This window comes from Streptomyces sp. NPDC054863 (assembly GCF_053610825.1).
Map to the genome: position 1 here is coordinate 1 of NZ_JBSGZD010000027.1, position 50,143 is coordinate 50,143.

At 69.6% G+C, this 50,143-nt stretch carries 32 protein-coding genes and 1 pseudogene; 18 read left to right on the forward strand and 15 right to left on the reverse strand.

Translation table 11 applies throughout. The annotated features are described in order from the left end of the window. Positions 1-67 precede the first annotated feature (67 nt). Positions 68-2,677 carry an FHA domain-containing protein gene (locus tag ACWGIG_RS08140; RefSeq protein ID WP_453320706.1) on the reverse strand — a complete coding sequence of 870 codons (2,610 nt, stop codon included), beginning with the start codon at positions 2,675-2,677 and terminating at the stop codon, positions 68-70. 264 nt (positions 2,678-2,941) lie between these two features. Here ACWGIG_RS08140 and ACWGIG_RS08145 point away from each other — a divergent pair, with 264 nt between their 5' ends. Further along, on the forward strand, positions 2,942-4,756 hold the full coding sequence (locus ACWGIG_RS08145) for a streptophobe family protein (protein ID WP_453320707.1): 1,815 nt from the start codon (positions 2,942-2,944) through the stop codon (positions 4,754-4,756). Between the two features lie 236 nt (positions 4,757-4,992). Next, positions 4,993-6,207 (forward strand): phosphoserine phosphatase SerB, encoded by a 1,215-nt coding sequence (gene serB, locus ACWGIG_RS08150; protein WP_453320708.1) that lies wholly within the window; start codon positions 4,993-4,995, stop codon positions 6,205-6,207. 89 nt (positions 6,208-6,296) lie between these two features. Here serB and ACWGIG_RS08155 read toward each other — a convergent pair whose 3' ends face one another. From ACWGIG_RS08155 to ACWGIG_RS08170, 4 genes are all read right to left on the reverse strand, one after another. Then, positions 6,297-6,815, reverse strand: a complete 519-nt coding sequence (locus tag ACWGIG_RS08155; RefSeq protein ID WP_453320709.1) for a SixA phosphatase family protein — start codon at positions 6,813-6,815, stop codon at positions 6,297-6,299. 94 nt (positions 6,816-6,909) lie between these two features. Next, positions 6,910-7,116 (reverse strand): hypothetical protein, encoded by a 207-nt coding sequence (locus tag ACWGIG_RS08160; RefSeq protein ID WP_453320710.1) that lies wholly within the window; start codon positions 7,114-7,116, stop codon positions 6,910-6,912. 158 nt (positions 7,117-7,274) lie between these two features. Beyond that, the gene (locus ACWGIG_RS08165) at positions 7,275-7,391 is read right to left on the reverse strand and encodes an SGM_5486 family transporter-associated protein (protein WP_453320711.1); all 117 of its coding nucleotides are present in this window, start codon (positions 7,389-7,391) and stop codon (positions 7,275-7,277) included. A gap of 85 nt (positions 7,392-7,476) precedes the next feature. Beyond that, entirely contained in the window at positions 7,477-8,820 is a 1,344-nt protein-coding gene (locus ACWGIG_RS08170) for a CynX/NimT family MFS transporter (protein WP_453320712.1), read from the reverse strand. Between the two features lie 158 nt (positions 8,821-8,978). Here ACWGIG_RS08170 and ACWGIG_RS08175 point away from each other — a divergent pair, with 158 nt between their 5' ends. Continuing rightward, positions 8,979-9,677 carry a FadR/GntR family transcriptional regulator gene (locus tag ACWGIG_RS08175; protein WP_453320713.1) on the forward strand — a complete coding sequence of 233 codons (699 nt, stop codon included), beginning with the start codon at positions 8,979-8,981 and terminating at the stop codon, positions 9,675-9,677. 58 nt (positions 9,678-9,735) lie between these two features. Here ACWGIG_RS08175 and ACWGIG_RS08180 read toward each other — a convergent pair. Then, a pseudogene (locus tag ACWGIG_RS08180) lies at positions 9,736-10,128 on the reverse strand (hypothetical protein); the annotation flags it as partial. Positions 10,129-10,373: 245 nt separating this feature from the next. Here ACWGIG_RS08180 and ACWGIG_RS08185 point away from each other — a divergent pair. From ACWGIG_RS08185 to ACWGIG_RS08230, 10 genes are all read left to right on the forward strand, one after another. Continuing rightward, positions 10,374-11,804: an amidohydrolase family protein gene (locus ACWGIG_RS08185; protein WP_453320714.1), complete on the forward strand. Its 1,431-nt coding sequence runs from the start codon at positions 10,374-10,376 to the stop codon at positions 11,802-11,804. Between the two features lie 159 nt (positions 11,805-11,963). Beyond that, on the forward strand, positions 11,964-13,388 hold the full coding sequence (locus tag ACWGIG_RS08190; RefSeq protein ID WP_453320715.1) for a nucleobase:cation symporter-2 family protein: 1,425 nt from the start codon (positions 11,964-11,966) through the stop codon (positions 13,386-13,388). A 51-nt stretch (positions 13,389-13,439) separates the two neighbouring features. Then, positions 13,440-14,165: a GntR family transcriptional regulator gene (locus tag ACWGIG_RS08195; RefSeq protein ID WP_453320716.1), complete on the forward strand. Its 726-nt coding sequence runs from the start codon at positions 13,440-13,442 to the stop codon at positions 14,163-14,165. 76 nt (positions 14,166-14,241) lie between these two features. Further along, on the forward strand, positions 14,242-16,479 hold the full coding sequence (locus ACWGIG_RS08200) for a molybdopterin cofactor-binding domain-containing protein (RefSeq protein WP_453320717.1): 2,238 nt from the start codon (positions 14,242-14,244) through the stop codon (positions 16,477-16,479). 89 nt (positions 16,480-16,568) lie between these two features. Then, entirely contained in the window at positions 16,569-17,504 is a 936-nt protein-coding gene (locus tag ACWGIG_RS08205) for an amidohydrolase family protein (RefSeq protein ID WP_453320718.1), read from the forward strand. Positions 17,505-17,617: 113 nt separating this feature from the next. Next, positions 17,618-18,364, forward strand: coding sequence for an aspartate racemase/maleate isomerase family protein (locus ACWGIG_RS08210; RefSeq protein ID WP_453320719.1), 747 nt, complete (start codon positions 17,618-17,620; stop codon positions 18,362-18,364). Next, positions 18,351-19,739, forward strand: a complete 1,389-nt coding sequence (locus tag ACWGIG_RS08215; protein WP_453320720.1) for a UbiD family decarboxylase — start codon at positions 18,351-18,353, stop codon at positions 19,737-19,739. The genes ACWGIG_RS08210 and ACWGIG_RS08215 overlap by 14 nt, the downstream gene beginning before the upstream one ends. Before the next feature lie 156 nt (positions 19,740-19,895). Beyond that, positions 19,896-20,681 carry a 3-hydroxybutyrate dehydrogenase gene (locus ACWGIG_RS08220; protein WP_453320721.1) on the forward strand — a complete coding sequence of 262 codons (786 nt, stop codon included), beginning with the start codon at positions 19,896-19,898 and terminating at the stop codon, positions 20,679-20,681. A gap of 64 nt (positions 20,682-20,745) precedes the next feature. Beyond that, the gene (locus ACWGIG_RS08225) at positions 20,746-22,125 is read left to right on the forward strand and encodes an MFS transporter (RefSeq protein ID WP_453320722.1); all 1,380 of its coding nucleotides are present in this window, start codon (positions 20,746-20,748) and stop codon (positions 22,123-22,125) included. Positions 22,126-22,272: 147 nt separating this feature from the next. Then, positions 22,273-24,279 (forward strand): helix-turn-helix domain-containing protein, encoded by a 2,007-nt coding sequence (locus tag ACWGIG_RS08230; protein ID WP_453320723.1) that lies wholly within the window; start codon positions 22,273-22,275, stop codon positions 24,277-24,279. Between the two features lie 97 nt (positions 24,280-24,376). Here ACWGIG_RS08230 and fabI read toward each other — a convergent pair whose 3' ends face one another. The 6 genes from fabI to ACWGIG_RS08260 all read right to left on the reverse strand — a co-directional run bounded on the left by fabI (position 24,377) and on the right by ACWGIG_RS08260 (position 31,475). Then, the gene (fabI, locus tag ACWGIG_RS08235; protein ID WP_453320724.1) at positions 24,377-25,138 is read right to left on the reverse strand and encodes an enoyl-ACP reductase FabI; all 762 of its coding nucleotides are present in this window, start codon (positions 25,136-25,138) and stop codon (positions 24,377-24,379) included. A gap of 5 nt (positions 25,139-25,143) precedes the next feature. Then, the gene (gene fabG / locus ACWGIG_RS08240) at positions 25,144-25,860 is read right to left on the reverse strand and encodes a 3-oxoacyl-[acyl-carrier-protein] reductase (protein WP_453320725.1); all 717 of its coding nucleotides are present in this window, start codon (positions 25,858-25,860) and stop codon (positions 25,144-25,146) included. Between the two features lie 108 nt (positions 25,861-25,968). After that, positions 25,969-27,237, reverse strand: coding sequence for an McrC family protein (locus ACWGIG_RS08245; protein WP_453320726.1), 1,269 nt, complete (start codon positions 27,235-27,237; stop codon positions 25,969-25,971). After that, positions 27,234-29,342 (reverse strand): McrB family protein, encoded by a 2,109-nt coding sequence (locus ACWGIG_RS08250; RefSeq protein ID WP_453320727.1) that lies wholly within the window; start codon positions 29,340-29,342, stop codon positions 27,234-27,236. The genes ACWGIG_RS08245 and ACWGIG_RS08250 overlap by 4 nt, the downstream gene beginning before the upstream one ends. Before the next feature lie 168 nt (positions 29,343-29,510). Beyond that, positions 29,511-30,410, reverse strand: coding sequence for a helix-turn-helix transcriptional regulator (locus ACWGIG_RS08255; protein WP_453320728.1), 900 nt, complete (start codon positions 30,408-30,410; stop codon positions 29,511-29,513). 582 nt (positions 30,411-30,992) lie between these two features. Continuing rightward, entirely contained in the window at positions 30,993-31,475 is a 483-nt protein-coding gene (locus tag ACWGIG_RS08260; RefSeq protein WP_453320729.1) for an ATP-binding protein, read from the reverse strand. Between the two features lie 277 nt (positions 31,476-31,752). On the opposite strand from ACWGIG_RS08260, the gene ACWGIG_RS08265 reads away from it, so the two are divergent. Together ACWGIG_RS08265 and ACWGIG_RS08270 are read left to right on the forward strand one after the other, a co-directional pair. After that, positions 31,753-32,622 (forward strand): helix-turn-helix domain-containing protein, encoded by an 870-nt coding sequence (locus tag ACWGIG_RS08265; RefSeq protein ID WP_453320730.1) that lies wholly within the window; start codon positions 31,753-31,755, stop codon positions 32,620-32,622. A gap of 5 nt (positions 32,623-32,627) precedes the next feature. Then, entirely contained in the window at positions 32,628-32,846 is a 219-nt protein-coding gene (locus tag ACWGIG_RS08270; RefSeq protein WP_453320737.1) for a DUF397 domain-containing protein, read from the forward strand. A gap of 73 nt (positions 32,847-32,919) precedes the next feature. Here the strand turns inward: ACWGIG_RS08270 and ACWGIG_RS08275 are convergent, their stop codons facing one another. From ACWGIG_RS08275 to ACWGIG_RS08285, 3 genes are read right to left on the reverse strand one after another with little or no spacing between them, the layout of a single operon-like run. Next, positions 32,920-37,425 (reverse strand): Eco57I restriction-modification methylase domain-containing protein, encoded by a 4,506-nt coding sequence (locus ACWGIG_RS08275; protein WP_453320731.1) that lies wholly within the window; start codon positions 37,423-37,425, stop codon positions 32,920-32,922. Beyond that, positions 37,422-40,400 carry a helicase-related protein gene (locus ACWGIG_RS08280; RefSeq protein WP_453320732.1) on the reverse strand — a complete coding sequence of 993 codons (2,979 nt, stop codon included), beginning with the start codon at positions 40,398-40,400 and terminating at the stop codon, positions 37,422-37,424. Before ACWGIG_RS08280 ends, ACWGIG_RS08275 begins: the two co-directional genes overlap by 4 nt. Then, positions 40,397-45,658 (reverse strand): DEAD/DEAH box helicase, encoded by a 5,262-nt coding sequence (locus ACWGIG_RS08285; protein ID WP_453320733.1) that lies wholly within the window; start codon positions 45,656-45,658, stop codon positions 40,397-40,399. The genes ACWGIG_RS08280 and ACWGIG_RS08285 overlap by 4 nt, the downstream gene beginning before the upstream one ends. Positions 45,659-45,856: 198 nt before the next feature. Between ACWGIG_RS08285 and ACWGIG_RS08290 the strand changes: the two genes are divergently transcribed. Genes ACWGIG_RS08290 through tyrS form a run of 3 tightly spaced genes read left to right on the forward strand, consistent with a single transcriptional unit; the run spans position 45,857 to position 50,083 of the window. Beyond that, positions 45,857-47,380 (forward strand): TldD/PmbA family protein, encoded by a 1,524-nt coding sequence (locus ACWGIG_RS08290; protein WP_453320734.1) that lies wholly within the window; start codon positions 45,857-45,859, stop codon positions 47,378-47,380. Continuing rightward, entirely contained in the window at positions 47,377-48,771 is a 1,395-nt protein-coding gene (locus ACWGIG_RS08295) for a metallopeptidase TldD-related protein (protein WP_453320735.1), read from the forward strand. Before ACWGIG_RS08290 ends, ACWGIG_RS08295 begins: the two co-directional genes overlap by 4 nt. A gap of 43 nt (positions 48,772-48,814) precedes the next feature. After that, on the forward strand, positions 48,815-50,083 hold the full coding sequence (gene tyrS / locus ACWGIG_RS08300; RefSeq protein WP_453320736.1) for a tyrosine--tRNA ligase: 1,269 nt from the start codon (positions 48,815-48,817) through the stop codon (positions 50,081-50,083). Positions 50,084-50,143 lie beyond the last annotated feature (60 nt).

Consider the following 50,143-nt stretch of genomic DNA (forward strand, 5'->3'; position numbering starts at 1 on the left):
GCCCCCGGATCACTCCGGGGGCCGCCCTTTCGTTCGTACGCGCCGGCACGTCGTACCGGCCGACGGGTCACTTCCGCATGACCTCCGGCTCGTGCCGGCGCAGCAGGCGGGCGACCGCGAAGCCGCAGACCAGGCCGAGCGCGAGCAGGATCGTGATGTTGATGCCCCACTGCGCGGCCGTGTGCTCCCAGAGCGGGTCGAGGTCGGTGGGGTTCTTCTGGTCCCACGGCGGCATGAGGTGACCGAGGTCCAGCGTCGTACCGGCGGCGCCGATGGCCCAGCGGGACGGCATCAGCCAGGCGAACTGCTCCAGGCCGACCTGTCCGTACACCTTGAACAGGATGCCCGTGAAGACGACCTGCACGATGGCGAACATGACCAGCAGCGGCATCGTCTTCTCGGAGGTCTTCACCAGCGAGGAGATGACGAGGCCGAACATCATCGAGGTGAAGCCGAGCGCGATGACGGAGACGCAGATCTCGACCGCGGGAGGCATGATCAGACCCTCGGCCGGCAGGTCCCGGGTGGAGAAGCCGATGCCGCAGATGATGACGCCCTGGATGGCCGTGATGAAGCCGAGGACGATGACCTTGGACATCAGGTAGGCGGAGCGGGAGAGGCCGGTGGCCCGTTCGCGCTCGTAGATCACCCGTTCCTTGATCAGCTCTCGGACCGAGTTCGCGGCGCCGGAGAAGCACATGCCGACCGCGAGGATCAGCATGATGGTTCCCGCGTCGCCGTTGAACCGGGACGGCGGCTTGGGCGGGCCGAGGCCGAAGTCGGCCGGGATGACGACGCTGACCAGGCCGAGGACGGCGGGCAGTATCACCATCAGGCCCATGAAGCCCTTGTCGGACGCGATGACGGAGACGTACCGCCGGATCAGCGTGATCAGCTGCGTGCTCCAGCCCTGCGGCTTCGGCGGGCGCATCTGCTGCGGGGGCGGCATGTGCACGGACTGGGCGGCGACGGCGTCGATGTCCGCCGCGTACATCTGGTAGTGCTGCGAACCGCGCCAGCGGCCCGCCCAGTCGTAGTCGCGGTAGTTCTCGAAGGCGGAGAAGACGTCGGCCCAGGTGCTGTAGCCGAAGAAGTTGAGGGCTTCCTCGGGGGGACCGAAGTACGCGACGGAGCCGCCCGGCGCCATGACGAGGAGCTTGTCGCAGATGGCGAGCTCGGCCACCGAGTGGGTCACGACCAGGACGGTGCGGCCGTCGTCGGCCAGACCGCGCAGCAGCTGCATGACGTCGCGGTCCATGCCCGGGTCGAGGCCCGAGGTGGGCTCGTCCAGGAAGATCAGCGACGGCTTGGTCAGGAGCTCCAGCGCCACCGAGACGCGCTTGCGCTGGCCGCCGGAGAGAGAAGTGACCTTCTTCTCCTTGTGGATGTCCAGCTTGAGCTCGCCGAGGACCTCGTCGATCCGCTGGTTGCGCTCGGTCTCCGTGGTGTCCGCGGGGAAGCGCAGCTTGGCGGCGTACTTGAGGGCCTTCTTGACGGTCAGTTCCTTGTGCAGGATGTCGTCCTGCGGGACCAGCCCGATGCGCTGGCGCAGCTCGGCGAACTGCTTGTAGAGGTTCCGGTTGTCGTAGAGGACGTCGCCCTTGTTGGCGGGCCGGTAGCCGGTGAGCGCCTTGAGGAGGGTCGACTTTCCGGAGCCCGAGGGGCCGATGACCGCGATGAGGGACTTCTCGGGGACGCCGAAGGAGACGTCCTTGAGGATGTCCTTGCCGCCGTCGACCGTCACCGTGAGGTGGCGGGCCGAGAAGGAGACCTCACCGGTGTCGACGAACTCTTCCAGCCGGTCGCCGACGACGCGGAAGGTGGAGTGGCCGACGCCGACGATGTCGTTGGGGCCGAGCAGCGCCGTGCCCGACTTCTGCATCGGCTGGCCGTTGATGTACGTGCCGTTGTGCGAGCCGAGGTCGCGGATCTCCATGCGGCCGTCGGGCGTCGCGTGGAACTCGGCGTGCAGCCGCGAGACCTGGAGGTCGGAGACCACCAGCTCGTTCTCCAGGGCACGGCCGATGCGCATGACGCGGCCGAGTGCCATCTGGTGGAACGTGGTCGGGCTGCGGTCGCCGTACACCGGCGGAGCCCCCGCGGCACCGCCGGGCGAGGCGCTCTGGCCGCCCTGCTGAGGCATGTGCGCCTGAGCTGCAGGCTTCTGCTGCTGATACGGCGGCTGCTGACCCTGCGCGGGCTGCTGGTGCTGCTGCGGCGGCTGGTGCTGCTGCGGGGCCGGCTGCTGCCAGCTCGGCTGCTGCGGCTGACCCTGCCCCGGCTGCTGCTGCCAGCTGGGCTGCTGGTGCTGGCCCTGCGGGGGCGCCGCCTGCTGGTGCTGCTGGGGCGCGGCCTGCTGAGGTGCGGCGGAACCCGCGCCTCCGGCCGACCCGGAGAGGCCCAGCTGCGGCCCGTCCGTCGCGTTGCCCAGATGTACGGCGGAGCCGGGGCCGATCTCCATCTGGTGGATGCGCTGGCCCTGCACGTACGTGCCGTTGGTGCTTCCGTGGTCTTCGATCACCCAGCTACGGCCGCCCCAGCTGATCGTGGCGTGCCGCCAGGAGACCCTGGCGTCATCGATCACCACGTCGCCCTGGGGATCGCGCCCCAGGGTGTACGACCTGGACGAATCGAGAGCCCAGGTCCTTCCATTCAATTCCAGTACGAGTTCCGGCACTCCATGCCCCACTAGTTGTCCCCCGTAGTTACGCCCGTCACCGGGAGTCTAGGGATGGTGAACATCGGGGGGAACTATTTCAGGCCCGGGCTCGAATACGAAAGTCGGGCCATGTGAAGAGGGGGTGCGCGTGACCGCCGCACGCCCGTTGACTCGGCAGAAACACCACCGGAGAGTGGTAAGCGACCATGAGTGCGTACGACTGCGTACGGATCATGCGTGAGTTGGCCAATTGGGACGTACCGGTTTGGATCGGGTGGCCTGATGGATGCGAACGGTCGGGTCGGTGTGCGCTGGGGCGATGTCCTGCTCGCCTCAATTGCCGCTGTGAGCTGGGCTTTAGCGGGAATGGCGGGCACGGCCGCGCTGGGTCTGCACCTGCTGGGTGCGGATGCGGCCGGATCGCTGCGCGCGATGACCGCCGCCGTCGTCGTCCTCGCGGTGGGCGGCTCCGTCACCCCGACCGGGAACGTCTCGGCCTTCGGAATCGACGGCGCCGCGGCCCGAACAGCCGTCGACATTGCGCCACTTGGGGTGGGTCTGGTCGGCGCCCTGCTGCTCGCCTTCTTCTTCCTGCGGTCGCTGAAGAGCGCCGGACGGGAGATTCCGGGCACCGAGCTGGTGGTCCGGGCCGGCACGGTGGCGGCGCTGTTCCTCGTCACTCTGGGTGGCCTCGCCTGGGCGGGTCACGACGTCATCACGATTGACGGCGCGAAGCTCGGACTCGACAGAATTCCCGGAAACGACCTTCCGGACTCCATCGCGGACAAGCTCCCGGACTCGCTCGGTGACCTCGGCGGACTTCTCCCCGGCAAGATCTCCGACCTCGTCGACGCGCAGGCGTCGGTCGGCTTCGGCGTCAATACGGGGAGCTCGCTGCTCGGCGGGGCGGTGTGGGTGGTGGGGGTGCTGCTGATCGCGCTGCTCGCCTCGCGCCGTACGCCGCTGCCGCGCGGCTGGGACGCGGTGCACCGGGTGCTCCGCCCGGCCGCTTCCGCGCTGGCCGCGGTACTGGTGGTGGCGGTTCTCGCGGGAATCGCGGCGGCCCTGTACGCGGCGATCGGCGACGACCGTCCGGGGCGGGTGCTCGGGGCGGCCCTGCTCGGGGCGCCGAACGGGGTGTGGCTGGCGATACCCGTGGGGCTGTTCGTGCCGTGGACCGGTCATGCGACGGGGCAGTTGGTGAACGTACTCCCGACGCCCTTCGACGAGCTGCTGTCGGGCACCGCGGAACGGCAGCTCACGCTGGACCGGCTCGCCGAGCTGGACGGGCGGGTCTGGCTGCTGGCCGTCGCCACCGCCGTGATGATGCTGTACGCGGGTGTGCTCGCGGCCTCGCGGACACCTCGCGAGGACCTGTCGGTGGCGGGCTACGCGGGGCAGTGCGCGGTGGCGCTGGGTGCGGTGACGGGGCTGGGGCTGCCGCTCCTGGTGTGGCTGACCGGGGTGTCGGCGGACGCCTCGCTCTCGGTGCTGGGCTTCGACGCGTTCGGGGCGGGGCTCGAACTGCGCGGGAGTCTGCCGATGGCGTTGCTGCTGGGCGTGGTGTGGGGTGCGGGGGCCGGTGCGGCGGGAGCGCTGCTGGCCTGCGCCTCGGGCGCGGCGGGACGGAGGGCGGCGCCGCTGACCCGGCCCTGGCCGGAGGCGGCGGGGCGGGGGGACAGGACGTATCCGGATCTGGCGTACGGGGCGGGTCCCTACCGGCCTTCGCCGTACGGGTCGGGGGCCGGGGCCCAGGGCCGGGCCGATGAGGCGAACCCCTATCTGCAACCGACGGAGGGGGTGGGCGACCGGTACCGGGAACCGCCCGGGACGCACCCCGGGGAGCGGGCGGCGGGGGCGACGCCGCCGCCGGCCGGGTCGATGGGGTCCGTGCCGCACCGGAAGACCAAGGACGGACGGCACGCGGCGCCGACGATCACGGGGATTCCGGGGCCGCCGAGGCCGCCGGGGACCCCTGGGGCCGGGGGGCCCGGAGCGCCGGGGGCCGCGTCGGGGCGGAGGGACCGGCAGCGGCCGGAGCCGCCGGAGGAGGGACCTCCGCCGCCGGGGGCTCCGCGGGGGCGGGGGCGGAAGTAGGTCTTGGCCCTGTCGCCTGAACCGCGGGGCTGGGGGCCGCGGGGCTGGGGGTTGGGGGTGTCACGGCCGGCGCCGGTGGGGGCTGGTGTTCGGGGCTGCGCCCCGTGCTCGGACTGCGTCCGTGCGTCCTCACACGCCGGACGGGCTGAAATTTTCCGGACGGGCTGATGTTCACCTGTCCGTCAGGCGGGACGGGTGGGAGTGCCTTCCCGGTGGGCGGATACGGTGGAGGCACCATGAGCGCACTGCCGAATACCGACGTCCCCACCCTTCTCGTCAAGATCTTCGGGAAGGACCGCCCCGGGATCACCGCCGGGCTCTTCGACACCCTCGCCGCCTACGCCGTCGACGTCGTCGACATCGAGCAGGTCGTCACACGTGGCCGCATCGTCCTGTGCGTACTGGTCACCGAGCCGACCGTGAGCACCTCGGGCGAGCTGCGGGCCACCGTGCACAGCTGGGCCGAGTCCCTCAACCTCCAGACCGAGATCATCTCCGGTACGGGCGACAACCGGCCGCGCGGCAGCGGCCGTTCGCACGTGACCGTGCTCGGGCACCCGCTGACCGCCGAGTCGACGGCGGCCATAGCGGCCAGGATCACCGGCACCGGTGGCAACATCGACCGCATCTTCCGGCTGGCCAAGTACCCGGTGACCGCCGTCGAGTTCGCCGTTTCCGGCGTGGAGACGGAGCCCTTGCGGACCGCGCTCGCCGTCGAGGCGGCGGGGATCGGCGTGGACGTGGCCGTCGTGTCGGCGGGGCTGCACCGGCGGGCCCAGCGGCTCGTCGTGATGGACGTCGACTCGACGCTCATCCAGGACGAGGTGATCGAGCTGTTCGCCGCCCACGCCGGGTGCGAGGCCGAGGTCGCCGCCGTCACCGAGCAGGCGATGCGCGGGGAGCTGGACTTCGAACAGTCGCTGCACGCGCGGGTGGCGTTGCTGGCGGGCCTGGACGCGGACGTGGTGGAGAAGGTGCGGGCGGAGGTGCGGATGACGCCCGGCGCCCGGACTCTCGTACGTACGCTCAAGCGGCTGGGGTATCAAGTGGGCGTCGTGTCCGGGGGGTTCACCCAGGTCACGGACGCGCTCAAGGACGAGCTCTCGCTGGACTTCGCGTCCGCCAACACGCTGGAGATCGTCGACGGGAAGCTGACCGGGCGGGTGGTGGGCGAGATCGTGGACCGGGCGGGCAAGGCACGGCTGCTGCGCCGCTTCGCCGCCGAGGCCGGGGTTCCGCTGGACCAGACGGTGGCGATCGGCGACGGGGCGAACGACCTCGACATGCTCAACGCGGCAGGTCTGGGCGTCGCGTTCAACGCCAAGCCGGTGGTCAGGCAGGCCGCCGACACCGCCGTGAACGTACCGTTCCTGGACACCGTTCTGTATCTGCTGGGCATCACGCGCGAAGAGGTGGAGGCGGCAGACGGGGACGCCGTACACCTGCACTGAGATTCGACGTGTGGTGCGCACGCGGGCAGGGCCCCGGGGAGCAGGTGCTCGTCGGGGCCCTGTGCGTGGCCGGGGGGGGTGGGTGTCCGTCAGTCGTGCGGGGCCCAGTAGTCCGTCAGCCGGCCCACTCCGTGCTCCACGGACTTCCAGGAGCCGGTGAATTCGAGGATCGCGTACGTCGCCGTGGGGAAACCGCTCTTCGTCATGCGGGCCAGCACCTCGGGGTCGGCCTGTCCCGCGAGGGCGTCGGCGAGGGCGTGCATACCGGGGTTGTGGCCGATCACGAGGAGGTCGTTCACCTCGTCGGCGGTCTCGTTGAGCAGGGCGATGAGCTCGCCGGGCGAGGCTTCGTACAGCCGGTCCTCGTAGACGGTCTTCGGCCGGTAGGGCAGTTCCGCGACGGCCAGTTTCCAGGTCTCGCGGGTCCTGACGGCGGTCGAGCACAGGGCCAGGTCGAAGGTGATGCCGGTGTCCGCCAGCTTGCGGCCTGCGGTGGGGGCGTCCCGGCGGCCCCGCTCGGCAAGCGGCCGGTCGTGGTCGGACACCTGCGGCCAGTCGGCTTTGGCGTGCCGGAGAAGGACGATCCTGCGGGGTGTATCGACGCTCATGCATCCCAGCTTGCCACGGAATGCGCGCCGGGGCCCGGGGTGTTGACGACCACCCCCAGCAGGGGTGAACGGCCGGCGGCAGCGGTGGGGAGGATCAGAGGGAGAGCGCGTCCAGCACCCGCTCCAGCAGGTAGGCGATGCCCGGGGCTTCCGATGCGACGCCGACGGCATGGGCCTGGCCCGATCCGGTCATCAGCACCAGCAGGACGGCGAAGGCGGCGATCGGGAGTGTGACGGACCACCACGGGAGGCGCTTGCCGGTGCTGGCCGTGGGGCGGGCGGTGTGCATGGGGGCCGACATGGCCGCCTCCGAGGAGTGAACGGGTGTGTCTGAGGGACAACCTCGAACCTACGGAGTGCGGGCGCCCGCGCCCATCCGGTGAACTCCCCACTTCACCCTGAGTCCAGCCCCCTAGGGGATGGTGGGGCCAGCCCCACCACCGGCCCGGGCGCCGGTGCTCACGGGGAGGCGATCGTCGCGACGACGGCGATGATCACGGTGACGGCGAGCATCGCGCCGAGCACGATCAGGAGCTTCTTCTGACCGTTCCGGGGATTCGGGTCGAGTACAGGCATACGGCCAGTCTCGCACCCTTTGCCCCCTCCCCCGTGTCCGGGTTCCCCCCCCGTGCCCGCGTTCGGGGGCCGTGACGGCGGCCGGTCAGGCGGCCAGTTCCCGCTCGACCGTACGGTTGCGGCCGGCCAGGACACCGACGGCCATCTGCGGCACCATCAGGGTCGCCATCAGCCCGATCGGCAGGCCCCAGCCGCCGGTGGCGTCGTGCAGCACGCCGATGAGGAGCGGGCCGGGGATGGAGATCAGGTAGCCGATGCTCTGGGCGAACGCGGACAGCTTGACGACGCCCTGGTGGCTCTTGGCACGCAGCCCGATCATGGTGAGTGCCAGCGGGAACGCGCAGTTGGAGATGCCGAGCAGCAGGGCCCAGGCCCAGGCGCCGCCCGCGGGGGCGAGGTAGAGGCCCGCGTAGCCGGACAGGCCGCACAGGCCGAGGAAGACCACGAGGGGTCCCTGGTGCGTCAGCCGGGTGGCGACGCGCGGGATGACGAAGGCGAGCGGGATGCCCACCGCCATGGTGAGCGCGAGGAGGACTCCGGACGTCCCGGCGGAGATGCCGGCGTCGCGGAAGATCTGCGGCATCCAGCCCATGGTGATGTACGCGGCCGTGGCCTGGAGCCCGAAGAAGCAGGCCAGTGCCCAGGCGGTACGGGAGCGGACCATGCGCAGCCGGGTGGTGGGGACCTCGGCGGCCGACTCCAGGGCCTCGACGTCGGGGGCCTCGGTCTCCGGCTTCGCACCGGCGGCCGGCCGGACGTGGTCGCGGCCGTGCCGGACGGCGAGCGGCAGCCAGACGCAGAGCGCGAGCACCGCGAGGATGCCCCACACGGCGAGGCCGGTCTGCCAACTGCCGCCCAGCGCCTTGGTCAGGGGGACGGTGGAGAGCGCGGCCACCGAGGTGCCGATGGCGAGGGCCATCGAGTAGAGACCGGTCATGGAGGAGACGCGGTCGGGGAACCACTGCTTGACGATGGCCGGCAGCAGGATGTTGCTGACGGCGATGCCGACGAGGGTGAGCGCGCTGGCGGCGAGGAAGCCCGCCGTGCCGCCGGCGAAGGGACGCAGGAACAGGCCGACGGCTATCGCGGCCATGCCCGCGCAGACGATGGAGGCCGGGCCGAACCTGCGCGCGAGGCGCGGCGCCATGATGCCGAAGACCGCGAAGCAGAGGGACGGCACGGAGGTGACGAGGCCTGCGACGGCGCCGCTCATCCCGAGCCCCTTGCGGACCTCTTCGAGGAGGGGGCCGAGGCTGGTGATGGCGGGGCGGAGGTTCAGCGCGGCGAGCACCAGGCCGACGACCATGAGCCGGACGAGCCACACGGAGTACGCGGGCCTGCTCTTCCGCGGGGTGGGCGCGGGGGTGGTTCGGGGCTTCTGTGCGGTGCTGGGCTCGGGGCTCAGGGTCCGGGTTTCGTCGACAGGCATGGAACCATCATAGAATCATGGGATGATTGGTTGTCCAATCGTCACCGCTCGCCCCTCCGCCGGGACCGCCGCCCGCCCTCCCCCCTCGACCGGCGCTCGCCTCCCTGCCGCCAGACTGCCGTCCATCCCCTTCCGCCAAGACTTTCGCGAGGAGCATCATGACGCTGACCTCTCCCCGGCGTTCCGCACTCTCCGACCAGGTGATCACCGCCCTGCGGAACCAGATCACCTCCGGCGAGTGGCCCGTGGGGTCACGGATTCCGACGGAGCCCGAGCTGGTGGAACAGCTGGGAGTGGCGCGCAACACGGTCCGCGAGGCGGTGCGCGCCCTTGCCCACAACGGACTGCTCGACATCCGGCAGGGCTCGGGAACGTACGTACTGGCGACGAGCGAGCTGGCCGGGGTGATGCACCGCCGGTTCGCGGACGCGGACCCGCTGCACATCGCCGAGCTGCGCTCCACGCTGGAGTCGTCGGCCGGGCGGCTGGCGGCGCAGCGGCGCACAGACAAGGACATGAGGCAGTTGGACGCGCTGCTGGCGCGGCGCGAGCAGGCCTGGGCGTCGGGGGACGCGGAGCAGTTCGTGACCGCGGACACCTCGCTGCACCTGGCGGTGGTGGCGGCCTCGCACAACGACGTGCTGATCGCCCTCTACGCGGACCTCGGCGATCTGCTGCGGGACTGGTTGCGGGACGACATCGGGCACGAGCTGCGGCCGGAGGCCCATATGGACCACGCGCGGCTGATCGAGGCGATCAGGGCGGGCGACGGGGAGGCCGCAGCCGCCGAGGCCGCGAGCTATGCGCTGATGTGTCTGGCCGAGCGCGGATGCCTCACGGGGTGCGCGCACGCCTGAGGCTCTGGGCGCCGGACTCCTCGGCGCCGGGCAGCGCTGCGTCGGGCAGCCCTGCGTCGGGGGCGCGTTCGTGGCTGATCCAGGCGCTGCCGACTTCCTTCCAGCAGCGGCCGGAGAGCCGTACGGTCTCGGCCGGGCCCACCGTGACCGGGCCGCCGTCGGCGTCGATGTCCCACCAGCGGACGCATTCGGTGTGCAGCCGGACCAGATCGTCCTCGGGGTACGGGTTGTGGCAGTAGGCGACGACCCGGGAGCGCTCGACCGCCGTGCGGCAGGTGGAGCCGGGAGTCCGGGCGGGGGCGGGCTCGGGGGCGTCCTCCGCGGAGGACACGAGCGGCTCGGACGCGGGTGTTTCGGACACTGCTGACCTGACGGCCGGAGGAGTCCCGGGCGCGGGAGCGCCGGGGAGTGCGGCGTGGACCACCGTCCCGGCGAGTCCGGCCAGGAGCATCGAGGACAGGGCGAGCGCCGCTGTTCTTCTGCCGTACGCCGCCACCCGCCACCTCCTCCCCCGCTGTGCGCAGAAACGGGCCGGGTATGTCCCGGTTCGATCAGTCTGCGGTGAGTCTGCGTGGTTTTCGACTTGAGAGGCGCCTGACGAGCACGTCCCGTCGAGAAGGGTTGACAGGCCGATTGGCCTGAATATGTTACATGCAACATTGAGCATGCCGACGACCCCCTCTCGGGAGGACCTCCATGCACACCACGCATTCCTCGGACTCCGCCGGCTCCCTCCACTGTGATCTGCTGTTCTCGGGCGGGCGGGTGGTGACCGTCGACGGGCGGCGGAACGTGTACGAACCCGGCTCGGTAGCCGTGTCCGGAAACCGGATCGTGGCGGTCGGCCCCGCGGCCGGGACCGACGCCCTGTGGCAGGCGGACCGGACCGTCGACTGCCGGGGCAGGGCGGTGCTGCCCGGCTTCGTCGACGGGCACTCGCACCTCTTCCAGGCGCTGGCCAGGGGCCTGGGCGAGGGCCTGTCGATCTGGCCCTGGCTCTGCGGGTTCATGTGGCCGTACTCGATAGCCGTCGATCCCGAGGACGCCAGGGTGGCGGCCACGCTCGGGGCCGTGGAGGCGCTGCGTTCGGGCATCACCACCGTGGTCGACAACCACTACGCGCCGACCGATCCCGACACCGTGCTGGCCGTGGCGCGGGCCGTCGAGTCGGCCGGGCTGCGGGGCGCGATCGCGCGCGGGATGCTCGGCCGCAGGACGGACGTCGCCGCCTCCCGGGGCCTTCCCGACGCCCTGTACCGCTACTCCACGCAGGAGGAGCTGGACATCACCCGGGATTGCATGCAACGCCGCCCGCCGCGTACGTCGATGGTCGAGATCTGGCCCGCACCGCTCAATCTGAGCTACGTCGACCAGGACCTGGTCCGGGGTGCGGTGGAGCTGGCCGCCGAGTTCGGGACGCGCTGGCACACGCACTGTTCGGAGGGGGCCAAGGATCCGGCGAGCTATCTGGAGGCGTACGGCGTACGGCCCGTGGAGTGGCTGGCCAGGGAGGGGCTGCTCGACGGACGGGCCACTCTGGCGCACGCGGTCTGGCTGGACGACGCCGAGGTCAAGCACATCGGCGAGCGCCGGGCGGGGGTCTCGCACAACCCGGTCTCCAACGCCTATCTGGCCTCCGGGGTCATGCGGCTGCGGGCGCTGCGGGAGGCGGGAGCGGTGGTGTCGCTGGGCACCGACGGGCCGAGCGCCGGGCACCGCCAGGACATGTTCGAGGTGATGAAGCAGACCCTTCTCGGTCAGCGTCAGCACCATCTCGACCCGTCGGCCGCCCGCTGCGAGGAGGCCCTGGAACTGGCCACCCGCGAGGGCGGCAAGTACACCGGCACGGGCACCGGAACCCTGACCGTCGGCGCGCCCGCGGACCTCGCGGTCGTCGCCCTCGACCGGCCGCACCTGCGGCCGGTGCACCGCACGGTCGCCACGCTCGTGTACTCGGCGCGCGGCAGTGACGTGGAGATGACGGTCGTCGACGGGCGGGTGGTCTTCGAGGACGGCCGCTGTGTCCTGGTCGACGAGCCGGCCCTCCTGGAAGAGGCCCAGGAGCGGGCCGAACGCCTGGTCTCCCGCGCCGGTTTCGACGCGCTGCGCACCTCCTGGCAGCACTGAGCCCCGCGCGACAGCCCGGGCGAAGGCCCCCGCGCAGAAGGCCCCGCGCGGCAGGAGAGACCCCGCATCGCATCACCCCCGGCTGCCCGTCCGCGGCCCCCGTACGTGCGCACACACGGACCCCTGCCGACGCGTTCGGCGGGTGGAGGGAGAACGCACATGTCCCGCACCACAGAGCCAGAAGTGCAGGGCCCGCCCGCACAGGACCCGGTCGAGGCGGTGCCGTCGTTCTGGCGGCTCGCGGTCTACGGCTTCCAGCACGTGCTCGCCTTCTACGCCGGAGCGGTGGTGATGCCGCTGCTGGTCGCCCAGGGCATCGGGCTGCCGGACGAGGACATCGGACTGCTGGTCAACGCGTCCCTGCTGACCTGCGGCATCGCCACGCTCCTCCAGGCGGTGGGCTTCAGGGGGGTCGGCATCAAACTGCCGATCGTGCAGGGCACTTCGACCACGGCGGTGCCCTCGCTCGTCTCGGTGGGACTCGCGGCGGGCGGCGCGAAGGCCGGGATGCCGACCGTGCTGGGGGCGGTGGTCGCGGCGGGGCTCGCCCTGTTCGTGGTCGCACCCGTCTTCAGCAGGCTGGTGAAGTACTTCCCGCCGCTGGTCACGGGCACCATCGTGACGATCGTCGGCATCACCCTGCTCGGGGTGGCGGCCCGTCAGGTGGGCGGCGGCGATCCGAGTGCGAAGACCTTCGGTTCACCCGCCCAACTGGGCCTGGCCGCCGTCACGTTCGTTGTCATCCTGCTGCTGCACAAGTTCTCGCGCGGCTTCCTGGCCACCATCGCGGTCCTGGCGGGGCTGTTCGCCGGCACCGTGGTGGCCGCGATCCTGGGGAAGACGGACTTCTCGAAGATCGGGGACGCCTCCTGGCTCGGGATGGCGGCGCCGCTGCACTACGGCATCCGGTTCGACACTCTCGCGATCCTGTCGATCTTCATGGTCATGATCATCGTCGCGGTGGAGTCGATCGGGCAGTTCTTCGCGGTCGGCGAGATCGTCGGCCGCGACGTGGACGGCAAGGGAGTCACCCGGGCGCTGCGGGCGGACGGGCTGGCCACGGCGGTCGCCGGAGTCCTCAACTCCTTTCCCAGTACGGTCTATTCGCAGAACATCGGACTGATCAGGCTCACCCGCGTCAAGAGCCGCTGGATCATCGCAGCGGCCGGCGTGATCATGATCGTGTTCGGTCTGGTGCCCAAGATCGGGGCGGTCGTCGCCGCGATGCCCGCCTCCGTCCTCGGCGGCGCCACGATCGTGCTGTTCGCGACGATCGCGGTGGTCGGCGTGCAGATCCTGCTCCAGGCCGACCTCACGGACCAGCGGAACACCATCCTGGTGGCCGCGAGCATGGGCATCGGTTTCCTGCCGACCGCGTTCCCGCAGTTCGCCGAACAGATGCCGACCAGGCAACTGCATGCACTTTTTGAGAGCGGCATCATCCTAGGCACCCTCACCGCTGTCCTGCTCAACCTGTTTTTCCACCATTTGCGGCTTCCGGGAAGGCGGAAGGAAGCCGTCGCGCCCGTTGACCCGCCCGAACATTACATGCAACATGAAGACCACGCGAAGGACAGCGCGTAGCAGGACACGGCCAAACGGCAGCACAGGACCAAGAGGATGTGGGAGGCGGGCATGGCGACGGACAGGTCAGCGGTGAATCCGGTCGCGGCCGGAAGTCTGCTGGCGGAGCGCGCGTACGACGAGCTGAAGGCCGCCGTGCTGGCGAACCGCCTCCGCCCGGGCGACGCGCTGTCCGTGCCGGCGCTCGCCACGCAGATGGGCATCAGCCGCAGCCCCGTCAGGGAAGCCGTCCAGCGGCTCATCCACGACGGACTCGCCTCCCACGTCCCGCACCGGGGCGCCGTGGTCTCCACCGTCGACCTGGACGACGTACGCCAGCTGTACGTGGTCCGCGAGGTCATGGAGGGACTCGCGGCCCGCCTGGCCACCGAGCGGCTCGACGCCACCAAGGTCGGCGAGCTGCGCGACCTGCTCGAACGGCACGAGCGGGTGGTCACGTCCGACTACGACGAGAGCGCCCACATCGAGATGGACATGGCCTACCACCGCCTGATCCGCGAGGTGGCGGGGAACACCCACCTCACCGCCGCCCTCGACACCGTCCAGGGCAAGGCACACCTGGCCCTGCACTCGCTGTGGCGCAGCCCGGAGGCCCCGCGCCTCGCCGTCGCCGAGCACCGCCGCATCTTCGAGGCGATGACGGCGGGCGACCCGGACGCGGCGGAGCTCGCCGCCCGGGAGCACATCAGGCGGCTGCGGATCCGTCTCTCCCAGGCGGTCGCGGCGGGTCCCGACCAGGACGGCGGGCAGGGTCCCGGGATCCACCCGGTGGCGTAACTCCCTTACGTACGGCAGAACTTCACGCAGCACCTCGCACCACCCAACCCATGACGCGGAAGGGAAGTGACGAACCGTGAACACCACTACCGAAGTCCGGCACGGGGTGGGCGAAAGCGTCCGGCGGCCCGACGGCCGGCTGAAGGTCAAGGGGGACTTCGCGTACTCCTCGGACCTGCACGCGGAGAACATGGTGTGGGGCGCGACGCTGCGCAGCCCGCACCCGTCGGCCCGGATCGTCTCCCTCGACGCGAGCGGGGCGCTGAAGCTGCCGGGCGTGGTCGCGGTGCTCACCCACGAGGACGTACCCGGGCATCCGCTGTACGGGATGAAGGTCGCCGACCAGCCGGTGCTCGCCAAGGACGTGGTCCGCTACCAGGGCGAGCCGGTGGCCCTGGTGGCCGCCGACCACCCGGAGACCGCGCGCCGCGCCCTTGGCCTCATCGAGGTGGAGTACGAGATACGGACCCCGCTGACCGACCCGGAGCACGCGGTCGGCGGCGAGGGTCCCCGCGTCCACGACCGGCGGGTGGACGGCAAGGACGAGTGGGGCAACGTGGTCCGCCACGTCCGGATCCGGCACGGCGACATGGCGGCGGCCGAGCGCCTCGCCGAGGTGGTCGTCTCGGGGACGTACGACGTGGGCATGCAGGACCAGGCCTTCCTCGGCCCGGAGTCGGGGCTCGCGATACCCGCCGAGGACGGCGGGGTCGACGTCTACGTCTCCTCGCAGTGGCTGTACGACGACCAGCGTCAGATGTGCTCGGCGCTCGGACTCCCGCCGGACAAGGTCCGGTTGACGATGTCGGGGGTGGGCGGGGCCTTCGGGGGCCGCGAGGACGTCTCCGTACAGATCCACTCCGCACTCCTGGCCCTGCGCACCGGCCGTCCGGTGAAGATGAGCTACCAGCGCGAGGAGTCCTTCTTCGGGCACGTGCACCGGCACCCGGCACGGATGTGGTTCGAGCACGGGGCGACCCGCGCGGGGAAGATCGTCTATGTGAAGGCGCGGCTGGTCCTCGACGGCGGTGCGTACACCTCCACCTCGCAGGTGGTCATCGCCAACGGCTCGTACTTCGCGGCGGGCGCCTACGACGTGCCGCACGTCGAGATCGACGGGTACTCCGTCTTCACCAACAACCCGCCCTGCGGGGCGATGCGCGGCTTCGGCGCCGTCCAGTCCTGTTACGGGGTGGAGTCCAACCTCGACAAGCTGGCCCGCGAACTGGGCATCGAGCCGGTCGAGCTGCGGATCCGCAACGCGATGACGACGGGGACGGTGCTGCCGACCGGACAGGCCGTCGACGGCCCCGCACCCGCCGCCGAGCTCCTGGAACGGCTGCGCGCCCGCCCCCTCCCCCCGCCGGGCGAAGGCGTCTTCTCGCTCCCCGGCGGTCTGAACAACACCACCCACGGCGAGGGCATCAGGCGCGGCGTCGGCTATGCGATCGGCGTCAAGGCGATCGGCTTCTCCGGCGGCGTCGACGACCGCTCGGTGGCCCGGGTCCGGCTCTCGCTGGTCAACGGGGAGCCGGTGGCGCAGGTGCACACCTCGGCCGCCGAGTGCGGCCAGGGCATCGTCACGATCCAGGCCCAGATCGTACGGACGGAGCTCGGCGTCGAGCAGGTGACGGTCCTGCCCGCGGACACCCGGGTGGGCGACGCCGGCTCGTCCTCCGCCTCGCGCATCAGCTGGATGAGCGGCGGCGCGGTGCAGGGCGCGTGCAGGGCGCTGCGCAAGCGGCTCACGGAGCTCGGCGAGGGCCCCCTGACTGAACTCCTCTCCGTACACGGTCCGTTGGAGGAGGAGTACGAGTACTCCCACCGCCGGACGTATCCCGTGGACCCGGAGCGCGGGCAGGGCAAGGCGCACATCGCCTTCGCGTTCGCCGCGCACCGCGCCGTCGTGGAGGTCGACACGGACCTCGGCCTGGTGAAGGTGGTGGAGCTGGCGACCGCCCAGGACGTCGGCAGGGCGATGAACCCCCTCGCCGTCGAGGGCCAGATCGAGGGCGGCAGTGCCCAGGGGCTGGGACTGGCCCTGATGGAGGAGCTGCACGTGAAGGACGGCAAGGTGCGCAACCCCTCCTTCACCGACTACCTCATCCCCACCATCGCGGACATGCCGGCCGTGCCCATCGACCTTCTCGAACTGCCGCACCCCGACTCGCCGTACGGCCTCAACGGGGTGGGCGAGCCGCCGACCCTGTCCTCCACGCCGGCCATCGCCAACGCCCTGCGCGACGCGACAGGTCTGGCGCTGGCCAGGGTGCCGGTGCGGCCCGACGACTTCACCCACAGCGAAGGGAGGTGAGGCGGGCCCTGCCCTGGGTCCCCGAACGGTTCACCACGGTCCACACAAGCAGTACGTACGACCAGAACCAGCAGGGAAGGAACAGCACCTTGATCATCGACACCCATATGCACCCGACCAACGTGGTCGACCAGGCGTGGAGGCACGACGGCGATCCGTTCACCGGGGAGCGCACCCTGGCGATGATGGACGGCCCCTTCATGATCAACGGGAAGCCGCGCCGGATCGACTACGGCTGCATCATGCCCCCGCCCGGCAACTCCGTGTGGCAGGACGGGATGCGCGGGGGTCGCGAGGGCATCCGCGATTACATGGCGTACATCACGAAGCTGGTCCAGGAGTACCCGGACCGCTTCATCGGGAACTTCATGTACAACCCGCGCTTCGGGCCGGAGAACGGCGCGAAGGAGCTGAGGTTCCACGTCGAGGAATACGGCTACAAGATGCTCAAGCTGCATGCCAACATGCATGCCTACCGCCCCGACCGGGCCCTGGACTGGCTGCGTCCGGTCCTCCGGGTCTGTGACGAGCTGGGCATCCTCGTCCTGATCCACACCGGCGACGGGCCGTACTCGATCCCGACGCAGTTCTACCCGATCATCCGGGAATTCCCGAACGTCAACTTCATCCTCGGCCACTTCGGTGTGCAGACGGGTGGCGTGTACTGCTTCGAGGCCCTGTACATGATCCTCGACTCGCCGAACGTGTACGGCGAGTCCGGCTGGCTCCTCCAGTCGCGCATCGTCGAATTCGCCCAGCAGATGGAGAAGCACCAGCTGGTCTTCGGCACGGACTCCCCGCCGAACGAACCCGGCATGTGGGCAAGGGAGTTGGAGGTGCTGTGCGGCCCGCCGCCGCAGGGCATGAACCTCTCCGAGGAACACCTGGAGGGCTACCTCGGCAACAACGTGGCGAAGCTGCTGGGCCTGGAGCCGACGCCGCCGCCGCGTGACCAGGAGGAGGCGCAGCTGCGCCTGAAGAGCACGTACGCGACGCTGGAGAACCCGTCGCCCTCGCGCGTGTAGCTCCCGGCAGGACCGGGGCGGCTCCGAAGCCCGGGAGGCTCGGGGCCGCCCCTTCTTCGCACAACGATCCATGTCGACATGTAGAGAATCGTGTAGAGAAGAGTGGTACCGCAATGCAGCAGCGCATCGGTCATCTCGTCCCCTCCACCAGCATCGGCGTCGAGCGCTGGGCGGCCCAGATCTGCAAGCCGGTGGCCATCGAGTCGGCGCACGCGGTCGCCCGCGCCTCGCTCCCCGAAATCATGAGCGGCCCGGCCATCGCACCGTCCCAGTCCGGCGAACTGACGCGCGCCGCAACCCAGTTGGCGGATGCGGGGGTGCGCGCCGTGGTGTGGAGCGGCAGCTCGGCGGATCTGCACGGCGCGGCGCACGGCAGGGCGATGGCCCGCTGGATCGAGCAGGTGACGGGGGTGCGCGCCTCCACGGTCACCCTCGGCCAGCTCGACCTGCTCGCCCGCCGCGACATCGTCTCCCTCGCGCTGGTCTCCCCCGGCTCCGAACAGACGGCCGGCCGTCTCGCGGACACCTATCTGGCCGCCGGCTTCAAGATCTCCTCGATCACCGCGCTGGGCCTGTCCACCGCGCGCGAGGCCGCCGAACTGCCGGTCTCCCGGGTGCGCCGCATGCTGCTCGACGCGGACTCGCTGGACGCGCAGTGCCTCGTGGTCGCGGGTACGGAGCTGCCGGTGGCACCCGTCGCGGCCCTGGTGGAGCGGGAGTTGGGCAAGCCGGTGTACGACGGGGCGCGGGTGGCGGTCTACACCGGTCTGGAGCTGCTGGGGCTTTCGGTGACCGCACCGGAGTGGGGCGAGATGTTCGGCGCGCCGCACCCGGCGGGGGTGTGCTGTGACACGCACTGAACTCCCGCCCGTCTCCCAGGACTTGCGGGATTTCCTGCGGGTGTACACGGCCGAGCACCCGGACGACGTCCTGACCGTGGAAGAGAAGCTCGTCGGCGAGGACGTGGCCGCGCTCGCCATGGAGCTGGCGCTGCGCGGCCGGGACGAGATGCTCGTCTGCCACGACGTGGCCGGCCTGGACACCACGGTCGTCACGAACGTCTTCGCGTCGCGGCGCCGGGTGGCCCGCCTGCTGGGAACGGATCCGGCGGGCCTGCACCAGGCGTACCAGGCGGCGTCGGCGCGCAGGTGCGAGCCGCGGGTGGTGCCGGACGGGCCGGTGCTTGAGGTGGTCGAGTCGGGCGACGGCATCGACCTCGCCGCTCTCCCGCTCCTCCAGCACTTCGCGTCGGACAGAGGCCCGTACGTCACGAGCGGGATCATCGCGGCGGAAGCGCCCTCGTACGCGAACGGCCGCTCCGGGAACCTGAGTTACCACCGCTCGATGGTCCACGGCCCGGGCGAGCTGGCGACGAGCCTGCACTCGCGCGGCCACCTGTGGCAGCTGCTGCGTCTTGCGGAGGAGCGGGGCGAGCGGCTGCCGGTGGCGCTGATACTCGGTGGACATCCGCTCTTCATGCTGGCCGCTTCGGCCCGGCTGGGTGCGGACACGGACGAACGGGACGTGGCGGGCGGGCTGTTCGGGGCGCCGCTCGATGTCGTACGGACGCCCAGGCACGGGATCCGGGTGCCCGCGAGCGCGGAGATCGTACTGGAGGGGTACATCGACCCGGCGCGGCACGCGGACGAGGGGCCCTTCGGGGAGTTCTCCGGCTACTCCTCGGACCGGTCGACGAACGACGTCCTCACGGTGGAGACGGTGCTGCGCAGGCGCGATGCGCTGCTGCTGGACGTGGTGGGCGGCAACACCGACGAACACCTGAATCTGGCCCGGATTCCGCGCGAGTCCGAGATGGCGCAGAAGCTGACGGACCGGTTTCCCGAGGTCACGGCGCTGTACTACCCGACGTCGGGGACGCACTTCCACGCGTACGTGGCGATGCGGGCGTCCCGTCCCGGGCAGGCGCGGCAGATCATGCTGGGGCTGCTGGGCTGGGACCCGTATCTGAAGACGGTCGTCGCGGTGGACGAGGACGTCGACGTCACGCAGGACTCGCAGGTGCTGTGGGCGATGGCGACGCACCTTCAGCCGCACCGGGACGTGTTCGTGGTGGACGGGCTGCCCGGAAGCCCCCTCGACCCGTCGTCGACGGCGGACGGGACCACGTCGCGGATGGCGCTGGACGCCACGCGGGGAGCGGGTTTCCACGGGGTGCGGATACGGGTGGACCCTCAGCGGGTGGCGCAGGCGCGGAGGGTGCTGGACGGGGGGTGAGGGACCGGGCGCCTCCGGTCTCGGTCTCGGTCTCGGTCTCGGTCTCGGTCTCGGTGAACGGGATGCCGGGGTGGGGGAATCCGCCATGCCGAGGGTCGGCATCGTGGTGGCTCAGCACATGGGAGCCGGGCGGACATCTCCCTACTCTTTCCGGCCATGACAAACAATTCCCCCGCCCTCGCCCCGGCTCCGGCCCCCGCCCCGCTGCGTGGCCGCACCGCCCTGGTGACCGGCGGCGGCAGCGGCATCGGCCGGGCCTGCGCGCTGGCACTGGCCGGGGCGGGGGTCACCCTGCACGTGGTGGACCGCGACGGCGAGGCCGCCAAGGCGGTCGCCCGCGAGACCGGCGGGCAGCCGCACGTGGTCGATCTGGCCGACCCCGACGCCGTCGACCGCCTCCCCTCCGGCGTCGACGTCCTCATCAACAACGCCGGCCTCCAGCACGTCGCTCCGCTGACCGAATTCCCCCCGGAGCGCTTCGAGTTGATCCAGCGGGTGATGGTGACGGCCCCTTTCCTGCTGCTCCGCCGCACCCTTCCGCACATGTACGCGCAGCGGTGGGGACGCGTGGTCAACGTCTCCAGCGTCCACGGGCTGCGGGCCAGCCCCTACAAGAGCGCCTACGTCGCGGCGAAGCACGCGCTGGAGGGGCTGAGCAAGGTCGCCGCCCTGGAGGGCGCCCCGCACGGAGTGACCAGCAACTGCGTCAACCCCGGCTATGTGCGCACCCCCTTGGTGGAGGGACAGCTCCACGACCAGGCCACCGCCCACGGCATCACCCCCGACCAGGTCCTGACCGACGTCCTCCTGGCCCGCTCCCCCGTGAAGCGGCTGCTTGAGGGCGAGGAGGTGGCGGCGGCCGTGCTGTGGCTGTGCGGCCCGCACTCCGCGTCCGTCACGGGCATCTCCCTCCCCCTGGACGGCGGCTGGACCGCGGGCTGACACTCCCGCCACACCCCGCGCACGCACCTGCACCCTCCACCTCTCCCGAAACCGGTGACCCACCATGACCGACACCGCGACACCCGGCTCTCCCCCGCGCACCGGCATCGCCCGCATCGTCGGCGCCAGCCTGATCGGCACGACCGTCGAGTGGTACGACTTCTTCCTCTACGGGTCGGCCGCCGCCCTCGTCTTCAACACGCTCTTCTTCCCCTCCGGCGACCCGCTGGTCGGCACCCTGATCGCCTTCGTGACCTATGCGATCGGTTTCGCCGCCCGGCCGCTGGGCGGAGTGGTCTTCGGGCACTTCGGCGACCGGATCGGCCGCAAGAAGCTCCTGGTGCTCAGCCTGCTGCTGATGGGCGGCGCGACCTTCGCGATGGGGCTGCTGCCCACGTACGAGACGATCGGCATCGGTGCGCCGATCATGCTGACCGTGCTGCGGCTGGTCCAGGGCTTCGCGCTGGGCGGCGAGTGGGGCGGGGCGGTGCTGATCGTCTCCGAGCACGGCGGCGACAGGCACCGCGGGTTCTGGGCGTCCTGGCCGCAGGCGGGCGCACCCGGCGGAAACCTGCTGGCCACGGGCGTACTCGCGCTGCTCGCCGCCGTGCAGTCGGAGGAGGACTTCCTGTCCTGGGGCTGGCGGATCCCCTTCCTGCTCTCCGGCGTGCTGGTGATCATCGGGTTGTGGATACGGGTCTCGGTCTCGGAGTCCCCGGTCTTCCTCGCCGCGCAGGCGACGGCGCGGGCGGACGCGGAGCGCGGGGTCAAGCAACAGGCCCCGGTCGTCGAGGTGTTCCGGCGGAGCTGGCGCGAGGTCCTCACCGCCATCGGCACCCGGTTCGGTGAGAACGTCTCGTACTACCTCCTCACCTCCTTCCTCCTCGTGTACGTCACCGCCCACCTCGGTCTCCCCAAGAGCACCGCCCTGAACGCGGTGCTGATCGGTTCGGCCGTGCACTTCGTGACGATCCCGCTGTGGGGCGCGCTGTCGGACCGGATCGGCCGGCGTCCGGTGACGCTGATCGGCTCGGTCGGCATGGCGGTGTGGGCGTTCGTGTTCTTCGCCCTGCTGGACGGGAAGTCGTTCACCGTGATCACGCTGTCCGTGACGGCGGGACTGCTGCTGCACGGGGCGATGTACGGGCCGCAGGCGGCGTTCATCTCGGAGATGTTCGACACCAAGGTGCGGTACTCGGGGGCGTCGATGGGCTCGCAGCTCGCGTCGATCGTGGCCGGGGCCCTGGCGCCGATCATCGCCGTCGGGCTGCTGAAGGACTTCGACACCACGCTGCCGCTGAGCCTGTATCTGGGCGGCGCGGCGCTGGTCACGACGGTGACGGTGTTCTTCGCCAGGGAGACGAGGGGCCGGGACCTGACCCGGAACGCGTCGGCTGCGCCGCAGGCGACGCCCAAGAGGGCCGCACCGGCCGAGCGCACCTGACCGGGGCGCGCCGGTCCACCCGCCGCTCCGCCCGTACCCCGGTCTTCTACCCCGGCCTTCCCGCACCCCGGTCTGTCGCGCCCGCGCGGGGCGCGGCAGGCTGGGGCGCGTCCCGTGTCCCCTCTCGTACGGACGGACCCCGCCGCCATGACCCGAGCCGCCGACGCGCTGCGCGAACTGCTCGACCTGCTCGCCTCGGGAGCCTCCGCCGAGCAGCTCGCGGCACCGGCCGCGCGGGCCCGGGCGGCCGACGCGCCGGGCGCCGCCCGGCTGGCGGAGGCCACGGAGGCGGCGCTCTCGGTGCGGCGCACCCTGGACCAGCACCGGCGGCGGGAGGCGGAGCTGGCCGCGCTGTTCGACACGGCGGGCGATCTGGCGGCGCTGCGCGGTCTGGACGCCGTGCTGCGCGCCATCGTCAGACGGGCCCGCACCCTGCTGGGCGCGGACGTGGCGTACCTGACCCTCAACGACCGGGCCGCGCACGACACGTACATGCGGGTCACGGACGGTTCGGTGTCGGCGGCCTTCCAGCAGTTGCGGCTGCGCATGGGGGACGGGCTCGGCGGACTGGTCGCGCAGACCGCGCGGCCGTACGCCAGCCGCGACTACCGCACCGACCACCGGTTCCGGCACACCGGGGCGATCGACAGCGGGGTGGGTGAGGAGGGGTTGCGCGGCATTCTGGGAGTGCCCCTGCGGCTCGGGGACCGGGTGATCGGGGTGCTCTTCGCCGCCGACCGGGCGCCCCGCGACTTCACGCCGGAGGCCATCGCGCTGCTCGGCTCGCTCGCCGACCACGCCGCTGTCGCCATCGACGGGGCGCGGCTGATGGAGGAGACCCGGGCGGCGCTCACCAGTGTGGAGGCGGCCAACGCCACGGCCCGCGCGCACAGCGAGGCCCTGCGCCGTGCCTCGGACGCGCACGACCGGCTCACCGAGCTCGTCCTGCGCGGCGGCGGAGTGGCGGACGTGGCGGCCGAGACGGCGGCGCTGCTCGGCGGCGGGCTGACGGTCCACGACGCGGACGGCACGGAGCTGGCCCGGGTGGGCGAGGGCGAACCGGCCCCGCCCGCAGGGGGGTTGGCCCGGTCCCGTACGAGCGGCCGGGCGGTGTACGCGGAGGATCGCTGGACCTGCGCGGTGGTCGCGGGAACGGAACTCCTGGGGTGCCTGGTCCTCACGGGACGGGGCGGACCTGACCCGGAGCGGGCAGAAGGCTCCGGGCCCGCCCCCGCGCCGCGCCCCGGGCCGTCCCCCGCACCCCGCCCCGAAGGGGCCCCCGCGCCCCGTCCCCTCCTCGCCGACGCCGACCTGCGTCTCTTCGAACGGGCCGCGCTGGTCACGGCGCTGGTGCTGCTGCTGCGCCGGTCGGTGGCAGAGGCCGAGGACCGGGTACGGGGCGAACTGCTCGACGATCTGCTGACCGCATCGTCCCGGCACCCCGACGGCGGCAGTCTCGCGCTGCGGGCCCGCCGGCTCGGCGTCGACCTGGCGAAGCCGCACGCGGTGGCTGTACTGGACTGCGCGCCACAGCTCAGAACCCGGCTGTCGACGGAGGCGGCCCGGCGGGCCAGAACTCTGGGAGCACTGGCCGGAACACGGGACGGCCAGGTCGTCCTGGTGGCCCCGGCCTCGCCCGCGGGGGTGGCCGTGCTCGCCCGCGAACTGGCCCACGACCTGGGCCGCACCCTGGACTCACCGGTCACCGTCGGTGCGGCAGGACCCGCCGAAGGCCCCGGCGAGCTGCCCGCCGCCCACGCCGAGGCGGTGCGCTGCCTGAACGCCCTGCACGCGCTGGGCCGGTCCGGGGAGGGTGCGGACGTCGTCGAGCTGGGCTTCCTGGGGGTCCTGCTGGGCGACCGCGCGGACGTCGGCGCGTACACCGCACGCATCCTGGGTCCCGTACTGGAGTACGACGAGAAGCAGGGAACGGACCTGGTCAGGACCCTGGAGGCCTACTACGCGCACGGGGCGTCGCTGTCGCGGGCGAGGGCCGAGCTCCATGTGCACGTGAACACGGTGACGCAGCGCCTGGAGCGGGTGGGCCGGCTGCTCGGACCCGGCTGGAACGCACCGGAGCGGGCGCTGGAGCTGCAACTGGCACTGCGGCTGCACCGGTTGAGCGGGGGCCGGGATCCCCGCCGGAGCGGGTGACCGCGCGACCGGCCACGACGCAGCCGCACCCGGCCGGCTCGCGGAACGGCGAAGGCGGGCGGGGGAATCTGCACCCCCACCCGCCCGATGGATCCGCTCAGGCGCCCATCATGTGCACGCCGCCGTCGACGTGGATGATCTCGCCCGTCGTCTTCGGGAAGAAGTCCGACAGCAGGGCGACGATGCCCTTGCCCGCCGGCTCCGGGTCACCCATGTCCCAGTTCAGCGGGGAGCGGGTGTTCCAGACGTCCGCGAGGTCGGAGAAGCCCGGGATGGACTTGGCCGCCATCGAGCCGAGCGGGCCCGCGGAGATCAGGTTGCAGCGGATGTCCTCCTTGCCCAGGTCGCGGGCGAGGTAGCGGCTGGTGGCTTCCAGCGCGGCCTTGGCCGGGCCCATCCAGTCGTACTTGGGCCACGCGAACTGCGCGTCGAAGGTGAGGCCGACCACCGAGGCGCCGCCGTTGAACAGCGGGCGGCAGGCCATGGTGAGCGACTTCAGGGAGTACGCGGAGACGTGCATCGCCGTCGACACGTCCTCGAAGGTGGCTTCGAGGAAGTTGAAGGCGCCCGGCGGGGCGAACCCGATGGAGTGGACGACGCCGTCCAGGCCGCCGAGCTCGTCACGGACGAGGCCTTCGAGGCGGTCCAGGTGCTCCTGGTTGGTCACGTCCAGCTCGATGACCTTCGCCGGCTTCGGCAGCTTCTTGGCGATGCGCTCGGTCAGCGTCGGGCGGGGCCAGGCGGTCAGGATGACGTTGGCACCCTGCTCCTGTGCCACCTTGGCCGCGTGAAAGGCGATGGAGGACTCCATCAGGACACCCGTGATGAGGATGTTCTTGCCTTCGAGGATTCCACTCATGGCGATCAGTGACCCATGCCCAATCCGCCGTCAACCGGGATGACGGCTCCAGTGATGTACGACGCGTCGTCGGAGGCGAGGAACTTCACCGCTGCGGCGATCTCCTCCGACTGCGCGTAACGACCGAGCGGCACCTGGGCGACGATGCCCTTGCGCTGCTCCTCGCTGAGTGCCTGGGTCATGTCGGTGTCGACAAACCCGGGCGCGACGACGTTGAACGTGATGTTGCGCGAACCCAGCTCGCGGGCGAGCGAGCGCGCGAAACCGACCAGACCGGCCTTCGAGGCGGCGTAGTTGGCCTGCCCGGCGGAGCCCAGCAGTCCGACGACCGAGGAGATCAGCACGACGCGGCCCTTCTTGGCGCGCAGCATGCCGCGGTTGGCACGCTTCACGACCCGGAAGGTGCCGGTGAGGTTGGTGTCGAGGACGGACGTGAAGTCCTCCTCGGACATGCGCATCAGGAGCTGGTCCTTGGTGACGCCGGCGTTGGCCACCAGCACCTCCACGTGACCGTGCTTCTCCTCGATCTCCTTGTAGGCCTGCTCCACCTGCTCGGTGTCGGTGATGTCGCACTTGACGGCGAGGAAGCCCGCCTTCTCCAGCTCGGCGGGATCACCCGAGCGGTACGTGATCGCGACCTTGTCGCCGTTGTCGGCGAAGGCGCGGGCGATGGCGAGGCCGATGCCCCGGTTTCCTCCGGTGACGAGAACCGAGCGGCTCAACGGATCACCCTTTCGATAGCGTTCTGGTACTGATCGAAACTATCGGTACCCGGGCTCGTACGGAGAATCGGGCCCTGACAGTGCGCTCCTCCGGTCGCTGTCGGGTTCCTACAGAGCAGCTAGGCGCCCCGATGCCGTTCCATCCGTCCTGGCGATCAGCTGCGCGAGCTGCTCGACCCGGGCTTCCAGCTCGGCGTACGGCAGGGTCAGGTCCAGGCAGTGCCGATGCAGTCTGATCTCGCCGCCCGGCACCGGGACGCGAACGGTGCTCGGCCGGCCGGACGCATTCGGCCGCCCCGGGGCGTACACCAGGTGCCCGTCCGAGAGCCCGAGCCGCACGCAGTACACCAGCACCTGATACAGGTCGTCCCGGACAAAGTCCTTCTTGTATTTGGCGTCCACTACGGTGACCGGCATGTCCACGCCATCTGGGCCGGGCAGGTAGTGGACCAGGTCGAGCTCCAGTTTGTGCCGCTTGCCCGCGTCGAGGTGATGCGACGTATCGGCAGCCTTCGCCCGTCCTCCCACCGTGCGGACCAGTGCCTCACCCACCGCCCGTGCCATGAAGTCCTCGTACACCCGCCACATCTGGAAGACCAGGCCGTCCACCGTGACGGTCCGCCCGTTCTCCAGCTCGTACGACGAACCGCCCATGATGAGCGCAGCCAGCGCCAGCACCGGCTGATAGCGCAGGTTGAGCCGGGTCCGCTGCCAGGTGGGCAAAGGCGTGCCCGGCACGGGTGGTGTGACTCCATCCAGTTGTACGGCGATCCCTTGGAGCTCCGCCCGGCGGACCGGATCCACACCGGGGACGCGCAGCAGCCGACGGACCGCGCCCAGCAGCAGCCGGTTCTCCGGGATGTCGGTGGTGTGGTCGTCGTACGTCACTTCCAGGGGCAGCGCGAGACCCGGGCGGCGACTGAGCTGTGCGGCGGCCCGTAGCCTGCCGCGCAGGAGCGGGAGGGTGTCGTCGACCTCCCGGTAGCCGAGGAGAACGCCGGCGCGCAGCGCCCGTTGGGCGGCCCGGGTGAAGCCGTGTGCGATGGCAGGCAGCAGGTCGGGGCGGGCGGCCACCTCCACCTGCCCCTTCTGCCAGGCCAGGCGTTGGGGGGCGTATCCGAGGAGGTACATCAGCCGGTCAACGGTCACTTTGGGGGCGATGGACAGCCGGACCCGCCCGGCACCTCGCCCGAGCCGAACCACTCCCACCTTGTCTCTGGCCCGCAGCTTCCAGAGGTCGTCGCTGCGGGCGGGCCGCATCTCGACGAGTTCGGACTCACTCAGCTCCCGCGCCTGTTCACGGTTGAGCTGCCATTCGGTCCACGGCTCCGACTGGCGCAGCCGGATGTCCGGTTCCTTACCTGTTCGCTCGCTCATGCGTCGGTGGCGCCCGTGTCGGGAAGGCCCACGGGCAGTCCGAGGTGTTCCCTGATGCCGTCCAGGCCGTACGTCTGCTGGATGTTGGTGTCGTCCCCCCAGTGGTATTCGGTGAGCAGCGGGATGATCTGGGTACGCCACAGGCGGTCCAGGGACTCGGGTCCGCGGTGGGCGAGCGGCTGCATGAGGTACGAATGACCGACCCGGAAGTCCCGGTCGGCAGACGGGCCGTCCGCGATACGGCGGTTGAGCTCGTCGAGGAGCAGCGCCGAATCCTGTGAATACCCCTTCGCTGTCAGCCAGTTACTCAACAGCCCCTTGAGTGGGGCGGATTCGGGGTGCAGCTCCTGGAATGAGAAGCGGCGGCGCATGGCGGCGTCCATGAGGGCGACGGTGCGGTCCACCGTGTTCATGGTGCCGATGATGTACAGGTTGGGCGGCAGCCGGAATCCCCGGCCCTCGTCGGATCCGTACAGAAGGTGGACGTAGTCCTTGCGGTATTCGAGGAGGAAGTACAGCTCGCCGAAGACCTTGGCGAGATTGCCCCGGTTGATCTCGTCGATGACCAGGACGAAGACTTCGGCGGGCCGGTCTTCCGCGGAGTCAGCGAGCAGCCGCAACGGGCCCCGGATCAGGTCGAACGCAAGCCCTGTGGGGGACTCGGCCTCCTGCCCCCTCGCCCCTGCGCCCGACGCGTTCTTCTCCGGACGGCGGGGGCGGAAGCCTTCGAAGAAGTCCTCGTAGGTGTACGCCGGATGGAACTGCACGAGGCGTACGGTGCCGAGGTTGCCCCCGGTCAGGTGACGGGCCAGTGCGCGTGCCGTCAGCGTCTTCCCCGTTCCGGGCGGCCCATGAAAAATCAACTGCCGTTTGTCCCGAAGGAGTTCGACACACTCCTGTAGCCAGGCGGTGTCGGGAAGCGTGAGTTCGGCGGCCAACTCCGCTGTTGCATCCGGGAGTTCGGCCTCGATCAGGGGCGGGGCAGTGGCCTTCTCGGGATCCGGGCCGGCCCACGGTTCCAGCTGGGAGGCGAATTCGCTGATGTCGACGATACGGGCGTTCGCGTCGTTGACTCTGCCCGTCAGCGCGTCGGGCAGATCGCGGACAAAGTCGAGCGGCTCGCCCAGGTTGCGCCAGTCGACGGACCGCGCATAGAGGGGCCCGCCGCTCTCCTTAGCGAGGTAGTCGACTGCTCCCCGCACCACCCCTACGTAGGCGTGCGGGCCGTCGGTGCACACCACGATGTCTCCCTCCTGTATCCGGGAGAGGAAGATGGAGAGTTCCTCGGCCTGCCGCTCGCGCTTGGCCGAGGTCGTGCCGGAGTATGCCTCGTCGACCGCCTTTCGGATCCTCTGCGGACCGGCACCTTGGGGAAGGGGGCCGAGGCGGTCGGCGGAGAGGGTCACCATTCCCTTTTCCCGCCAGAGGGTACGGATCAGGCTGGCGCCGTCCGGGCCGGCGCCCCGGATGACCCAGACACGGCGCGGCCTCGGCGGGATGATGTCCTGCCCGGACTCCTCGCCCAGCACCAGTGTGGTGAGCTCGTCGTCCGGAAGGCGCAGCTCCGGCTTGGCGCGTGCGGTGTCCACGGTGCTTCTGGTCTCGTCGAGCAGACCGTCCCGAAGGAGCAGGCCCTTCCACGTCTCCGTCTCGGTCGGCAGCAACGGCATACCGAAACCGGCCGTTCCGTCCTCGGACAGCGCCAGGTGCCAGCCCTCGGAGCGGGAGCCCTGGAGCGATGCGGCAAGTGCCTCCGCGTCGACGGAGTACTCGTCCGCAAGGGACTGCATCCCGATCCAGCGGTCGTCGGGCATCTCCGCGAGGAGTTTGGCCGCCGCGTCGAAGGGGTTCCGCTGGGTCTTCCAGTGGGTGTAGCGGATGGTCGCCTCGGACAGGAACGTCACCGGGTCGGAAAAGCTGCCGAGCGCTTGGACACCGAGGCCCGTCAGCCTCCACTTCCGGTTGGACCGGGTCAGCCAGCCGGCCTTCGTCATCCGGGTGGCGAGATAGTTGAGGTTGGTGTCGATCCCGCTCTTCGCACCGGACCCGAGCGCGTCCCACTCGTCATTCAGCGACGGGTCCAACTGGTGTACCCGTGCGCGCACTTCACGGAAGCGGAGGCCCTCTTGAAGATTCGCTTCCTCAGCAAGGATCGTTGCGACCCGGTGCAGTGCGCGAGCGGTGAGTTCGAAGGCAGTGGGCACGGCTTCCTCTCGTACGACGCCCAGGGCCGCGACTTGAGGCAGGGCGGGTACCGGGAAGGTACCCGCCCGTCACGCAGCGACAGTCACCGGGGTCGTTTCCGTGACTACACCATTGGTGATGACGAGCAGCAGGTCACCCACCGTCGCATCCCGTCCAAGCCCCAGTTCTGAGATCGGACGTGAACCGGGGATGTAACGCGTGGTGACGGGGACGAAGTGCAGTTGGTCCTCCTCGCCCTGCCAAGCGAGGATCGCCGTGGTCTCGTCTCCGCTGATCCGGGCTGCCACTTCATCCAACCTGTCGGGCAGGACCGCGCAGATCACCGTCAGCCGTTGCCGTTCCATCCGTGGGACGGCGGCGATCATGTCCAGTACGCCCGGCGCGGACAGCGTGCCCTCCATGAGGCGAGCAACAGCTGCACGGCCCTCCGTGCCCTCGTCACCTGCCACGGCATGGACGAACCGTACGATCGGCAGCCCGTCGTCGAGCACCTGCCGCCAGCGGGACAGCATGAAGTCGATGTGCAGGGCCTCCTCGCGGGTGGCCCCCGCATCACCCACGCCCTCGCCAATCAGCGTCAGCCAGGCATTGATCTCCGCCCACCGCCATACGAGGGAGCGTCCGACCGTGCCTTCCGGTTCGGGGAAGGGCAAGGCTTCCTGCCGCCGCTCGCCGTTGATCCATTGGAGGATGTTCTGCCTGCTGCGCCCGGTGCGGTCCGCGATGTCCGCCACCCCGACCAGATCGGGGTCAAGGCGCAGCAGCCGTAGCTTCGGCAGTTCCTTGTGGAACTTGACCACCAGGCGGTGCGCGGCGTCGATCGCGCTGTCACCGTCCATCGCCACGTCGAGCAGGTGCTTTCCTCGATGGCTGGTGAGCAGTCCGTCGAACTCGTCGAAGACGATGCCGACCGCTACGTCGTCGTCCACGCTGATGCCGTCCACGACGAAGAGAAACTCGTATTCCATCGCGCTCCCGCCCCCCTTAGACCGTGCTTCGAGTGCCCTCAGTAACCTCCGCGCCAGGGTGCGCCACCCCCACGAGGGCAGACTTACCCAGCTGTAGCGTGTTGTCAAACGACAACACCGCCCCCGAGGGTGCGGCGCGGGTCCCCTTCGGGGAGTGGGCACAGCTTCGCGCGCCGCGCAAGGTTTCGCGCAGTGCGCCCCGGGTTCTTCGCCGTACCCGGGACCGGGATGGTGAGGCAGCCTCCTCCGACACAGGGGCAGTACAGCCGCCCCCAGTGCCCTTCCTTGCGGAGAACCCAACCGGCGGCAACGAGCCGCTTCAGGACTTCGCGTATCTCTTTGTCCTGGTGATCCGCCGGTGACAGCTCACGCCCGACCATCCACCATCTCCCCAACACTCGCTACTGACACAGCAGTTGACTACCAACGCCGTGTGGCCGAGAGACTACTCCTTGGGTACGACAATCGACGAAATCGCACGTCGATACGGCAATTGGGGCGCCCGTTCGGTCTGGGAGGGTGCGATTCCGGTCGTACGGTCCGGGCGGTTCACGCGCGGCCGGCGGGGGCCGTTGCGCAACTTCAGACGTCGTGCGCGTCACGCGTGCCACACGGCAGGAGACAGCGAATCTGCTTGCCAACCGGCGTGAGGGCGACCTCCCAGTCGGGCGCGAGCAGGTCCACGAGGGGGAGCCCGCGCCCCGATTCGGCCTCCGGGTCGTCGAGTTGAACGCTGGTGCGGCGCGGGAGGTGGTGCCGGTCCGGGTCGTGCAGGCGGACCCACACTCCGGCGATGGTCGACTCGACCTCGACGACGAGTGGGACGTAGTCGCCGCAGGCCCGGACCGCGTTGCCGTACAGCTCGGAGAGGACGAGTTGGGCGGAGTCGACGAGGTCGGGTTCGACACCCGCACCGAGGAGCACCCGGCAGGTGAGAACACGGAGGGCGCGGAGATTGTGCGGCGAGGCGGAAAGGTGGAGGGCGAAGCCGGTGGGGGTGGGGGCGAGGTAGTGGCCAAGAGTGGCGACGGGGCTCGCGGGGAGCGCCGGGGTGTTCGCATTCATGAGCATCGAGGCACCTTTGCCTTGGTGGCATGTGCGGCCAACTGCCCGCAATGATCAGCTAATTGGCGATTGACCACATGCTGTCCGTAGCAGGATGCACCCATGGGGTGAGCAACTGCAAGATTGGGGTCCACTTCCCCAATTAGGAACATTCGTTCCATCGACTTAGGGCGTGGAATGGCGTCACACTGCACCCGTGGAGCAATCGTCAGTACCCGCACGAACAAGCTCCGGACCGTTTCCGCATCCGGAAACCCAGATAGGAGGCACACCCCGTATGCCGACAGTCCCGCTGGTTCCCACCGTGCGCAGACGGCGCCTCGGCAGCATGCTGCGGCGGCTGCGCAACGAATCCGGCATGAGCCTGGAGAGCGCCGCAGCCGCCATGAGCTGGGACACCGGCAAGCTCTCCCGCATCGAGAACGCCAAAGCCCACATCCGCGCTCAAGGGATCGCTCCCTTGCTGAAGCTGTACGGGGTTTCCGACCCTGACGTCGTCACAGCGCTGGAAGGCTTGGCGAAGGATTCCTCGAAAACGGGGTGGTGGCAGACCTACAACGGCGTTGTCACGCCTGCCTATTCGGACTACATCTCGCTTGAGTCCGACGCGGAGAGCGTCCGTATCTATGCGCCCCTCCTCATCCCCGGCCTGCTCCAAACCGCCTCGTACGCCCGGGAAACGATCGCCGCCAACGCCATCACCCGACGCCCAGAGGAGGTCACCGCCCTCACCGAGGTACGTCAGGCCCGTCAAGCGGTCCTCAGCCGGCCCGAACGCCCGCTGAAGCTCTGGGCGGTTATCGACGAAGCAGTCCTGCACCGGCGCTTCACCGATCGCCCGAACATCATGCGGGATCAACTGCAGCGGCTGCTGGACGCCTCCGAGGTACCAGGCGTCACCATTCAGGTCATGCCACTGGACGCCACCCCGCACCCCGGCGGAGCAGGGGCCTTCGACCTGGTCTCATTTCCCGCCCCCATTCCGACCGTCGTGCAGTTCGAAAACCTGAAGGGTACGAGCTACGTCGAGGGCACTGACGACGCCGAGCTCTACAGCGATGCGTTCGGCCAGATTGTCGCCGCAGCCCTGCCAGTGAGCGATTCACTGGCGCTCATCAAGCGAATGAGAGAAGGAACCGCCACGTGAACCGCATGACCAAGCACATTGATCTGTACACGCACGTCCCTCCCAAGTCGGCCTGGCGCAAGTCCACCCACAGCGCCGGTGAGGGCCAGTGCGTCGAGGTTGCCACACTGCCAGGGAACGGTCAGGCGGTACGGGATTCCAAGGACAGGGGCATCCCTCCTCTGCGCTTCACGGCCGCGCAGTGGTCTGCCTTTCGGGCCGGTGTCCTGTCGGGCGCATTCTGACCGGTGAAGGTGCGCAAGTGGCCGTCCGCCCGGAGGCACTCAGGGCAGACGGCCACTCTTCTACGGGGACGCGCTAGCTCTCACCGAAGAAGTCGAGCTGTATGTCGACTCCCTCGACCTCCTCCAGGCCGAACAGTCCGCCCAGTTGACCGCCGCCAGAAGGCTTTCTGCCCCTCCCCTTTACTGGCGCGCGCAGAGGCTGATGGGGGCGGGCCGGAGGGGTGGGCGGGGTCGGTGGAGCAACTCGGGTCAGAGGGCTGGTTCCCGGGTCGTGGCGGGGCCCTCGACCCGGGGGCGGGTCAAGCGGAGTCTTGTACGGGGTGCCGGACGCCATGGCTTCGTATACACGAATGATCTCGTCCTTGGTGCGCCGGAAGAGCTCCGGCTTCCGGTTTCGGAAGGCGCGGAAGCTGTCCAGGACGAGGTCGAGGTCGGCGCGTTCAATTCCGTAGAGGTGGAAATAGGCGGCGTCCAGTTCGGCGCGGATCTGGAATCTACGGTCGTCGTCCCAGAGGAAGGGAGCACCATCATCGTCGAGATAACGCGACCAGGGAATCATCTCGTAAGAGGTATAGGTCAGTTCAAGAACTCGTGTGCGAATCCACCCTTCAGGACTCACATCACCGAGCCAGCTAAGGGGGATCGTGTACTTCTCAGGCGGAAGAACTGGAAGCTGCTCGTACGTGAAGTAGGCGAGAGAGGCCCCTGCATATTTTTGCCTGGCTGAAAAATCAAGCACAAGGCTCGATAGATTAGCGAGAAGCAATTCCGGTGCGGATGCAGGAAACATCAGCGGAAGTTTATGCCCCACCGCAGTACGAGGAAGAACAGACGCAATAACTGTCCGCTCATCGGACGCTCTGCACACGTCGCGCCAGCCCAATAGCCAGTTGTGCGGCCACTCCTTACGCTGGTTCGCCACGTCCTCGGCCAGCCGTGCATCGACTTCGGCCTCATTCACCCAGTGTCGCGGCAGCGGAAGCGCCGTGGGGTCTTGGTGGGCCTCCGTGTCCAGCCTGGGGAGTGTGCCCTTGTTGATCTGAGCCTGGGTTGCATTCTCGTACGTGGCGAATCGCGCGTCGAAGTGGTGGGCGAATTTTCCCTCGTAGAGCGGAAGGTAGCGCTCCTCTTTCTTGGAGAAGACAGTCCCAGAACGTTCCCACTCGCTCCTACCGAGCTCTTCAGCGGAACGAAACGACTTCGAGTTGGTAGCCATGTCCAACATACGAAGGAAAGGGCCCATGCTCCACGCGTTGACTTCGGGTTCACCAGGAGCCTTGCGCCAGAGCAGCGGAACGGACTTGTGGATTCCCTCCAACACCCGCAAATGATCCCGACTCTCACACACCGGAGCAGTACGGCTATTGGGGTTGATGCGCCGAAATCCATCCGCATCCAGCGTGAACTCACGAGCATCCAGCTGATCCGGCCTGCGAGCCCGAAATGCCAGCCGGACCTGACCATAGTCAATCGCCGGTCCGCCATACGTGAACAAGCAGTACCGGTACTGGTTATGAACGTCCGCGAAGAGCTTCTCCTCGTTCTCCAGATCAAGCACCGTATGCAACTGCCGTCGCTCCACCAGATCCGAAAAGAACCCCGACGTCGTCTTGTCCGTCGCGATCCCCGTCGGCAGGACCAGCCCCGCCATCCCCTCAGGCCCGATCAGCATTCGTGCCTTCTCCGCGAAGACTGCGTACGTATTGACGTCGCCTCGGCCCGTCAGCGGGAAGATTCCCGAGTCCCGGAGCATGTTTGTCGTGCCCTTGGACTCGCGCTGGGCGATCAAGTACTCGCGGTGCAGCTTGCGGTCGGCTTCGATCTCGTTGCCGTGTTCGTCCTTCGTGTGCAGGAGTTGGCCGATCCGGTGTTCGCGCTCGCTCGCCGTTTCCGCGTCAGCGACGTACGGGTTCTGGGCGGCGAACCATTCCTTCTTCTGGATCTTGACGCGCTCCCACGGCGGGTTCCCCAGTACGCAGTCGAAGCCGCCCTGCCAGCCCGTCGTCGGGTTCGCGTCGTCCGCCTCTTCGTCCTCGACCCGGAAGATCCGGGGGAATTCCAGGTGCCAGTGGAAGAAGCGGTTACGGGAGACGATCTCGCGGAGCACCCGCTCCCCCGCGTTCTCCCGCCATTCCCTCTGCTCATCCGACTCCGGGGCCGACGCCTTGCCCATCACCGACAGCGGTGCCGGGATGCCCGGCAGCGGTTCACCCTGTTCCAGCTTCTTCAGCCGGGCCGTGGTGATCGGTTCCGGCGCGTCCGACCGTTTGGGCCAGATGAAGGCCGCGCACCACGCGTCGGCGACCCTCTTGAGCCGCTCCAGTTCCGGGTTGTGCTCGAACTCCCGGTGGCGCTTCGCCAGTTCACGGATGGACGCCAGGTCCGTACCGACCTGTTTGGCCGCCGCCTCCGCCGCGACACGCACCGTTGCTGTGCTAGTGCGGACCGCGGGCTCGCCGAGCCGGGTCTGTTCCCAGACTGCGACGCCCTTGAGCTCACTGCGGTTGCGGTCCCGGGCCTTGGTGACCACCTTGGGCTCGTCGCCCTCCAGCTTCTTGAAGGCGAGCTCCTTGATCCCCCCTTCCAGCAGCCGCGGTGTCGTACCGAGCAGTGCGTTGCCGACCTTGATCCGGTCGTCCAGGTAGGCGAGCGGCTGCCCGGGGTTCACGGACTCCAGCCACAGCGAGACCTTTGCGATCTCGGCGGCGAGCGGATTGATGTCCACGCCGTGGACGCAGGACTTCACCACCTTGGCCATGGCCGCGCGCACCTTCTCCGGCGCGGGCTCCAGTTCCAGCTCCGTACCGTCCATCTGCGCATATCGGAGTGCGATCCTGCGCGCCGCCGCGACCAGGACATGCCCCGAACCACAACTCGGGTCCACAAAGCGGATCTTGAGGAGGTCGTCGGGGTTTCCGGAGGCTCCATGACGCTCTATCACCGGGTCGAGCGCATTGTCGAGAAGCTTCTCGATGAGCACCGAAGGCGTGTAGTACGACCCGGTCGTCTTGCGCTTGCTGCCGGCCACCAGGTCCTGGAGCCAGAACTCGATTTTCGCGGGGTTGTGGCGCGGAATGAGTTCCAGCAGGGACTCGTAGACGCTGCCGAGTTCGTCGGCGCCGAGGTGGCGGTAGTCGACCCGGTGCTCGCGGCCCTGCTTGTCGTACGTGCGTGAGAGGAGCCTCACCGCGTCGAGCAGGCTCTCGTTCGGGAGGCGGGCCTCGCGCAGCGGCTCGGAGCCGCCGGGAAGGCGCGCCGGCTCTTCGGGACCCCTGTCGTCGACGCGGAAGTACAGGCCGCCGAGTTCGGGAAGCGCGAGGTGCGGGTGACCGCCGATCCTGCCGAGGGAGTCCAGGACGATGCTGCCCAGGCTCTTCCACAGGTCGATGTTCTGGTCACCCTTGCGGCGGGCGGCGATGCGGCGCAGGCGGGCGGTGGAGAAGCTGTTCGTGTAAAGGCGGCGCGCCTGTTCCAGTCGGGCGGCCTCCTTGCGGGAGGTCTTCTCGTCGGCCCGCAGCAGCAGCGCGTCGCGGTCCTCAGCGACGAACAGGAAGATCAACTGGTAGGCGAGGCGCAGCAGTTCGTGGTGGAATTCCTCGATCGCGGCCTTGCCGCCCCTGGTGAGAGCCTCGCCCAGTTCCGGGTTGGCACGCAGAAATCCGGTGCCGAGGATGCCGAGGGCGTCCTTCACCTGGTTGCGCAGCCGGTCGCGGGAACGGATGCCGGTCTCGATGGCGTAGCTGCGCCACCACTCGATGCGGCAGTCGGCGGGGGTGAGGGCGGCGACGTCGTCCACCGGGGCGGCGGCCTCGTCGAGGGTGCCCTCCTCGGCCTCTCCCTCTTCCTCGTCGGCGACCGCAGCGGCGCCGCGCCGCTTCTTCTCGGGCTTCGCCACCAGCTCGAAGCGCGAGGAGTGCAGCATCGCGTACATCAGCAGGAAGTCGGGGAACTGCTCCCCGCCGAAGATCGCGTCGAGGTTGAACTCGATGTAGGCGGACCCGACGATCGCGGTGGAGTCGCGGAGCACCCGCAGCACCCGGCCGTTGGAGAGCAGCCCCCACAGATGCGCGTCGGAGACGTTGAGGAGTTCCTGCACCATCGACTGGGATGCGCGGCTCTTGCCGACGTTCCGGTCGAGGTCGGTGTCCCAGCCGAGCAGGTGCACCGGAAGGTGGGTCTGCCACAGGTGGCTGATCTTGTACGGGTCCTCGCGGCCGGGCACCCGCATGCCACGCTTGGGCTGCGCGGTGCGTCCCGCGTAGCCGAGTTCGTCCAGGAGGACGCTCAGCCACTGCTGATAGGTGAGCTTCGTCGCCGCACCTGCGTCGCCGCCGCCTACCTTCTCCAGTTCCGCGAGCTGCTCACGGAAGGACTGGTAGGTGGCCCTGAGATAGTCCCACTTGCGGCTGGCGGCGTCCTCGATCCGTACGCCTCGTGGCAGGCCGTAGTCGGCCGGAGCGGCGCCGGGCAGCTCCCGGTCGCCGAAGCGGACTTTGTTGATGAGGTCCGGGGAGAGCAGGACGCCTTCGACGCGTACGGCCGTGCTCGCCGGGAGCTGGTCGGGGGCGAGATTGGTCACCTGGATCCTCCGGGACGCTTGACGTACACGTAAACGCCGAGCAGGTCCGGAGTCCCTGCGAGTTCGGCGGTGATGCGGCGGGCCGCGGCGGCGCCGCGCGCCCTGCCCCGCTCCCCCGCTGCCTCGCGGACGCCCTGGTGGGCGGCTTCGAGACGGCGGGCGACCTGTTGGCCGTGTTCCGCCAAGTGGTCCTTGACTTCGGGCAGTTCTTCCAGGGTGAAGGCGATCTGCTGGTCGCGCATGGAGCCGATGGTGTTGCGGTCGGGGGTCGCGTTCAGCAGAGCGGCCGTCTCTTCGTCGGTGAGCCATTCGCGGGAACCGTCCGCGCCGGTGCGCCAGGCCAGCAACTGGGCATCCTCGGCAACCAGTTGCTTGGGCTCCTCGGTGCCCCGTCGCAATCGGCGGCCGGGCAGGGTGAGGCGGAAGCGGTAGCGGACTAGGAGCAGCACGGTGCGCGCGTCGACGTCAGCGGTACGGATGACGCCGAGCCGTCGGGCCGGGCGGTCGTTGTCGCTCAGGCTGCTGTCGAGTGCGGAGTCCAGTACGTAGCGGGCGACGGCGCGCACTGCCGGATCCGTACGGAACAGGGCGTGGTCGCCCGCCGGGACCGGCAGGTCCTCGCGGAACACCAGGTCACGGTCACCCGCCGATTTGCCGCCGCGTCCCTTGCCCGCGGTGCGGGAGAGAATTTGGGCAGCGCCGGGCGCGACGGCCTGGTCTGCGTCGTCGTAGATGCCCAGTGCGTGCCTGAGGCCCTTGGGAAGCGTCCCGGTGGGGGCGGTGAAGCCGGTGCTACGGGAATCGGGGCGTACCGCCGATCCCAGCGCCTTGAGCGCCTCCCGGGTGAACGCGGCGATGTCGGCGGGCTCGCCGAGCGCCTGGCGGAGGGCTTCCAGTTCGTCCTTGACCTCTTCCGGGCGCAGGCTGCTGTGGGCGAACTTGGTGAGGACCTTGGATTCCCGGTCTGCGGCGTCCTCCCACTCCTTGTGCAGCTCGTCGCGCGCGATGCCGAACAGTTCCTCCGTGCCGAAGTCGAGCGCGAGCTGTTCGTCGTTGCCTTCGCGGCCCCGCAACAGAAGGCTCTTGGCAAGGGCCTGGAGTACGCCGTCCCCTCCCTTGGGAACGGGAACGACGACGCCGACCTGTTCGGCGATGTCCTGGTGCTTGCGGATGAGGACGTCGAGCACGAGACCGTCGACGCCCGTGTCGGTGTCGTACAGGGTGACGGAGCGGACCTTCTCCCGGGCCTGCCCGAAGCGGTCAACGCGGCCTTCGCGCTGCTCGTGCCGGGTCGGGTTCCAGGACAGGTCGTAGTGGAGGACCGCGCCGAAGTCGTCCTGGAGGTTGACGCCCTCGGAGAGGCAGTCGGTGGCGACGAGGACGTGCCTGCCGGTCTTGGCGGTGAGTTCGTCGATACGTCCCTGACGGGCATCGGGGTGGAGTTTGCCGGTCACCGCGGCCACGTGCACCCCGCGCCCGAGGGAGTCGGCGAGGTGCTCGGCGACGTACTCGGCGGTGGGGATGTAGCGGCAGAAGACGATGGGGTCGTAGCCGTCGACGAGGAGGCCCTTCACCTCGTCAACGAGGATGCGCAGCTTGGTGTCGTACTCGGGCCCGGCCAAGGTGGCGGCCCGCTCGGCGAACGCCTTGAGTTTCCGGCTGCCGCCGGCGTCGTCCAGGTCGTCGAGGAGGGAGCCGGGGACGGAGTCGAGCTGCTCACCCTCCCCGTCGTCGGTGAGTTCAAGGACGGCCGCCCGGCCGATCTTGTTGGCCTCCTCCACCGTGCGTGCGACGGCGACGGCGGACCGGACGGTGAGTGTCTGAGCTGCTGCTGCGGGCGAGGAGAGCACACAGCGCAGCAGCGCGAGTACGGACCACCAGGTGTGGCGCTGCCGCAGGGAGCCGTCGGGTCTGCGGACCTGTTCGCGGGCGTAGGCCAGTACGTCTGCGACGAAGCGGGCGTAATCCTCGTGCAGCTGGTAGGGCACTTCGCGCAGCATCCGGGCGCTGGGGAAGGGGGTGTCCTCGTCGAGGTAGTGCCGGATGTCGCGGCGGCGGCGCTGGACGAAGTGGCGGGCGAGCCGGTCGCGGTGGGAGGGAAGTGTCGGGTCCAGCCCCTGGAGGTTCGGGTCCAGGAGTCCGGTCAGCCGGGCGAAGGCCTCACTGTCGCCGCTGTGGGGGGTGGCGGTGACCAGGATGAGGTGGCGGTCCTCGTCCTTGGCGAGCTCGGCCAGCAACTCGTAACGCTGCTGCCCACCGGCGCCCGCGCCGACGCAGGTGTGCGCCTCGTCGACGATTAGCAGCTTGGGGCAGGTGCGCAGGAAGGCTTGCCGCCGGTCGGGCTGCTTGATGAAGTCGGTGGAAACCACCGTGCAGGGGTAGCGCTCGAAAAGGCTCTGCCCCTGCACGACGCCCTTCTGGAGCCGGGCGGCGGTAGACGGCAGGACGAGTTCGGCCTCCATGCCGAACTTCTCACGCAGCTCGCTCTGCCACTGCTCGGCGAGTGCGGGCGAACAGAGCACCGTCATTCCCGTCGCCGAGCCCTGCTCGATGAGCTCCTTGGCGATGAGCCCCGCCTCGATGGTCTTGCCGATACCGACGTCGTCGCCGATGAGCAGCCGTACGGTGTTCATCCGCAGCGCCATCATCAGCGGGACGAGCTGGTACTGGCGCGGCTGTACGGCAATGGAGGCGAGGCTGCGGAAGGGGCCTGCGCCGTGGGTGGCGGCGACCCGTAGGGCAGTCCGGAGCAGCCCGGCGGAGGCGAAGTCACCGACCTCGCCCGGTACAGGGCGGGGCGGTCCAAAACCGGGGTCCTCGATCTCCTCGGGAAAGAGCGCGGTGACGAATTCACGGTCGCCGTCGAGGGGCTGGGCGAAGACGACGGGTTCCCCCTCGGGAGTCGGCAACACCACCCAGTCGCGCCCTCGGGCAGAGACCAGGTCGCCGGGAGCGCGGTTGGCGGGAGGGGTCATCGGGCGCTCCGTCCGGTGCCGAAGACGTCCGGGTGTGCGCGCACGGTGCTTTCCCACTCCTCGCTGTCCGCACCGGCCCGGATCACGAGCCAGCCGTCGTTGATCAGACTGATTTCGGCCTGCCTGTCCAGGTGCAGACCGGCCGCAGTGTCCAGGTAGACGGCGACGTCGGCGCCGGGGAGACGGTAGACGATGTCCGGGTTGACCTGGGTCGATGCCTGGTCGGGTGCCGTCTCGTCGGGAAGACGGTGGCCTGCCAGGCTCAGCCATTCTACGAAGTCAGCGACCGGTCCCTGAACCTGTTCCCTCGCCGCCGCCAGGGTCGAGGCGCGCCTGGCGGCGGGAGTGACCTGACGCTCACCACGAGTGGTGGCGGCGGCGAGCCTGAGCAGGATTGGAACCGCCGCGTGCCGGTCGATGCGTGTGTGGAAACTCTGGTTGCTGTACGAGAGGAGACAGTCGTAACAGCCGAGCTCGCAGCGCTCGGACGCGTTCGGTGCGCGGTCCTGGTCCTTGCCGTCCAGGTCGTAGTGGATGATCGCCAGGGCCTCTCGGGCAACGGCGGCGACAGCTTTGGGGTCGTCGTGCAGCAGCCGCAGCACTCCGGCGCCGCCCTCGGCGCCCTCGATGAAGAGCATCCGTCCCCGCTGCTCCTCGTCGGGGAGGACCTGGCTGTCCAGCTCGGAGTCCTCCAGCTGGTAGTGGGCTTCGATGCCACGCTCCAGGGCGTACCGGAGGGTGACGGCCACGGTTTCGTTCTCGACCGGTTCGGACAGCCGGAGCACGGCGATGTTCTTGGTGTCCTCGACGTAGGGGATGACCTGGAGGGTACGGTCGGCCGAGGCGAAGGGGGTCAATACGTCGTCCTCGGCCGTTGCCTCCTGGAGCTCCCCGGCCTTCTTGGCGCTGAGCCACCTGCCCTGCACCGGATCGAGCCAGAAGCCCCGGTCGGCAGGGTGCTTGCGCTTGCGGCGGCCGACGTTGAAGACGCGGATGCGGGCGGTGTCTCCGTAACCCACCTCCAAGACCGGCCCTTCGACATCTGCCGTCGTGGCGTCCAACCGGCCGCCCGCCGAAGAGAATTGATAACCCGTCAGCAGCTCGAAGCCTGACTTGAGCCGCTCCTCCTCGTCCGAGGAGATCCGCCGTACCGGCGACGCCTGCACGGTGGAAAGGACCATGGTCCGGTTGAGGGTGAGTGAGAGGGAAACGTGGCAGTCGTCACACTGGTCCATACCCGGGTCGTACCAGGTGCCGCAGCTGCCGCAGATCTTGACATTGCTCGTCGCCACCTGACCAGGTGCGGATCCCCGGGGGACCTGGACCCGGTCGACCGCGTACCGCTGCCCCTCGTGGTAGATGAGCGCGCCCGGCCCGAACTCCGCGATGGCGATGAAGCGCGGACGCTGGATGTACGCGCCGTTCTTCTGACCGAGCTTGCCTTCGGCTCGCTGGCCGGGGATGTACGCGGCGAGCGGCAGCCGGGGGAAGGAGTAGCCCGGCAGGAAGCCTTCCGAGGCGAAGTAGCGGTAGGTGTAGAAGTCGCTGTAGGACTCCTCGCTGCTCTCGTTGCGCAGCAGCTTTCCCTGGCTCTCAGCCTCGGCCCGGCGGGCCTCCGCCTGCCGTCGCTGTCTCGGCTCGACGGAGAGATCACCGGCGATACGGTGCTGTTCCTCGCGTTCTGTGAGGGCCGCGCGGTAGAGGTTTCGCCAGCGTTCGCAGGCGTCGTCGAAGCGGCGCAGTGCCGAGCGCACCACGTCCTCGATCCAGCCGTCGTACCACCAGCTCGTGCGTTCCTCCAGTTCCGCGAGCATGGGGCCGAGTACCGCTTCGGCCCGTTCGATGGCACGGCGGCGGGCGGTTTCGCTGTCGAGCTGTCCGCGCACGGTGTCGTTGAGCCGCAGCGGCATGGGCTCGCCCGGAGTGGACGACCGCGACTCCGCGTCGATGATCTCTGTCATCCGGGGGCCGAGGAACACTCCGGTCTCCGCGAGCCAGATGGCGTTGACGTGAGAGCGCAGCAGTTCCTCGTTGGCGAGGTCGAGCCGGGGAGGGGTGACGTTGCCCGCGACCATCAGCTCGGGGCGGCGGAAGTAGTACTGGTCGTGGGCACTGCCCGTCGAGCAGTACGTGGTGACCAGCGCGGGCTGCCCGGAACGGCCTGCGCGTCCCGAGCGCTGGGCGTAGTTGGCGGGTGTGGGCGGGGCATTGCGCATGGCGACGGCGTTGAGGGTGGCGATGTCGACACCCAGCTCCATCGTCGGCGAGCAGTAGAGCAGGCTCAGGTCGCCGTCGCGGAAAGCGGTCTCCCGGGCCTCCCGCAGCGGGGCCGGCACCTGCGCGGTGTGCTCGCGGGCCTCGATGCCGACCAGTTCTGCGGCGGTCTCCCGGTAGAGGTCACGGAAGTACGTGTTGATCTGCGGCTTCGCACCCGGATCGCTGACTTTGCGCAGCGGGTCCGGCTCGGGCGTGAGTCCGTCGCCCGGGAGCCAGCGCAGCGCGGATGCCCGGACCTGGTGCCCGAGAGAGCCGTCCCGTTCCTCCCGGACAATCGCGATCAGGCCCTGGTTCTCCAGTACTCGGAGCAGGCTGCGGATCACCGCCCCGGCATCGGCGACGGACATCCGCTTCCCTGCCAGGTCGGGAATCTCCGAGAACTGGTCGGGGCGCCGCAGGAACCGGCCGAAGGCGCCGAGTCCGCTGAGGTAGATGGCCTCACCAGAAGGCGCCCCCTTTGGGCCACTGCCGGGGACAGCAACCCGGGACGGGACCCGGGGCTCCCTCTGCGGTAGCGCCCAGACCCCCTGCAAATGCGCCTCGGACTGACGTTGCAGCTGGTCAAAGCCTTCTTGAGTGAGTAGCTGCTCGTCCACGGCCAGCGAGCGACGCATTTCGTCGAGGAGGACCCGGGCAAGGTGTTCGCGATGCGTGGGCGAGTTCCCGGTCAGAGCGGGGTGAGCCCCCTGCCAGCACTCCTCGTCGGCGGCGATCTCTGGCAAGTCGGTGTACTCGAAGCGCAACAGCCCGGTCTGGGTGAGGTTGGGCATGGTGATCCGCCAGCCTCGTTCGAGGTCGGCGTTGACCCGGTAGGCAAGAACCGCACGCAAGGCGGAGCGTGCGGACTCCCGCAGGCTGTACTTCGCGCCCGGGTTCTTGGCGAACGCTTCCATCGGCAGTCCGAGTGCCTCTTCCACCGCCTGGGGCAGCAGATCATGACGGAGCCCCTGCGGCCCGGCGACGGCCAAAGCCCGATAAAGGGCTCCGCGGATCTGCGTGACCTGGGCGAAGTCGTTGAAATGGCCCGCTTGGAGGCTGGCGTCCTGCCGGTTGTCGACGAACGTCAGCAGCTTGCGGGCCCGCTCGTCGATGTCCTGTTGACCACGCAGAGAACGCACCACGCTGGCGCTGATGAGAGACACGGCAGAACTGCGGCCCTCGGCGGCGAAGGTCGCCAGTTTGGCGAAGTCCCTGGCTCGCAGTTGTTCGTGGCTGACCCGGCAGCGCAGGCAGAACCGGAAAGGGGCGGCGATCCACCAGGCCCGCAGCCCCTCATGCCCCTCTCCGGGCAGGACTGTGCCATCGGGCGCTACGCGCACTGCGCGAGGGCTGTCGCCGCTGCGGGCCTTGACGATCGTGCGCGTGCCGTCGTCGGCCGTCTCCACCCAGCTGTCCGGGAGCCTGGTCAGGATCTCTTCGGCAGCATCGGGCCAGGGCCGCTCGTCGCTGACGTACAGGTAGCCGTCGTTCTCCTCGGCAGGGGCTTCGGGGTCGCGGCGTGCGACGAAGCGCCGGCCCGCTGCCGTCTCCTCCCGGCTCACCACCAGGTACTCGTGGCCGCAATCGCGGCAGAAAGCCAGCGGAATCAACGGCTTTTGCCGCTGTTCGGGCACGCTGACCTGGTACTGGCTGGTCAAGTGGCGCTGTCCTGCGGGTTCGAGACTGGTGTAGACGGTATCGCCCTTGGAGAGGAACTGGTGCAGTCTGAAGGCGAACAGGGGGCGTTTGTGCACCGGGTGCACTACTTCGGCGCCGATTTTGAGCATTCCCTCAATGGCGGCCCGGCAGGTCGCTTCCGGCTGTCCGCTGTCTCTGGCGAGGGTCTTTGCCGCTGTGGGCACGGTGACCGGCGTCCGGCGGATCAAACGCCCGCCCGGACTGTTCTCCTTGTCGAGCCCGAAGGAGTCCTCCACCCACACGGCGAGCGGGTCGGTGCTCAGTTCCTTGTAGTCCCGGGTCAGCGCACCAGGGTCGTGAGCGGCCCGGCTGACTGCCTCGCCCAAGTGCCTCTTGCGTACGGCAGCCGAATGCCCCGACGAGGCATCGGGGTCGGTCGTCCGCTCCAGCGTCTCGCCGATAACGCGTTCCGACCGTACCTCCGTACCGAAGAGCCGGGAGGCGACATCGGCGACCTTCTCCCTGGCTGCTTCGAACGAGGCCGCGCTGGCCATGGTGGCGGACGTACCGATGCACTGGAGGTCAGGGGCGCTGCAGGCGTCACGCAACCGGCGGACCAGGAGCGCGACGTCCGCTCCCTGTCTGCCTCGATAGGTGTGGAGCTCGTCGAGCGCGAGGAAGCGGAGTCCCTGCGCGGCGCCAATGAGCTCTTGGCGCTCGCGCGGCCGGGTGAGCAGGTATTCCAGCATGACGTAGTTGGTCAGCAGGATGTCCGGCTTGGCGCGGAGAACGGCAGCCTTCTTCTCACCGTCCTCCTGTCCCGTGTAGCGGGCGAAGGTGACCTTCCGCTCGGCTTCGGGAATGCCCCAGTGCAGATAGCGTTCCAGCTCCAACCGCTGGCTATTGGCCAGCGCGTTCATCGGGTAGACGACGATCGCCGAGATGCCGTCGGGGTTGGGCCGCCGTAGCACCTCGTTCACGATGGGGACGATGTACGCCAAGCTCTTACCGGAACCGGTCCCGGTCGTCAGGACATAGGAATCTCCTGCGGCAGCCGCACCAATCGCTTCGCGTTGGTGCCGGTGCAGGGTCAGGGTCCTGGAGCCCGGGTCGTGCTCGTGCTCTTTCTTCCGGAAGTAGTCACGGCAGGGACCCAGCAGGACCCCGGTATCGACGAGGTGACCGACGGTCTCGCCGCCACGAAAGCTCGGATTGAGAGAGATTCGGGGGTCCGGCCAGCGGACCTTCCGCTCACGTTCGTCGTCCAGATGGCGCTGGATGTCCGGGTCCCGCACACCGACCAGCGAACTGGTGAATGCGTCGTAGTCCCTGATGAGGTTCTGGTGGACACCGAAAACATCCATCGTGACGCTCTCTCCCCTGTCTGCTCTGCGGCGCCGCGGCGACTCGGACGGCAGCCACTCGCACTCAAAACCCCCGGCCGACGGTAGTGATCAGCCTACTGCGCAGTGACGGGGGCGAGTCAGGGGAAACCTGTGCCCGGTCCCACGTGATGCACGACATGCTTCACTGCGGAGACATACCGAGAAGGGGAGTTTTACGTGGCTCATGAGGTCGATCAGACGTTTCTGGCACTACCCCTGCGCGCCCTCGCCGACGCCGCCCTCGCCAGGGCGCGTGCGCTCGGCGCCGACCATGCCGACTTCCGGTTCGAGCGGGTGCGCAGCGCTTCCCTGCGGCTGCGGGACGCCAAGCCGTCCGGGTCGTCGGACTCCACCGACCTCGGGTACGCGGTGCGGGTGGTGCACGGCGGGGCCTGGGGGTTCGCGTCCGGGGTGGACCTGAGCATGGACGCGGCGGCCCGGGTCGCCGGGCAGGCCGTGGCGATGGCCAGGCTGTCGGCGAAGGTGATCAAGGCCGCCGGGTCCGACGAGCGCGTGGAGCTCGCCGACGAGCCCGTGCACGAGGACCGGACCTGGGTCTCCTCGTACGAGATCGATCCGTTCGACGTGCCGGGCGAGGAGAAGTCGGCGCTGCTGGCGGACTGGAGCGCGCGGCTGCTGCGGGCGGACGGGGTGGCGCACGTCGATGCGTCGCTGATGGCCGTGCACGAGAACAAGTTCTACGCGGACACGGCGGGGACGGTGACGACACAGCAACGGGTGAGGCTGCACCCGGAGTTGACCGCCGTCGCCGTCGACCAGGCGACCGGCGAGTTCGACTCGATGCGGACGATCGCCCCGCCGGCGGGACGCGGCTGGGAGTACCTGACCGGGACCGGATGGGATTGGGAGAGCGAGCTGGAGCAGATTCCCTCGCTGCTGGCGGAGAAGATGCGGGCGCCGAGCGTGCGGGCAGGGGCGTACGACCTGGTGGTGGATCCGTCCAACCTGTGGCTGACGATCCACGAGTCGATCGGGCACGCGACCGAGCTGGACCGGGCGCTGGGGTACGAGGCCGCGTACGCGGGAACCTCCTTCGCGACCTTCGACCAGCTGGGCAAGCTGGCGTACGGCTCGTCGGTGATGAACGTGACCGGTGACCGGACCGTGGAGCACGGGCTCGCGACGATCGGGTACGACGACGAGGGCGTGGCCGGGCAGTCCTGGGACCTGGTGAAGGACGGCACGCTCGTCGGGTACCAACTCGACCGCAGGATCGCGAAGTTGACGGGATTCGACAGGTCCAACGGGTGTGCGTACGCCGACTCCCCCGGGCACGTTCCCGTGCAGCGGATGGCGAACGTCTCGCTCCAGCCGGATCCCGGCGGGCTCTCCACGGAGGACCTGATCGGGGGTGTGGAGCGCGGGATCTACGTGGTCGGCGACCGGTCGTGGTCGATCGACATGCAGCGCTTCAACTTCCAGTTCACCGGGCAGCGCTTCTTCCGCATCGAGAACGGGAAGCTGGCGGGTCAGCTGCGGGACGTCGCCTACCAGGCGACGACCACGGACTTCTGGGGCTCGATGGAGAAGGTCGGCGGCCCGCAGACGTACGTCCTCGGTGGCGCCTTCAACTGCGGCAAGGCCCAGCCCGGCCAGGTCGCGGCCGTCTCGCACGGCTGCCCCTCCGCCCTCTTCCGGGGCGTCAACATCTTGAACACCACGCAGGAGGCCGGTCGATGAGCCGCGCGAGCAGCAAGCCGTACGAGATCGTCGAGCGGGCGCTGGAGCTGTCCACCGCCGACGGGTGCGTCGTCATCGCCGACGAGCAGTCGTCCGCGAACCTGCGCTGGGCGGGGAACGCCCTGACGACGAACGGGGTGACGCGGGGGCGGACGCTGACCGTCGTCGCGACCGTCGACGGTGCGGAGGGCACCGCCACCGGTGTCGTGTCCCGGTCCGCGGTGACCGCGGGCGAGCTGGAGCCGCTGGTACGGGCCGCCGAGGCGGCGGCCCGCGCGGCCGGTCCGGCCGAGGACGCGCAGCCGCTGGTCGAGGGGGTGCCCGCGTCGAAGGACTTCCGGGACGCGCCGGCCGAGACGTCCTCGGCCGTCTTCGACGCCTTCGCCCCCGCGCTCGGCGAGGCCTTCGCCCGCGCCAGGGCCGGCGGGCGGGAGCTGTACGGGTTCGCGAACCACGAGATGACGTCCAGCTATCTCGGTACGTCGACGGGGCTGCGGCTGCGCCACGACCAGCCCAACGGCACCCTGGAGCTGAACGCCAAGTCCCCGGACCGTACGAGATCGGCCTGGGCCGGGCGCTCCACCCGCGACTTCCTGGACGTCGACCCGGCGGCCATGCACGAGGAGCTGGCGAAGCGGCTGGGGTGGGCCGAGCGGCGCATCGACCTGCCCGCGGGACGGTACGAGACGCTGCTGCCGCCGAGCGCGGTCGCCGACCTGCTCGTCTACCAGCTGTGGTCGTCGGGGGCCCGGGACGCGGTGGAGGGGCGCACGGTGTTCTCCCGCCCCGGCGGCTCGACGCGGCTCGGTGACACGCTGTCCGCGCTGCCGCTGACGCTGCGCAGCGATCCGAACGAGCCGGGCCTGGAGTGCGCGCCGTTCGTGCTGGCGCACTCTTCGAGCGGGGACAGTTCCGTCTTCGACAACGGGCTGCCGCTCGCCGCGACCGACTGGATCAAGGACGGGAAGCTGGAGCGGCTGATCACCACCCGGAACACCGCCGCCCTGACCAAGCTTCCGGTGGCTCCGGACATCGACAACCTGATCCTCGACGCGGGCGGCACCAGGACGCTGGACGAGATGGTGGCGTCCACCGGCCGCGGGCTGCTGCTGACCTGCCTCTGGTACATCCGCGAGGTCGACCCGGCGACCCTGCTGCTGACCGGTCTGACCAGGGACGGCGTGTACCTGGTCGAGGACGGCGAGGTGGTGGGCGAAGTGAACAACTTCCGGTTCAACGAGTCCCCGGTGGATCTGCTGTCGCGGGCCGGTGAGGCCGGCGTGACCGAGAAGACGCTGCCCCGGGAATGGGGCGACTGGTTCACCCGCGCCGCGATGCCCGCGCTGCGGGTGCCGGATTTCAATATGAGTTCTGTCAGCCGGGGCGTATAACCTCGGTCAGCACACACCGCACATCTGAGGAGATACGAGAATCGTGACGGACATCGTCGACGAGCTGAAGTGGCGCGGGCTGTTCGCCCAGTCCACCGACGAAGACGCACTGCGCAAGGCGCTCGCGGACGGCCCCGTCACGTTCTATTGCGGCTTCGACCCGACGGCCGCGAGCCTGCACGTGGGGCACCTGGTGCAGGTGCTCACCATGCGCCGGCTCCAGCAGGCGGGCCTGCGCCCGCTGGCGCTGGTGGGCGGGGCGACGGGGCAGATCGGCGACCCGCGGCCGACGGCCGAGCGGACGCTGAACGACGTGGCGACCATCGAGCTGTGGGTGGCCAGGCTGCGGGCGCAGATCGAGCCGTTCCTCGACTTCGAGGGCGACAACCCGGCGACGATGGTGAACAACCTGGACTGGACCGGCGGCCTGTCGGCCATCGAGTTCCTGCGGGACATCGGCAAGCACTTCCGGGTCAACAAGATGCTCACCAAGGACTCGGTCGCCCGCCGGCTGGAGTCCGAGCAGGGCATCAGCTACACCGAGTTCAGCTACCAGCTGCTCCAGGGCATGGACTTCCTGGAGCTGTACCGCCGGTACGGCTGCGTCCTCCAGCAGGGCGGCAGCGACCAGTGGGGCAACCTCACCGCCGGTCTCGACCTGATCCACCGGGTCGAGCCGGAGGCGGTCGTGCACGCGCTGGCGACGCCGCTGATGACGAAGGCGGACGGCACCAAGTTCGGCAAGACCGAGGGCGGCGCCGTCTGGCTGGACCCGGAGATGACCACGCCGTACGCCTTCTACCAGTTCTGGCTGAACGTGGACGACCGGGACGTCTCCAAGTACCTGCGGATCCTCAGCTTCCGGACGCCCCAGGAGCTGACGGAGCTGGAGCAGCAGACCGAGGAGCGTCCGCAGGCCCGCGCCGCACAGCGCGCGCTGGCCGAGGAGCTGACGACGCTGGTGCACGGCGCCGACCAGTGCGCGGCCGTCATCGCCGCGTCGAAGGCCCTCTTCGGGCAGGGCGAGCTCACCGAGCTCGACGAGCCGACGCTGAAGGCCGCTCTCTCCGAGCTGCCGCACGCGAAGGTGGAGGGCCTCGGCCAGGTCGTGGACCTGCTGATCGCGGCAGGTCTCGCCCCCAGCAAGGGCGGCGCGCGGCGCACCATCAAGGAGGGCGGTGCGTACGTGAACAACGTCAAGGTCACCGCCGAGGACGCCGAGGTCACCGCCGACCAGCTGCTGCACGGCCGCTGGCTCGTGTTGCGCAAGGGCAAGAAGAACCTGGCGGCGATCGAGGTCGCGGCCGGCTGAGCGGCGCCCTGGTCGGCGCTCTGGTCGGCGCCCTGCACAGTGCTCTGATCGGACATGGCC

Excerpts from the sequence above, each read along its gene's own strand:
- ACWGIG_RS08145 (WP_453320707.1), top strand. The coding sequence starts at position 2,942 with ATGGATGCGAACGGTCGGGTCGGTGTGCGCTGGGGCGATGTCCTGCTC.
- serB (WP_453320708.1), top strand. The coding sequence starts at position 4,993 with ATGAGCGCACTGCCGAATACCGACGTCCCCACCCTTCTCGTCAAGATC.
- ACWGIG_RS08155 (WP_453320709.1), bottom strand. The coding sequence starts at position 6,815 with ATGAGCGTCGATACACCCCGCAGGATCGTCCTTCTCCGGCACGCCAAA.
- ACWGIG_RS08160 (WP_453320710.1), bottom strand. The coding sequence starts at position 7,116 with ATGTCGGCCCCCATGCACACCGCCCGCCCCACGGCCAGCACCGGCAAG.
- ACWGIG_RS08165 (WP_453320711.1), bottom strand. The coding sequence starts at position 7,391 with ATGCCTGTACTCGACCCGAATCCCCGGAACGGTCAGAAGAAGCTCCTG.
- ACWGIG_RS08170 (WP_453320712.1), bottom strand. The coding sequence starts at position 8,820 with ATGCCTGTCGACGAAACCCGGACCCTGAGCCCCGAGCCCAGCACCGCA.
- ACWGIG_RS08175 (WP_453320713.1), top strand. The coding sequence starts at position 8,979 with ATGACGCTGACCTCTCCCCGGCGTTCCGCACTCTCCGACCAGGTGATC.
- ACWGIG_RS08185 (WP_453320714.1), top strand. The coding sequence starts at position 10,374 with ATGCACACCACGCATTCCTCGGACTCCGCCGGCTCCCTCCACTGTGAT.
- ACWGIG_RS08190 (WP_453320715.1), top strand. The coding sequence starts at position 11,964 with ATGTCCCGCACCACAGAGCCAGAAGTGCAGGGCCCGCCCGCACAGGAC.
- ACWGIG_RS08195 (WP_453320716.1), top strand. The coding sequence starts at position 13,440 with ATGGCGACGGACAGGTCAGCGGTGAATCCGGTCGCGGCCGGAAGTCTG.
- ACWGIG_RS08210 (WP_453320719.1), top strand. The coding sequence starts at position 17,618 with ATGCAGCAGCGCATCGGTCATCTCGTCCCCTCCACCAGCATCGGCGTC.
- ACWGIG_RS08220 (WP_453320721.1), top strand. The coding sequence starts at position 19,896 with ATGACAAACAATTCCCCCGCCCTCGCCCCGGCTCCGGCCCCCGCCCCG.
- ACWGIG_RS08225 (WP_453320722.1), top strand. The coding sequence starts at position 20,746 with ATGACCGACACCGCGACACCCGGCTCTCCCCCGCGCACCGGCATCGCC.
- ACWGIG_RS08230 (WP_453320723.1), top strand. The coding sequence starts at position 22,273 with ATGACCCGAGCCGCCGACGCGCTGCGCGAACTGCTCGACCTGCTCGCC.
- fabI (WP_453320724.1), bottom strand. The coding sequence starts at position 25,138 with ATGAGTGGAATCCTCGAAGGCAAGAACATCCTCATCACGGGTGTCCTG.
- ACWGIG_RS08245 (WP_453320726.1), bottom strand. The coding sequence starts at position 27,237 with ATGAGCGAGCGAACAGGTAAGGAACCGGACATCCGGCTGCGCCAGTCG.
- ACWGIG_RS08255 (WP_453320728.1), bottom strand. The coding sequence starts at position 30,410 with ATGGAATACGAGTTTCTCTTCGTCGTGGACGGCATCAGCGTGGACGAC.
- ACWGIG_RS08260 (WP_453320729.1), bottom strand. The coding sequence starts at position 31,475 with ATGAATGCGAACACCCCGGCGCTCCCCGCGAGCCCCGTCGCCACTCTT.
- ACWGIG_RS08265 (WP_453320730.1), top strand. The coding sequence starts at position 31,753 with ATGCCGACAGTCCCGCTGGTTCCCACCGTGCGCAGACGGCGCCTCGGC.
- ACWGIG_RS08270 (WP_453320737.1), top strand. The coding sequence starts at position 32,628 with ATGACCAAGCACATTGATCTGTACACGCACGTCCCTCCCAAGTCGGCC.
- ACWGIG_RS08280 (WP_453320732.1), bottom strand. The coding sequence starts at position 40,400 with ATGACCCCTCCCGCCAACCGCGCTCCCGGCGACCTGGTCTCTGCCCGA.
- ACWGIG_RS08285 (WP_453320733.1), bottom strand. The coding sequence starts at position 45,658 with ATGGATGTTTTCGGTGTCCACCAGAACCTCATCAGGGACTACGACGCA.
- ACWGIG_RS08295 (WP_453320735.1), top strand. The coding sequence starts at position 47,377 with ATGAGCCGCGCGAGCAGCAAGCCGTACGAGATCGTCGAGCGGGCGCTG.